Origin of the sequence: Synechococcus sp. JA-3-3Ab, assembly GCF_000013205.1 — a bacterium.
Lineage (GTDB): Bacteria > Cyanobacteriota > Cyanobacteriia > Thermostichales > Thermostichaceae > Thermostichus.
On record NC_007775.1, the window covers coordinates 2,370,523 to 2,427,429 of the forward strand.

At 60.6% G+C, this 56,907-nt stretch carries 49 protein-coding genes, 1 tRNA gene, 1 pseudogene and 1 riboswitch (2 of these 52 cut by a window edge); of the genes and pseudogenes, 25 read left to right on the plus strand and 26 right to left on the minus strand.

Annotated features, from left to right (window positions below; genetic code table 11):
* Together CYA_RS11110 and CYA_RS11115 are read left to right on the plus strand one after the other, a co-directional pair.
* Positions 1-290 carry the 3' end of an ABC transporter permease gene (locus CYA_RS11110; protein WP_011431161.1) on the plus strand. 736 nt of this gene lie to the left of the window's left edge, so 290 of the gene's 1,026 nt are visible here — the last part of the coding sequence; its start codon lies off the left edge, out of view; it ends in the stop codon at positions 288-290.
* 76 nt (positions 291-366) lie between these two features.
* Positions 367-2,484, plus strand: a complete 2,118-nt coding sequence (locus CYA_RS11115; RefSeq protein ID WP_071813564.1) for a DEAD/DEAH box helicase — start codon at positions 367-369, stop codon at positions 2,482-2,484.
* 4 nt (positions 2,485-2,488) lie between these two features.
* On the opposite strand, the gene CYA_RS11120 is transcribed toward CYA_RS11115, so the two are convergent.
* The 5 genes from CYA_RS11120 to hmpF form a co-directional block, all read right to left on the minus strand.
* The gene (locus tag CYA_RS11120) at positions 2,489-3,229 is read right to left on the minus strand and encodes a hypothetical protein (RefSeq protein ID WP_011431163.1); all 741 of its coding nucleotides are present in this window, start codon (positions 3,227-3,229) and stop codon (positions 2,489-2,491) included.
* 124 nt (positions 3,230-3,353) lie between these two features.
* Positions 3,354-4,223 carry an ACP S-malonyltransferase gene (gene fabD, locus CYA_RS11125; protein WP_011431164.1) on the minus strand — a complete coding sequence of 290 codons (870 nt, stop codon included), beginning with the start codon at positions 4,221-4,223 and terminating at the stop codon, positions 3,354-3,356.
* 19 nt (positions 4,224-4,242) lie between these two features.
* The gene (locus tag CYA_RS11130; protein ID WP_011431165.1) at positions 4,243-5,250 is read right to left on the minus strand and encodes a beta-ketoacyl-ACP synthase III; all 1,008 of its coding nucleotides are present in this window, start codon (positions 5,248-5,250) and stop codon (positions 4,243-4,245) included.
* A gap of 5 nt (positions 5,251-5,255) precedes the next feature.
* On the minus strand, positions 5,256-6,347 hold the full coding sequence (gene plsX / locus CYA_RS11135) for a phosphate acyltransferase PlsX (protein ID WP_011431166.1): 1,092 nt from the start codon (positions 6,345-6,347) through the stop codon (positions 5,256-5,258).
* A gap of 482 nt (positions 6,348-6,829) precedes the next feature.
* Positions 6,830-8,563: a pilus motility taxis protein HmpF gene (gene hmpF, locus CYA_RS11140; protein WP_011431167.1), complete on the minus strand. Its 1,734-nt coding sequence runs from the start codon at positions 8,561-8,563 to the stop codon at positions 6,830-6,832.
* A 412-nt stretch (positions 8,564-8,975) separates the two neighbouring features.
* Between hmpF and trpC the strand changes: the two genes are divergently transcribed.
* The 6 genes from trpC (at position 8,976) to CYA_RS11170 (ending at position 15,121) form a co-directional block, all read left to right on the plus strand.
* Entirely contained in the window at positions 8,976-9,896 is a 921-nt protein-coding gene (gene trpC / locus CYA_RS11145; RefSeq protein WP_011431168.1) for an indole-3-glycerol phosphate synthase TrpC, read from the plus strand.
* 40 nt (positions 9,897-9,936) lie between these two features.
* A complete protein-coding gene (locus tag CYA_RS11150) occupies positions 9,937-10,176 on the plus strand; it encodes a DUF5340 domain-containing protein (RefSeq protein WP_011431169.1) in 240 nt (79 codons plus the stop codon).
* Positions 10,177-10,240: 64 nt separating this feature from the next.
* On the plus strand, positions 10,241-10,435 hold the full coding sequence (locus CYA_RS11155) for a heavy-metal-associated domain-containing protein (RefSeq protein ID WP_011431170.1): 195 nt from the start codon (positions 10,241-10,243) through the stop codon (positions 10,433-10,435).
* 110 nt (positions 10,436-10,545) lie between these two features.
* Positions 10,546-12,879, plus strand: a complete 2,334-nt coding sequence (locus CYA_RS11160) for a heavy metal translocating P-type ATPase (protein WP_011431171.1) — start codon at positions 10,546-10,548, stop codon at positions 12,877-12,879.
* Between the two features lie 35 nt (positions 12,880-12,914).
* Positions 12,915-13,058: riboswitch (cobalamin riboswitch) on the plus strand.
* Positions 13,059-13,087: 29 nt separating this feature from the next.
* The gene (locus CYA_RS11165; protein ID WP_011431172.1) at positions 13,088-14,116 is read left to right on the plus strand and encodes a sirohydrochlorin chelatase; all 1,029 of its coding nucleotides are present in this window, start codon (positions 13,088-13,090) and stop codon (positions 14,114-14,116) included.
* A 111-nt stretch (positions 14,117-14,227) separates the two neighbouring features.
* Positions 14,228-15,121 (plus strand): hypothetical protein, encoded by an 894-nt coding sequence (locus CYA_RS11170; protein ID WP_228375303.1) that lies wholly within the window; start codon positions 14,228-14,230, stop codon positions 15,119-15,121.
* On the opposite strand, the gene CYA_RS11175 is transcribed toward CYA_RS11170, so the two are convergent.
* Genes CYA_RS11175 through obgE form a run of 4 tightly spaced genes read right to left on the minus strand, consistent with a single transcriptional unit; the run spans position 15,118 to position 17,987 of the window.
* A complete protein-coding gene (locus tag CYA_RS11175) occupies positions 15,118-15,735 on the minus strand; it encodes a PAP/fibrillin family protein (RefSeq protein ID WP_011431174.1) in 618 nt (205 codons plus the stop codon). The genes CYA_RS11170 and CYA_RS11175 overlap by 4 nt on opposite strands.
* A 55-nt stretch (positions 15,736-15,790) precedes the next feature.
* Positions 15,791-16,498 carry an L-threonylcarbamoyladenylate synthase gene (locus tag CYA_RS11180; RefSeq protein ID WP_011431175.1) on the minus strand — a complete coding sequence of 236 codons (708 nt, stop codon included), beginning with the start codon at positions 16,496-16,498 and terminating at the stop codon, positions 15,791-15,793.
* 21 nt (positions 16,499-16,519) lie between these two features.
* A complete protein-coding gene (locus tag CYA_RS11185; RefSeq protein ID WP_228375305.1) occupies positions 16,520-16,888 on the minus strand; it encodes a hypothetical protein in 369 nt (122 codons plus the stop codon).
* The gene (gene obgE, locus CYA_RS11190) at positions 16,830-17,987 is read right to left on the minus strand and encodes a GTPase ObgE (RefSeq protein ID WP_011431177.1); all 1,158 of its coding nucleotides are present in this window, start codon (positions 17,985-17,987) and stop codon (positions 16,830-16,832) included. Before obgE ends, CYA_RS11185 begins: the two co-directional genes overlap by 59 nt.
* Positions 17,988-18,187: 200 nt before the next feature.
* Here obgE and CYA_RS11195 point away from each other — a divergent pair, with 200 nt between their 5' ends.
* The 5 genes from CYA_RS11195 to CYA_RS11215 all read left to right on the plus strand — a co-directional run bounded on the left by CYA_RS11195 (position 18,188) and on the right by CYA_RS11215 (position 24,355).
* Positions 18,188-19,159, plus strand: coding sequence for a 30S ribosomal protein S1 (locus CYA_RS11195; RefSeq protein ID WP_011431178.1), 972 nt, complete (start codon positions 18,188-18,190; stop codon positions 19,157-19,159).
* A 126-nt stretch (positions 19,160-19,285) separates the two neighbouring features.
* Positions 19,286-20,572 (plus strand): recombinase family protein, encoded by a 1,287-nt coding sequence (locus tag CYA_RS11200; protein WP_011431180.1) that lies wholly within the window; start codon positions 19,286-19,288, stop codon positions 20,570-20,572.
* A gap of 380 nt (positions 20,573-20,952) precedes the next feature.
* On the plus strand, positions 20,953-21,789 hold the full coding sequence (bchL, locus tag CYA_RS11205; protein WP_041439195.1) for a ferredoxin:protochlorophyllide reductase (ATP-dependent) iron-sulfur ATP-binding protein: 837 nt from the start codon (positions 20,953-20,955) through the stop codon (positions 21,787-21,789).
* Positions 21,790-21,947: 158 nt separating this feature from the next.
* Positions 21,948-22,925, plus strand: coding sequence for a protochlorophyllide reductase (locus tag CYA_RS11210; RefSeq protein WP_011431182.1), 978 nt, complete (start codon positions 21,948-21,950; stop codon positions 22,923-22,925).
* 29 nt (positions 22,926-22,954) lie between these two features.
* On the plus strand, positions 22,955-24,355 hold the full coding sequence (locus CYA_RS11215; RefSeq protein ID WP_011431183.1) for a ferredoxin:protochlorophyllide reductase (ATP-dependent) subunit N: 1,401 nt from the start codon (positions 22,955-22,957) through the stop codon (positions 24,353-24,355).
* Here CYA_RS11215 and CYA_RS11220 read toward each other — a convergent pair.
* The 4 genes from CYA_RS11220 to CYA_RS11235 all read right to left on the minus strand — a co-directional run bounded on the left by CYA_RS11220 (position 24,352) and on the right by CYA_RS11235 (position 28,532).
* A complete protein-coding gene (locus CYA_RS11220; protein ID WP_011431184.1) occupies positions 24,352-24,588 on the minus strand; it encodes a hypothetical protein in 237 nt (78 codons plus the stop codon). The two genes, CYA_RS11215 and CYA_RS11220, sit on opposite strands and share 4 nt — an antisense overlap.
* A gap of 75 nt (positions 24,589-24,663) precedes the next feature.
* Positions 24,664-25,974 (minus strand): glutamate-1-semialdehyde 2,1-aminomutase, encoded by a 1,311-nt coding sequence (hemL, locus tag CYA_RS11225; RefSeq protein WP_011431185.1) that lies wholly within the window; start codon positions 25,972-25,974, stop codon positions 24,664-24,666.
* 78 nt (positions 25,975-26,052) lie between these two features.
* Complete coding sequence (gene ispG, locus CYA_RS11230; protein WP_011431186.1) at positions 26,053-27,291, minus strand: (E)-4-hydroxy-3-methylbut-2-enyl-diphosphate synthase; 1,239 nt, start codon at positions 27,289-27,291, stop codon at positions 26,053-26,055.
* Between the two features lie 725 nt (positions 27,292-28,016).
* Positions 28,017-28,532, minus strand: a complete 516-nt coding sequence (locus CYA_RS11235) for a bifunctional nuclease family protein (protein WP_041438544.1) — start codon at positions 28,530-28,532, stop codon at positions 28,017-28,019.
* Positions 28,533-28,597: 65 nt separating this feature from the next.
* On the opposite strand from CYA_RS11235, the gene CYA_RS11240 reads away from it, so the two are divergent.
* The gene (locus tag CYA_RS11240; protein ID WP_228375307.1) at positions 28,598-29,428 is read left to right on the plus strand and encodes a cobalt-precorrin-6A reductase; all 831 of its coding nucleotides are present in this window, start codon (positions 28,598-28,600) and stop codon (positions 29,426-29,428) included.
* Here CYA_RS11240 and CYA_RS11245 read toward each other — a convergent pair.
* Positions 29,386-29,742: a single-stranded DNA-binding protein gene (locus CYA_RS11245; RefSeq protein ID WP_011431189.1), complete on the minus strand. Its 357-nt coding sequence runs from the start codon at positions 29,740-29,742 to the stop codon at positions 29,386-29,388. The genes CYA_RS11240 and CYA_RS11245 overlap by 43 nt on opposite strands.
* Positions 29,743-30,114: 372 nt before the next feature.
* Between CYA_RS11245 and CYA_RS11250 the strand changes: the two genes are divergently transcribed.
* The 3 genes from CYA_RS11250 to CYA_RS11255 all read left to right on the plus strand — a co-directional run bounded on the left by CYA_RS11250 (position 30,115) and on the right by CYA_RS11255 (position 34,074).
* On the plus strand, positions 30,115-32,265 hold the full coding sequence (locus CYA_RS11250; protein ID WP_011431190.1) for an NAD(P)H-quinone oxidoreductase subunit 5: 2,151 nt from the start codon (positions 30,115-30,117) through the stop codon (positions 32,263-32,265).
* A gap of 80 nt (positions 32,266-32,345) precedes the next feature.
* Positions 32,346-32,939 (plus strand): IS607 family transposase, encoded by a 594-nt coding sequence (locus CYA_RS14200; RefSeq protein ID WP_011431191.1) that lies wholly within the window; start codon positions 32,346-32,348, stop codon positions 32,937-32,939.
* Positions 32,827-34,074 (plus strand): RNA-guided endonuclease InsQ/TnpB family protein, encoded by a 1,248-nt coding sequence (locus CYA_RS11255; RefSeq protein WP_148203209.1) that lies wholly within the window; start codon positions 32,827-32,829, stop codon positions 34,072-34,074. The genes CYA_RS14200 and CYA_RS11255 overlap by 113 nt, the downstream gene beginning before the upstream one ends.
* 493 nt (positions 34,075-34,567) lie before the next feature.
* Here the strand turns inward: CYA_RS11255 and CYA_RS11260 are convergent, their stop codons facing one another.
* Positions 34,568-35,347 (minus strand): response regulator transcription factor, encoded by a 780-nt coding sequence (locus CYA_RS11260; protein ID WP_011431193.1) that lies wholly within the window; start codon positions 35,345-35,347, stop codon positions 34,568-34,570.
* A 97-nt stretch (positions 35,348-35,444) separates the two neighbouring features.
* Here CYA_RS11260 and fni point away from each other — a divergent pair, with 97 nt between their 5' ends.
* Entirely contained in the window at positions 35,445-36,521 is a 1,077-nt protein-coding gene (gene fni, locus CYA_RS11265) for a type 2 isopentenyl-diphosphate Delta-isomerase (RefSeq protein WP_041438548.1), read from the plus strand.
* Positions 36,522-36,781: 260 nt separating this feature from the next.
* Here the strand turns inward: fni and CYA_RS11270 are convergent, their stop codons facing one another.
* The 3 genes from CYA_RS11270 to CYA_RS11280 form a co-directional block, all read right to left on the minus strand.
* Positions 36,782-38,344 carry a DUF6930 domain-containing protein gene (locus tag CYA_RS11270; protein ID WP_228375309.1) on the minus strand — a complete coding sequence of 521 codons (1,563 nt, stop codon included), beginning with the start codon at positions 38,342-38,344 and terminating at the stop codon, positions 36,782-36,784.
* Between the two features lie 188 nt (positions 38,345-38,532).
* Positions 38,533-38,605: transfer RNA gene (locus CYA_RS11275), tRNA-Thr, on the minus strand.
* A gap of 162 nt (positions 38,606-38,767) precedes the next feature.
* Positions 38,768-39,463, minus strand: coding sequence for a TPM domain-containing protein (locus tag CYA_RS11280; RefSeq protein WP_011431197.1), 696 nt, complete (start codon positions 39,461-39,463; stop codon positions 38,768-38,770).
* A gap of 369 nt (positions 39,464-39,832) precedes the next feature.
* Between CYA_RS11280 and CYA_RS11285 the strand changes: the two genes are divergently transcribed.
* Both CYA_RS11285 and CYA_RS11290 read left to right on the plus strand, forming a co-directional pair.
* Positions 39,833-41,689, plus strand: a complete 1,857-nt coding sequence (locus CYA_RS11285) for a S8 family serine peptidase (RefSeq protein ID WP_011431199.1) — start codon at positions 39,833-39,835, stop codon at positions 41,687-41,689.
* Entirely contained in the window at positions 41,689-41,910 is a 222-nt protein-coding gene (locus CYA_RS11290; protein ID WP_011431200.1) for a hypothetical protein, read from the plus strand. Before CYA_RS11285 ends, CYA_RS11290 begins: the two co-directional genes overlap by 1 nt.
* A 101-nt stretch (positions 41,911-42,011) precedes the next feature.
* On the opposite strand, the gene CYA_RS11295 is transcribed toward CYA_RS11290, so the two are convergent.
* A complete protein-coding gene (locus CYA_RS11295; RefSeq protein WP_011431201.1) occupies positions 42,012-42,371 on the minus strand; it encodes a pentapeptide repeat-containing protein in 360 nt (119 codons plus the stop codon).
* Between the two features lie 477 nt (positions 42,372-42,848).
* Here CYA_RS11295 and CYA_RS11300 point away from each other — a divergent pair.
* Positions 42,849-43,962, plus strand: a pseudogene (locus tag CYA_RS11300) (ATP-dependent 6-phosphofructokinase).
* A 161-nt stretch (positions 43,963-44,123) separates the two neighbouring features.
* Here CYA_RS11300 and CYA_RS11305 read toward each other — a convergent pair.
* Positions 44,124-45,140, minus strand: a complete 1,017-nt coding sequence (locus tag CYA_RS11305) for an adenylate/guanylate cyclase domain-containing protein (protein WP_011431202.1) — start codon at positions 45,138-45,140, stop codon at positions 44,124-44,126.
* A 133-nt stretch (positions 45,141-45,273) separates the two neighbouring features.
* Between CYA_RS11305 and CYA_RS11310 the strand changes: the two genes are divergently transcribed.
* Both CYA_RS11310 and CYA_RS11315 read left to right on the plus strand, forming a co-directional pair.
* Complete coding sequence (locus tag CYA_RS11310) at positions 45,274-45,759, plus strand: CGLD27 family protein (RefSeq protein ID WP_011431203.1); 486 nt, start codon at positions 45,274-45,276, stop codon at positions 45,757-45,759.
* Positions 45,760-45,806: 47 nt separating this feature from the next.
* A complete protein-coding gene (locus CYA_RS11315; protein WP_011431204.1) occupies positions 45,807-46,739 on the plus strand; it encodes a bifunctional riboflavin kinase/FAD synthetase in 933 nt (310 codons plus the stop codon).
* Between the two features lie 47 nt (positions 46,740-46,786).
* Here CYA_RS11315 and cobS read toward each other — a convergent pair whose 3' ends face one another.
* From cobS to rpoD, 3 genes are read right to left on the minus strand one after another with little or no spacing between them, the layout of a single operon-like run.
* The gene (cobS, locus tag CYA_RS11320; protein ID WP_011431205.1) at positions 46,787-47,566 is read right to left on the minus strand and encodes an adenosylcobinamide-GDP ribazoletransferase; all 780 of its coding nucleotides are present in this window, start codon (positions 47,564-47,566) and stop codon (positions 46,787-46,789) included.
* A gap of 32 nt (positions 47,567-47,598) precedes the next feature.
* Positions 47,599-47,979, minus strand: a complete 381-nt coding sequence (locus CYA_RS11325) for a DUF4342 domain-containing protein (protein ID WP_228375312.1) — start codon at positions 47,977-47,979, stop codon at positions 47,599-47,601.
* A gap of 24 nt (positions 47,980-48,003) precedes the next feature.
* Entirely contained in the window at positions 48,004-49,218 is a 1,215-nt protein-coding gene (gene rpoD / locus CYA_RS11330) for an RNA polymerase sigma factor RpoD (protein WP_011431207.1), read from the minus strand.
* 651 nt (positions 49,219-49,869) lie between these two features.
* On the opposite strand from rpoD, the gene metH reads away from it, so the two are divergent.
* Positions 49,870-53,529 carry a methionine synthase gene (metH, locus tag CYA_RS11335; RefSeq protein WP_011431208.1) on the plus strand — a complete coding sequence of 1,220 codons (3,660 nt, stop codon included), beginning with the start codon at positions 49,870-49,872 and terminating at the stop codon, positions 53,527-53,529.
* A gap of 4 nt (positions 53,530-53,533) precedes the next feature.
* On the opposite strand, the gene CYA_RS11340 is transcribed toward metH, so the two are convergent.
* The 3 genes from CYA_RS11340 to tnpA all read right to left on the minus strand — a co-directional run bounded on the left by CYA_RS11340 (position 53,534) and on the right by tnpA (position 56,166).
* On the minus strand, positions 53,534-54,337 hold the full coding sequence (locus CYA_RS11340; protein ID WP_206336834.1) for an ABC transporter permease: 804 nt from the start codon (positions 54,335-54,337) through the stop codon (positions 53,534-53,536).
* A 268-nt stretch (positions 54,338-54,605) separates the two neighbouring features.
* On the minus strand, positions 54,606-55,517 hold the full coding sequence (locus tag CYA_RS11345) for an alpha/beta fold hydrolase (protein ID WP_228375314.1): 912 nt from the start codon (positions 55,515-55,517) through the stop codon (positions 54,606-54,608).
* 172 nt (positions 55,518-55,689) lie between these two features.
* Positions 55,690-56,166: an IS200/IS605-like element ISSoc3 family transposase gene (tnpA, locus tag CYA_RS11350; protein WP_011431212.1), complete on the minus strand. Its 477-nt coding sequence runs from the start codon at positions 56,164-56,166 to the stop codon at positions 55,690-55,692.
* Here tnpA and CYA_RS11355 point away from each other — a divergent pair.
* Positions 56,122-56,907, plus strand: the 5' portion of a protein-coding gene (locus CYA_RS11355; RefSeq protein WP_228375315.1) for an RNA-guided endonuclease InsQ/TnpB family protein. Its footprint extends 456 nt past the window's final position; only the first 786 of its 1,242 coding nucleotides appear in the window; its start codon is at positions 56,122-56,124; its stop codon lies off the right edge, out of view. The two genes, tnpA and CYA_RS11355, sit on opposite strands and share 45 nt — an antisense overlap.

Sequence of the window (56,907 nt, forward strand, 5' to 3'; positions counted from 1 at the left end):
CGGAATGGCGGGTGATCTGGCTGCATGCATTGCGCAACGCCGTCAACCCCTTGATCACGATCTTGGGCTTTGAGTTTGCCAATTTGCTCAGCGGCTCTTTTATTGCCGAGTTTTTCTTCAACTGGCCGGGGCTGGGCAAGCTGCTCTTGGAAGCGGTCCAGAGCTTCGACATCAACGTGGTGATGGCCGGGCTTTTGCTGGGGGCCGTGATGCTCATTCTGGGCAATTTGTTGGCCGATCTGCTCTTGATGTGGGTGGATCCCCGGATCCGACCTGAGTCTTTGCTTTAGGGGCTTTGGATCCTTCCCCAAGAGCTCAGGTTTCCTGTTGTACATTGGGTTCAAGTTGGAAAACGAGGGATCCCCCATGCACTTTCAACCCGACGGCGCTCTGGACGACAGCTTACCTGGGGTAGCTGCGGAAGCAGTGGTTTGGAATGCGCTGCGGCAGGCCCTGGGATCCGATCCCGGCTACCTCCTCCATCAGTTCAGTATCTATAACCATCAGGGCCACGTCACGGCCAAGCCCGACATCCTATTGATTCATTTTGAACTGGGCTTTTGGGTTTTCGAGTGTAAGGGCTGCAACCTTTACAATATCGAAGCCATCGACGGCAGCCAGTGGCGCATGCGGGAGTGGCACAGGGAAACCGAGACCCCCTTGGGGCAGGCCGATAACCAAATGTTTCAGATCAAGAATTGGCTGCAGCAAAATCCGGAAACCCGGCCTCTCCAAGCTCGCGTTGCCTGGCAATATCGGCTGGCTTTGCCTCGCATTCGGCGACAAGAATGGCAGGAGCGCTTCGGGGATCCCCCGTTTCTCGGGGCGCTGCTTTTTGCAGATGATTTGGAGCATCCAGAGCAGTTGCGGCAGACTCTGTATGCGGCCAAAAAGGCCAATGGCGCTCCTCTCAACGCCACAGAATGGGAAGTGATCCTCAAAACGTTGGGAATAAAGTTGGGGGATCCCGGCGATGACCCAATATCTTACAGCTACGATCCCCAGGCGGTGATCCGTCGCGTCCAAGAGCAGATCTTTAAGCTTGATGAAGACCAACGCAAAATTGCCACCCAATATCCTGAGGGGCCACAGCGGTTGCGGGGCCTGGCGGGGACAGGCAAAACGGTAGTCTTGACTCGCAGAGCGGCCAAGATCCACGCCGACCACCCCGATTGGGACATTGCGGTAGTTTTTTACACCCGCTCTCTCTATCACCAAATTCGCGAGCAAATCTCAAAGGTCTGTCAGAGCAAGTTTGACCTTGAGCCGGACTGGAAAAAGATCCAGGTGATGCACGCCTGGGGATCCCAAAATCAAACTGGGTTCTATCGATTGCTCGCTAACGAATGTGGCTTAACGCCCAAAAGCTTGGAGCGGGCAAAGGCAGAGCTAAGGGATAAAAATGACTATACAACTGAGCCCTTCGACTACGTCTGCGAAAAGTTAGAAAAAGAAGCCAAGGAAATCCCTCAGCTCTTCGATGTTATTTTGATCGATGAAGGTCAAGATTTGCCCCCTGCCTTTTACCGTTTAGCCTATCGGGCTTTACGGGATCCCAAACGGCTCTATTGGGCCTATGACGAAGCCCAGGGCATTGGCTCGCTGACGGTGCCAGGAATAGCCGAGCTATTCGGGCGCGACGAGACAGGCAAGCCCAAAGTGCAGTTGGGAGGGCGGGCCACTGTGTTGCCCCATTGCTACCGCACTCCGAAGATTATTCTCATGGCTGCCCATGCCATCAACATGGGTCTTTTGCGTGGAGACCAGCCTTTGCAGGGAGTTACTCAAAAAGGGCAGTGGGAAAATTTAGGTTACGAAGTGGTAGAAGGCGATTTTCGTAAGCCTGGATCCACAATTACCCTCACCCGCAAGGCTTGCCATCCCATCGATCAAGAAGACTTTGAGCCCAAGGTGGATCCGCAATCGCTGCTAATCTGGCGCACCTTCCCTTCTGAGGAAGAGGAGCAGAATTGGATTGCCCAACAAATCGAGCGCGACCTGAAGCAGTGGAGTTTTCAGCCGGAGGATCTCCTGGTTACCGGTGTAGGCAGCTTCAAGAAGAGCAGACCTTATTGGGAAAGCCTGAAGGCCAAGCTCAAACAAAGAGGAATTAGAGCTCTCATAGCCGGCGAAGATGCCGGTCAGGATATTTTCCGCTTGCCGGGGCATGTCACCCTAGCGGGGATCTTCCGGGCCAAAGGCAATGAAGCTTGGAAAGTCTACGTTTGCCAGTTTCAAAACGCCACCGAACCGGGGCTCAGTGTGGAAGAGCAACTGCGCCGGCGCAACCAAGCTTTTGTGGCCTTGACACGCACCAAGATCTGGTGTGTCGTGACAGGGATCTCCCCCCAAGACCACCTGGCCCCCGCCTTTCAAGAGCTGCAGCAGGCCAAGGAACAGTACCCCTATCTACGCTTCCCGGCCTTTAATAAGGGATCCCTGCGGCGAATTCATGAAATAGATCCGGACTCGGAAGGCGTCTGATAGGCTACCATCTGCCCTCGAGCGAGCTCAGCTCTGCCATCGCTTTTGCCATGTCGTCCAAGTCGTTTACTCGCTCCTCAATAGCTGCAAGAATTTCGTCGTAGGCGGTGGCAGAAACGGAGCTGAAGCCCAGGGATCCCTTTCCAAACCCAGAGGGGTGGGCGGCAAAGTTGCTGCAGCCTGTTGCTTGGCGAGCTTGATTAAGGCGGGCGATCTCTTGGGCCAAAAGATCCCGTTTGCAGCGGAGTTGGTCAATTTTCGCAACGTACTCTTTCAAAAGTTGTACAAGCTCTTGTTTTTTGGCTTGCAAGTCTTCTATTGAGGCTTTTAGATTCTGCTCTTCTGTACGCAATTGTGAAAGCAATTCTTGCTGAGCTTGGATCTGGGATCCCAACTCAAAATAGGTTTGAGCATCAGTTCCATCGCCGGCTTTCTCTTCCTGCCGAAGGGGTGTCCAATTGGCAAGAGCAGCCCGCAGATCGGCCAGCTCGTTTTGCAGGTGCTGTAAACCTAGCTCTTGCCGGCTTTTGAGGTGCTCCAGAGATTGCTCCAGCAGGTGGATTTTGGCTTTGGACTCACTCCCAGCCAGGGCGGAGGCGAGGTAGCCGGTCATGCCCGTAGCCAAAGCGGCTGCCCCCGACTGCCACAGGGATCCGCCGGATCCCAGGCTGCCGAGGGCCACGGCAAGGCCAGCCAAAGCGGGAAAAGCATTGACCCAAAGCTGGCGAGGGGGAGAAGACGGCATCGTCGGCCCCAGAAACAGGTTTTCATTGATCCTAACTGCTGTTTGGGGAGGTTTCCTCACCCGCAGCCCTTCTCCCTTGAGGAGCTAGCAACGCAACTTGCAGCAACAGGGCTGCCGGGATCCCTTAGCCGATGCTGAGGCTGCTGATGTTGCACCGTCCCAGGGCAGGTGCCGTTCGCCTCACCAAGCCCGTCAGCACATTGCCAGGGCCGATTTCCCACACCTCTCGGATGCCGTCGGCGGCCATCTGCAGCACCGTTTCTCGCCAGCGGACTGGGGCAGTCATCTGAGACAGCAGTGCCTGCTTGAGGACCTGGGGATCTCGGCTAGCGGCAGCCGTGCAATTGCTGTAGACCGGCACTCGCGGAGCCTGAAAGTCAACCTCGCGCAAGGTGTGGGCAAAGGTTTCCGCCGCCGCCTGCATCAAGGGCGAGTGGAAGGCGCCGCTGACTTTGAGGGGAACGGTGCGCTTGGCCTGCAACTGCTCACAGATGGCCTGCACCCCCTCGACCGAGCCGCTGATCACGACCTGATCCGGGCTGTTGTCGTTGGCAATGACCACATCGGGAGTCATCTGGCACAGGTGCTCCAGCTTGTCGCGATCAAACCCAATCAGCGCCGCCATGCTGCCGGGGGGATCCCCTGCAGCTTCCATCAACTGGCCCCGCAGCGCCACCAGCCGCAGGCCAGTCTCAAAATCAAATACCCCCGCGGCGTAGAGGGCGCTATATTCTCCCAAGCTGTGGCCGGCTGTACAGGCGGGAGCCTGACCCTGAGCGTAGAGATAGTCCGTCAGCAGGGCCGATACAGTGAATAAAGCCGGCTGCGTGTAGCCGGTCTGATGGATCTGCTCTTCCGAGAGCGCCAGGGGATCCCATCCCAGCACCTCGCGGGCCACAGCCAACTTGCGGGCCGCCCCTGGCCAATCTTGTAAATCCCTTCCCATGCCCACGACTTGGGATCCCTGACCGGGATAGATCCAGGCAACGCTCATCAGTTCAATACTCTCCAACTCATCTGCCCCAACGAAAGACAATTGCTCCCCAGGTGAGGCCGGCGCCGAAGCCAGCCATCACCCCCAAATCCCCAGGGCCAAACCGCCTTTGGCCAATCCAGTCGGCCAGCGCAATCGGCACCGAGGCGCCGGAGGTGTTGCCGTAGCGCTCCAGAACGCTGGCCACCCGCTGGGGATCCAACTGCAGCCGCTTGGCCACAGCATCGAGGATGCGCTGGTTGGCCTGGTGGATGAAGTAGCCTTGCACGGCTGCTGCGGCAATCCCAGCTCGAAAGAGAGCCTTCTCGATAATCTCCGGCACCGCTTGGACGGCGAACTTGTACACCTCACGGCCGTTCATGGCGATGGGGCAGCAGCGGTATTGACCCACCTGCAGGGATCCCACCAGGGGCCTGGCCTCGGTGGCCATGGCCAGGCTGAGCAGCTCGCTGCCACTGCCATCGCTGCGCAGCTCGATGCTGAGGATGCCGCCGTCCCCCTCTCTTGCGGCTTCCAGGACCACCGCCCCTGCCCCGTCCCCAAATAGGACACAGGTGGTGCGATCTGTCCAGTCCACTGTGCGAGAGAGTACGTCCGCCGCCACCACCAGCGCCCGCCGGTACAGCCCGGTTTGCAGAAACTGGGCCGCCGTGGCCACAGCAAACACAAACCCTGTACAGGCTGCCGTCAGGTCAAAAGCCACCGCCCGTGTCGCCCCCAGCGCTGCTTGCACCCGCGGAGCGGAGCCGAAGCGATCGACGCCGGTGGAGGTGGCCAGGAGGATTAGATCCAGCTCCTGGGGCGGGATGCCGGCCTGCGCCAGGGCAGCCTTTGCCGCTTGCGCCGCCAAATCCACCAGGCTGAGGTCGGGGGGCAGGATGCGCCGTTGGCGAATGCCGGTGCGGGGCCAGATCCACTCGTCGGAAGTCTCCACGATCTGGCTGAGGTCGTCGTTGCTCAGGCAGGGAGTCGGCAGGGCAGCCCCCACCCCCACCAGCCGCACGCTCGGGAGGCCATTGCTGGGCATGAACGCTATCCTTCCACCCGATCCAGGGATCCTACCGGCAGGGCTTCTGGACTGGGGTTAGAGGCTGAGGCCAGAGGAGGAGCATTCTCTCCGGCATTGACTTTGGATGGGTGAGAGTCGGCCATTTCCGCTTGCAGCCGCTGTAGGATCTTCTGCTCCGCCGCCTCTTTGGCCAGGCGAATGGCATGGTAGACCATCGCCGCCTTGGAGCTGCCGTGGGTAATGACGCAGATGCCGTTCACCCCCAGCAACAAAGCGCCGCCGTATTCCACATAGTCCATGCGCCGCTTCACCTGCTTCAGATTGGGCTGCAGCAGCCAGCAGCCCAGCTTGCCACGCCAGCCGCGGGGCAACTCCTCCCGCAGCACCTGGGTGATCACCTGGCCGACGCTCTCGGCAAACTTGAGCAGGGCGTTGCCCACAAAGCCGTCGCACACCACCACATCAAAGTCCCCCGTCAGCACGTCTCGCCCCTCGGCGTTGCCGGCAAAGTGAATCCCCGGCAACTGGGTCAGGCGCTGATGGGTGGCCAGGGCCAGGTCGTTGCCCTTGTTGGGCTCCTCGCCAATGTTGAGCAGGCCCACCCGCGGCTTCTCAATCCCCAGCACGCACTGGCAGTAGAGGGATCCCATGCGGGCAAATTGTTCCAAGAAGCGGGGCCGGCAGTCCACGTTGGCTCCCACATCCAAAAGCAAGACCGGCTTGCCCTTCAAAGTGGGCAAAAGAGCACCGATGGCCGGGCGGTCGATCCCCGCCAATCGGCCCAAGTTGAGGTAGGCAGCGGCCATCGTAGCCCCAGTGTTGCCGGCAGCCACCACTGCATCTGCCTGCTTGGCGCGCACCTGTTGCATGGAGACGTTGATAGAGGCTTGCGGCTTCCTGCGCACCGCCAGGGGCTCTTCCGCCATGCCCACTACCTCCTCAGCGGGCACGACGGTGATCCCAGGAGGCAGGGGCCGGGGCAAGAAAGGCTCAAGCGCGTCTGGACGGCCGACCAGCGCAATCCCCACCTGAAGATAGCGATGGGCCAGCAGGGCGCCCTTGATGATCTCTTCGGGAGCGTAGTCACCTCCCATCGCATCAACTGCAATTCGCACGAGCTGACCTCACACTGGAACACTCCTGACAGATAAAATGCGGAGATCTCCGCTGCTCCTCTGCCTCGAGAAGTTGGGATCCCGCTATCTACAAGGCGCTACCGAATTTTACCAGATTTGCTCTCTTTGGTTGAGGCCGTCAAGCCCTTGACACTCCCAGCGCCTGAAGGCAGGGGATTCTTACGCAGCCCAAAATGGACTGGCGAAGGCGCTGTCAAGACGCCCCTAGATAGTCTTTTGAGGCATAACCTCAAAGTTCTGCTTACTTCGGAGGACTTCAGTTCCTCCAGGTTAGTCATTGCCGCGCGGGTTTGGCACCGCAGTAGGTTGTTTTCCTGGAGAAGCTCTAAAGAAGCAACTAAAGTGGCTCAAGGGCTTTTCCGCCCCGTCCTCAAGTACGGGGCTACCAAGCTATCCTTTTGTGTCAAAAGGAATGTGTGGGCACTGCCTGCCTGCTTGGGAAGACGACAGGACACAGCTCCTTACCGCTGGGTGAGGGCGGCCAGGAGCGATTGCACCTGCTGGACATGGGCGCTGGCCGTGGAGCCCCTTTCTTGATATTGAGCCAGCTCTGCCTCCAACTGAGCCAGTTGTTCCGCTAACTCCGCCCAGCGATCTCGCTCAGGGTAGAGGGTGGCCTGCAGATGGTTGAGGCGGCCCCAGGTTTCTGCCATCGCCTGGGTGCGGGCCCGCAGGGATCCCTCCTCTTGCTGCAACTGTTGCCACTGCTGCTGCAATTCCTGCTGCTGGCGGGCCAGTTGCTCTTGTTGAAAGGGCAGAGAGGATTCCAGTTGGTGGACGAGGGTTTGCAGGCGGCTTTTTTCTTGGAGAAGCTCCTGCTTCTGGCTGCCGATCTGCTCCAGGATCGGCCCGATATCGACCTGAACTGGGGCGGCAGCCTGATTTTGAAGCTGCCTAAGGCGGGCTTCCTGGCGGGCCAGCTCCTCGTATTCCCGTTGCAGGTTTTTCTCCTGAGGCAGCAGGGCTTCCTCTAGGGCGCTGCAGGCAGACTGGGCGTAGTCGATATCCAGTTCGATGTCGAACCGCTCCTCCGGAGAGGCGGTGGCCAGCCGCTCTTGCAGCTCCCGCAGGGTTTGCCGGTTTTGCTCCAGCTCGGCCCGCTGTTGGCTGACTTGGGCTGCCCGCTGCTCGTAATCTCGGCGCAGTTGGCTCACCAAGGCCGCCAGCTCCTCGACCGAGATCGCAGACCCTGAGGCACCTGACCCGCCGTTGCTGCTGCCATCGACGATGAAGTCGTACTCCTGCACCAGGCGATAGGCTTTTTGGTACAAGCTCTCTTGGGATTGCAACTGCTGAAGGATCCTCTGCAGTTGCTCCTGATAGGCTCGCAGGGATCCCTGGCGGGCATGCCATTCGGCTTGGCTCTGCTCCAGGGATCGTTGGGATCCCCACCAGGCGGCGCAGCGCTCCCGCCAGGCATGGTAGTCTCGATCCAGCTCCTCCTGTTGAGCGTGGGCCTGCTGACGTTCTTGCTCCAGTTGGGCAATCTCTTGATTGAAGTGATCCTGCTGCTGCTGAACCTGGCTTTTTAAACTCTGGAGAAGAGCCAAGGGATTCGCGGAGAAATGTAAACTCTCCTGAACTTCTTGCAACAAAATCTGGAGCTGGACCGCTTCTGCTTCCCCCAGCCGGCTGGAGCGGGCCTCTTGCAACTGAGCTTCCAGTTCCTGCCGTTGCCGGTTCAGGGCTTCTCGCTGTTCTCCGATCAGGCGCTGCTGCTCGGCCAGGTAGGCCTGCTGGGCTGCCAACTCCTCTTTGAGGCTGTCTAGAAGCTTGCGCTCTTCCTCCACGCCCTTGTATTGCTCGTACAGCCGCCGCACCTCCTCTTCTTGGGCTGCCAGCTCCATCTCGCGGCGGGTCAGCTCATGCGCCTGAAAGGTGAGGGACTTGCGCCAATTTTCAATCTCTTCCTCTTGGCTGCGGGCTTTGAGCTGAAGTTGGCTGAAGTTTTGTAGGTAGGTCACCACTTGGCGAGCGGCTTCGTTGATGCGGGTAATCTGACGGCTGCCTGTGATTTCTGCCAGCACCAAGGCCCCATCCTTGAAGCGCCCGGCCTCCTGGGCGATGCGGCCCTCTAGAGTAATCGATTCTTCGTTCACGGCCACCCAGGTGTTGTCCTGCTGCTGCTTGGCTAGCAATTGCAGCGACGATTTGGCAAACCCAATCGGCTTGGATAGCTCTGCCAGGTACAGCACGCCCGAACTCCTTCAAAACAGCATGGACAGCAATATCCCAAACTCTGCCTCAGCCGAGCCTTTGCCCACAGTTGGGCAAGATGGGGAGACGAAACGGCTGCCGGAGCAAGGCACCCCGGGGCGCGAAAACCTGCGTCAAGCCTCTCGCTTGACCCGGGTTGACTTGGATCTGTCTCGAGCCATCTCGTCTTGAGCAGCACCTTTGTCTTGCCTCAAGCAGCGCCTCCGCCGGCTCTCTGCTTAACTGGCAGTCTAACCGGCATCGGCTGCTGCTCAGCCCTAAACTCAACCATAGAGTAAAAAAAACACCTTTGCCAGAGGCGGTTTGGGGATATTCGGAGTAGCTATTCAAACCGACAGCAGCACACTAGAGTAGTTTAGGGTGAGGTGTAGAGTTCTGTTCAGGGGTGGTATGGAGCTGGAAGGTGAGCTGCTTGCCGTTCGTCGGCGTTCTCCTGCCCCGCCGGTGGTGGTGGCCTCGCAGGTGTACCGGACAAAGGCTCCAGAGGCCGAGCCACGCCACATTTTGGAGGAGATCGTCTGGCACAAAGAGCAGGAGGTGGAGCGCCAACGGGAACAGCTTCCTCTGAAGCAATTGCAGCAGCAACTGGAGCAAGCGCCACCGGTGCGGGATTTTGTGGCGGCCCTCACCCAATCCCCTCACCCCGTTTCCCTTATCGCTGAGGTGAAAAAAGCTTCCCCCAGCCGTGGGGTTCTCCGCGATCCCTTTGATCCGGTGGCCATTGCCCAAAGCTACGAGGCGGCGGGAGCCAGTTGCCTGTCGGTGCTCACGGATGAGCGGTTTTTTCAGGGCAGCGGCGAGTACTTGCGCCAGATCCGCCAGGCGGTAGGGATCCCCATCTTGTGCAAGGAGTTCATCCTCTACCCTTACCAAATCCTCTGGGCCCGCACTCTGGGAGCGGATGCGGTGCTGTTGATTGCCGCCATTCTCTCGGATGCGGACTTGGGCTATTTTCTCAAGCTCATTCAGCAACTGGGCATGGCGGCTCTGTTGGAGGTGCACACTTGCCAAGAGTTGCAGCGGGTTTTGGCCTTGCCGCACCTGCAACAGGCCAAAGGACGGGTGCTGATCGGCATCAACAATCGGGATCTCAAAACCTTTGCGGTGGACTTGAACACGACGCGGGATCTCTTGGTCGCCCATCGGGAGCGCCTCGGCGATCTGCCGGTGGTCAGCGAGTCTGGCATCCACACCCCTGCTGACTTGCAGCAGTTGCGCAGTTGGGGGGTGCGCGCTGTGCTGGTGGGGGAAGCGCTGGTAACGCAGCCGGATCCCGGCCAAGCCGTCCGCTCCCTGTTGTCATCCCAGTAAGCCCAGGATTGTCAATGGATCCCAAGAAGGGCCTAGATCGATGAAACGTATTCCTGTGCCGGCTCACGTCCACTACGAATTTCTGCTGCGGGTTCTCGAGCGGCAAACGTTTCCCACTGTCGAAGAGCAGGATTTCGGCAACCGAGGCCGCACGCAAGAGCTGATCAACTCTCTGCGCAAAGCCCTGACCCAACAGTTGCAACTGGAAGAGGACTGGCGACAGCGGGGCTATCAGGTAGACTACCGCTGGAACATAGAGGAGCCTCAGCCACCCTCTTGACCTTCCAGCCCACTGGAAGGTTTAGCATCAAGCTGGTGGCATTGGGCTGGGGAGGTTTCCCAGGATGCAAGTTGTTTTGACGGTGCCGAAGCTGGCCTGCTCCGCTTGTGTGGACACCATCACGCAGGCGGTGCGGCAACAGGATCCCCAGGCGCAGGTGGAGGCGGATCCCAAGACCAAGCAGGTGCGGATTACGTCTGAGCAGCCGGAAAGTGTCTGGCGGCAGGTGCTCGCCCAAGTGGGCTATCCGCCGGCCTAGCGATTTTTCCCTTGCCCGTCGGCAGTAGCGGGACAAGGTTCACAGGTGTGGTTTTCCCCTGGTTGGGGGAAAGAGGGCTTTTGCTATTAATTTTTGCTCTGAGGACAGCCATGTCTGATTCGGGTTCCCATTCCGCTGCCCCGGGCCTGTCCGCCTCATCTGCTGGCGGCACTTGGCGCTTGGCTATCCAGGGCATGAGCTGCGCCTCCTGCACTGCTGTCATTGAACAGGCCCTCAGTCGCGTGCGGGGCGTTACGGCACAAGCGGTCAACTTTGCCAGCGAGCAGGCCATCGTGCGAGGGGATCCCCGGCTGGTGAATCCGCAAGCCTTGATCCGGGCGGTGGAGCAGGCGGGGTATCAGGCGCGCTTGGTCGAAGACGATTGGCAACAGTCCGATCCGACCGACCCAGAACGGATCGCCCAACGGGCGGCAGAACGGGAATTGAAGCTGAAGGTGGCAATAGGAGTGGGCCTCAGCACGGTGCTGCTGATCGGATCCCTGCCGATGATGCTGGGGCGGGAGATCCCCGGCCTGCCCCCCTGGCTGCAGGATCCGTGGTTGCAGTTGCTGCTGACGGCGCCGGTGCAGTTTTGGGTGGGCCAGCCTTTTTATCGTGGCGCCTGGGCGGCTTGGCAGCGACGCTCGGCGGATATGAATACCTTGGTAGCTTTGGGAACGAGCGCCGCTTTTTTCTACTCCCTTTTTCCAACCCTCTTTCCCAACTTCTTCCACCAGCAGGGCCTGCACCCGGATGTGTACTACGAAGTGGCGGCGGTGGTCGTCACCCTGGTGCTGGTGGGCAAATGGATGGAGCAGCGGGCCAAGGGGCAAACCTCCGAGGCCATTCGCAAGCTGATCGGGCTGCAGCCGAAAACGGCAAGGGTCATCCGCGACGGGGTGGAGCAGGATATCCCGATTGCGGCGGTGCAGGTGGGGGATCGCATCCGGGTGCGCCCCGGTGAGAAGGTGCCAGTAGACGGGGTGATCCTGGAAGGATCCTCCAGCCTGGACGAGTCGATGGTGACGGGCGAGAGCCTGCCGGTGAGCAAGTCGGCAGGAGATGAGGTTATCGGGGCCACCCTCAACCAGACGGGCAGCTTTGTGATGGAAGCGCGGCGGGTGGGCAAAGATACGCTTCTGGCCCAGATCGTGCGCCTGGTGCAGGAGGCCCAGGGATCCAAAGCTCCCATTCAACAGGTGGCGGATCGGGTGACGGCCTGGTTTGTGCCGGCGGTGATCGGGGTAGCCATCCTAACTTTTGTGCTCTGGTGGGGGCTGGCGGGCAATCCGACGCTGGCTTTGGTGAACACCATTGGGGTGCTGATCATCGCCTGCCCTTGTGCGCTGGGGTTGGCCACCCCCACCTCGATCATGGTGGCGACGGGGCGGGGGGCAGAACTGGGGATCCTGGTGAAGCGGGCCGAAAGCCTGGAATGGCTGGCCCATCGCCTGGGCACAGTCGTCCTGGACAAAACCGGCACCCTCACCGAAGGCCGTCCCAGCGTCACCGAGATCTGGACGCCAGGATCTTCCCCCCTAGCCCTGTTGCGCCTGGCAGCGGTGGTGGAACAACACTCGGAACATCCGCTGGCCCAGGCAGTGGTGCAAAAAGCCGAAGCCGAAGGCATCTCGATCCCGCCGGCCCAGCACTTTCAGGCAAAAGTGGGCGAGGGGGCAGAAGCCTGGGTGGAGGATCAGTGGGTCGGCATCGGTCGGCTGAGCTGGTTGCAGGCGATGGGGATCGCTTGGGATCCCTCTTGGTTGGAGCGGGTTCAGACCTGGGAAAGCCAGGGCAAAACGGTGATCGGCGTGGCGCAATCCCACCGTCTGGTGGGGCTGTTGGCCATTGCCGACCCCATTAAACCCACCTCCCCTGTAGCGGTGCGCCAGCTTCAGGAGATGGGCCTGGAGGTGATCCTGCTGACCGGGGATAACCCCACCACCGCCCAGGCCATTGCTCGGCAGGCAGGCATTCGCCGGGTGATCGCCCAAGTCCGCCCTGAGCAAAAGGCAGCCTATATTCGCCAGCTCAGACGGCCCCGCCACCGGGTAGCGATGGTGGGAGATGGCATTAACGATGCGCCGGCACTGGCAGAAGCCGATGTGGGGATCGCCATCGGGACGGGCACCGATGTGGCCATAGCCGCCAGCGACATTACCCTGATATCCGGCGATTTGCGGGGCGTGGTTACCGCCATTCAACTTAGCCGCGCCACCCTTGCCAACATCCGCCAAAACCTCTTCTTCGCCTTTATCTACAACACGCTCGGGATCCCGATTGCCGCCGGGGCGCTCTACCCCTTCACCGGTTGGCTGCTCAACCCCATGCTGGCGGGGGCGGCCATGGCCTTGAGCTCTGTTTCCGTAGTGGCTAATGCCCTGCGGCTGTGGCATTTTCGGCCCTCACCCCCAACCCCTCTCCCTGGGGGAGAGGGGAGCTAGGGATCAAGGCAGGGGGCCGGGGCTATCCCCCCAGGGGGGCTTGGTGAACGGCAGGCGGCAAGCTAACCTAAGAAGCTCGGGCAGACTGGGGAAAGCGCGGTGCAAATCCGCCACTGTGACGCAACTGTGATGGGATCCCTCCCTCAGCCAGAACACCCACCTGCCCTTGTCCTGTACCCCTTGCGATTCACAAGGAACGGAGTTTTTTGTGTTGGATGTCCTCAGTTTTTCCCCTCCCCGTGCGGTTGGGCAGTTTTCTTCTCCTGCCTTGCCCCTGTTGCTCATCGGCCATGGATCCCGTGACCCTGAAGGGCAGCAAGCCTTTCTGGAGCTGGCCCAAGTTTATCAATCCCTCACCCCCCATCGGCCGGTGATCCCCTGCTTTTTGGAGCTAGCCCAGCCCAGTATTGCCCAGGGGGTGGAACAATGCTTGGCCCAAGGGTGGCAGGAGATCGTGGCCCTGCCGCTGCTGCTTTTTGGGGCGCGCCACAACAAGTTCGACGTGACGGTGGAGCTGGATCGTCTGCAGGCCCTCCACCCGCAGTTGCGCATCCACTACGGCGGGCCGCTGGGGATCCGGGTCGAGATCTTGCAACTGTTGCGGGAGCGATTGGCCACTCTGCTGGCTGCCCAGCCGCAGCAGATCCCAGGGGCGGAAACGGTGTTGCTGTTTGTCGGTCGCGGCTCCAGCGATCCCGAAGCCAACGCCGAAGCCTGTAAGCTGGCCCGGCTGCTTTGGGAAGGATCCGGGTTTGCTGCCGTGGAAACCTGCTTTATCGGCATCACCCATCCCCGCCTGCCGGTGGGTCTGGAGCGGGCCCTCTCTTGGCAGCCGCGCCGGGTGGTTGTGCTGCCCTATTTTCTCTTTACAGGGGTGCTGGTGAAAAAAATCGAGGCGGCGGTGGAAGAACGGCGACGCCAATACCCCGAGATCGACTGGCTGATGCTGCCGGAATTGGGCCTTGTGGACGCGGTGCTGCACAGCCTGCAGCAACTGGAGCAGGAAGCTCTCCAGGGCCAAACCCTGATGAACTGCCACCTCTGCAAGTTTCGCCTGGCGGTGAGCGCAGAGCTGGGAGCGGGGCATACTCATCACCATGACCATGACTCCCATGGGCACGGATCCCATCACCATCACTCTCACCATCACCACAACCACGGCCATACCCCCGCAGCAGCAGCGGATCCCTGGGCCGAATTGCAGAGCTACCACCAGCGGGCTTGGCAAGTGCCCTAAGCGAGAAACAGAGGCTGCCGGCGGGATAAACTGAGATGCAGGCAGGCGATCTGTGAACCTGACCTCTGGTTCTCCTGCTCCGGTGGTTCTGCTAGCGAAAAAACAGAAACGATGATGTTCTCCCGCTCCTCTTGGGTCTCAGGTGCCGCTGCCGCGGGGAGCGGGATCTTTGTCTTCGCGTTGGTGGTGGGCCTGCTGGATCAGATCCTGCCGACCCTGCCCAAGGTTTCCCTGTCCTTGGCCGGGATCCCTGGGCTCCTGGCTGCAATTGGGGCCTCCTACGGGGTTTGGCGGCTGGTTCAGATGGGTCTGCAGTCGCATTCCTGGCCTGACTTTCGAGAATCGCTGTTGGCGGCTGTGTCTCCCTTTGATCCCGCCGATTATGGCGACAACCCTCGGCAACCCGAGGAGGATTCTCTCCCTTTGCAGTCGGTTGACGAGGATCCTCAAACCCAGATCCGCGATCGACAAATTCTTGATCAAGCTGAGCAGCAGACGGAAACTGAAACCGAAGTAAGCGAACACACTCAAGTAAGACTGCAGGGCGAGCAGCACCAGGATCAAGCTTCGCAGGCCAAGGCCCAACAGTTGCAGCCCCTACAAGAATTGTCATCACCTTCTTCCCCAAGCCCTGAGTCGGCAAAACCCACACCAGAGCCAGAGCTCAACCAAAAACTTCGCCAACTCCAGATGCAGGTCGCCACTCTGAAAATAGAACTGGAACTCCAAGAAATCCAACTGCAGCAGTTGGAGGTGAGGCGGACTCGGCTTCAGCAGCAGAAGCAGAAACTCAAGCACGTTCTGCGTCGCACGGCGTCCGAAAATCAAAGGCTGCGCTTCTTACAGGAGCAAAAAGCCCGGCAACTGGAGCAAACTCAGCAAGAGCTGCAAGCTTTGCGGGAGTCCTACCGCGCCTTGCAAGTTCTACAGGAAATAAGCTCCACCCTAACCCAAAACCCATCTCACGAAAGGGCGGAAACGGAGTCCTCTGGATCCTCCGACTAGCCGACCCGCTTTAGAACAAATACACTCCCCTCGCTGCCCCGACCCAGCCGCAAGTCTTCATCCAAATAGGTGATATCCAGCCAACCCGTTGGCTCGCGGCGGCGAACGTCGATCTGCACCGCCGGGATCCGTTTGGGATCCCGCTCGAGCAGATAGAGAAAACTCTCGATCTCGTAGCTCATCAAGGCCTGGGATCCGAGCACCAAGCGCTCGAAAATGACCCTGACCCGGCATTCCGACTCTGGGTAGAAGCGGGCCGCCACCGCCACAACTCCCCGGGGCAGCCAAGCCTGCAGCCAGCCGGATCCCTGGATCTCCGCCACGTTAAAGACCCGCCCAGCTTTGGCCCGAATGCACTGGTAGATCTCGCCGGTGGTCAGAAGGGGCAACTGGGCCAGCCGCAGCAGGTCTGTGCTGGTGGTAAATAGGGTAAGCCAGTTCCCCTCCAACTGTTCAGGAACAGAGGTTGGCCTGGGGGTGGGGTTGAGCGCCTCCAAAGCAGCAATGTGAGACAAGATCTGGGCTTTCTGGTCAGGGGAAACCTTCCGGCCTCGGTCAGCCCCCTCCAGCAGGCGCAACAGGGCCAGCTTTTGCTCAGCCAAAGACTCAGGCATGGGCACACTCCACAGGCACCGGCCCTATTCTAGAGAACACGGGATCCCTCTGCCCTCAACCCTCCGCTTCCACCGGCTTCAGATTTAGATTTATTAGATCCGCCACCTGCTCGTACCCCAAGCCGGCCCGCACCAGCAGCGGCTCCGGCCCCGTGAGATCGATCACCGTCGAGACCTGGGCCCGATAGGGAGCCTCGTCATCCAGCACCAAATCCACCTGTTTCTCCAACTGTCGCATTTCCTCGGCGGTAAAGATTCCCCCCTCTTCCCAATCCCCAGCAGAGTCAAAACCCACCTCCAAAGAGCCGACGGGATCCCCGCCCAGCTTGGCCGAGGTGGAGACGATGGGATTGCCCAGCTCGGCCAACAGCGCCTGACAGATGGCCGAATCGGGCACGCGGATGCCGGTGGTTTTCCGCTTGGGATCCATGACCAACTTGGGCACCAGCTTGGTGGCCGGCAGCAAAAACGTAAACGGGCCCGGGATCAGCCGCCGCATCAGCCGATAGGCGGGATCGCTCACTTGGGCATACTGGGCAATTTGGGAAAGCGAAGGGCACAAAAAGGTGAGGGGCTTGTCGTTGGAAAGCCGCTTGAGACGCCTTACCCGCTCCACCGCCTGCTTGTGGGTGACATCGCAGCCAATGGCATAGACCGTATCGGTGGGGTAAAGCATGACCGCCCCTTCCCGCAGAGCGGCTGCAATCCGTTGGATGGAACGGGCCTGGGGATGCTGTGGATGGAGCTTAAAATACTCGGCCATTCGGGAGAAAAAAGCAAAACCTCAAGACTCGGAGCGGCTAGGGCTTTCCACCACTTCCGCAACTCCCCCAGAACGAGGGGTAGGCGGCACCGACAGGGATCCCTGCGGCCAATCTTTTAGCCGTTGCATCAGCGCTTGAATATGCAGACGAGGCAAATAGGGCCAGTCGCCTGCTTCCTCCAAATCCTGAAGCACCCGATAGAGCTCTTGCCGGGTGTTGGGCAAAGACTCTCGGAAGGCCCCCTCCAAAATCGTGCGGTGCAGATCCTCCAACAACCGCAGGAGCATCAACAGCTCCACACAAGCTCCCGCCCTCGCCTGGGCCGCCTGCTCAATGGCCAACTTGATCTGGCGCAAATCGGGGGGCAGATCCTCCGCCGAGATATACATAGCCGCTCATCTCTGAGTTTTGGGAAGGCAGGGGCACTCCTATTCTAAGATTCTCCTGCCCCCGAACTGGCTGGATTTTGCTAGCCGCCGCGGGTCGATGGAGATCCGGATCCCGGCCCAGGCACTGCCACACCCGCTGCAACAAGGGCTCCAGCCCCTGCCTGGCAACCGCCGAGATGGCCGATACCGGGGCACCGGCAGCCATTGACAGCCGCTGGGTGCGCTCGCTCACCTCCTGGGGCTCAAGGGCATCGATCTTGTTCAAAACCACAATCTGCGGCTTGTCGCTTAGCCCGTGGCCGTAGGCGCGCAGCTCCTGCTGAATGATTTGGTAATCCCTGACGGGATCTGCTGCTGTGCCGTCCACCAGGTGGATCAACACCCGCGTGCGCTCCACATGGCGCAAAAAGTCGTGGCCCAACCCCACCCCTCGGTGTGCCCCCTCGATCAGTCCGGGAATGTCGGCAAACACCACCCCATCCCCGGCAGGATGGGGCACCACTCCCAAATTGGGCTGCAGGGTGGTGAAGGGGTAATCGGCGATCTTGGGCCGGGCGGACGAGACCACCGAGATCAGGGTGGATTTGCCCGCATTGGGCATACCGACGATCCCCACCTCGGCAATGAGCTTTAGCTCCAGGCGCAGGCGTCGCCGCTCTCCCGGTTGGCCCCTGGTAAATTGGCGGGGAGCCCGATTGTGGTTGCTGAGAAAATGGGCATTGCCCAGGCCGCCTTTCCCGCCCCGAGCCACCAGCAGCCGATCCCCGGGCTGCACCAGATCCCCCAGCAGCTCGCCGGTCTCTGTGTCGAACACCATTGTGCCGCAGGGCACCCGCACCAGCCGATCCGCACCACTGGCGCCACTGCGATGGTTGGGCCCCCCTTTGGCCCCATGTTCTGCCTTGATCACCGGCTGAAAGCGAAAATCCAACAAGGTCTGCAGGCCGGGATCTGCCACCAGGATCACCGAGCCGCCCCGTCCTCCATTGCCCCCTGAGGGCCCTCCGGCGGGCACATACTTTTCCCGGCGAAAGGCAACAATGCCATCTCCGCCGTTCCCCGCCTGCACTTCAATTTCCGCCTGGTCGATAAAGTGCAATCGCCCCTCTCCCACCTGTGGCCCTCTCTCTCTAGCTTGGCAGGATCGCGAGGAAGTTTGCCACAAAAGCTGCCCTCTTAAGCTACTATAGTATTTCCCAAGCCATTGCCTGTCCCGCCTGGGAGGGTGAGCGAGTATGGGAGCTGTTCCTTACAAGTTCAACTGCTAATTCGCATCAACTGCTCTGCTGTTACACCCCTATGAGTCGATTCACCGCTGCTGCCGATGTAGGTTTCACCACCGAGGACTTTGCCGCCCTCTTGGATAAGTACGACTATCACTTCAGCCCTGGCGAAATTGTAGCTGGCACGGTATTTTCGGTGGAGCCGGGCGGTGCGTTGATCGATATTGGGGCCAAGACGGCTGCCTTCCTGCCTTTGCAGGAGATGTCCATCAGCCGGATAGAGGATCCGCACGAGGTGCTGCAGCCGGGAGAGACGCGCGAGTTTTTTATCCTCACCGAAGAAAATGAAGAGGGGCAACTGACCCTCTCCATCCGCCGCATCGAGTACATGCGGGCCTGGGAGCGGGTGCGGCAGCTACAAAAAGAAGACGCCACGGTGCGGGCCACCATTTTTGCCACCAACCGCGGAGGCGCCCTGGTGCGTATTGAGGGACTGCGCGGCTTTATCCCCGGCTCCCACATCAGCAGCCGCAAGCCCAAGGAAGAGCTGGTGGGCGAAGAGCTGCCCCTGAAGTTTTTGGAGGTGGACGAAGACCGCAACCGACTGGTGTTGAGCCATCGCCGCGCCCTGGTGGAGCGGAAGATGAACAAGCTGGAGGTGGGCGAGGTAGTGGTCGGCACGGTGCGCGGCATCAAGCCTTACGGTGCCTTCATCGACATTGGCGGCGTCTCTGGCTTGCTGCACATTTCCGAGATCTCCCACGAGCATGTCGACACGCCTCACAGCGTCTTCAACGTCAACGACGAAGTGAAGGTGATGATCATCGACCTAGACGCAGAACGGGGTCGCATCTCGCTGTCTACCAAGCAACTGGAGCCCAATCCCGGCGACATGCTGCGAGATCCCAAGCTGGTTTACGAAAAAGCAGAAGAAATGGCGGCCAAGTACCGCGAGCAACTGCGGGCTGCCAAGCAAGGACAAGTCGAGGAGGCGCCGCTGGAGGTTTCGGAAGAGGAGCTGGAATACGCGGCTGCGGCGGTGGAGTAAAGCCATCTTGCGGAGAGCCTTCGGCGGCCAAGGCTTGCCGGTTTGTCTCTCCCTTAGCCTAGCTGGGATCCCTGGCCAAGAGGGGTGTCGGGTGCGGGTACAGCAGCGGTGAGAGTTTGCTTGTCCATGAGCGTTTGCGGCTACCTCTACACGCCCGCCCATGCCTCTTGGCCAGACCAGGAGCTGGCCTGGTTGAAAGCACACGGGGCCGATCCCATCTGGCACGACTGGGGATCCCGCATCCATCTGGAAGAGCTGTTGCAGGGCATTGCCGCCGGATCGGTGCAGCAGGTGCTGCTGGTGCGCCTGGCGGATCTGGGGGATCGAGTGGAGGAAGTCCACCAACGGCTATTGCAGATCCAACAAGCGGGGCTCCGCCTCAGCTTGGTCAACGAGTCCGGCCTGCACACCCCCAGCGCTGCTGCCGATTGGATCCCGCTGCTGGCCGAGCTCCCCCATCAATTGCAGAGCCGCCGCCTCTGCTGCAGCCAAGCCCAAAACCGTCTAGCGGGCAAGCCTCCCCCTGGGCCTGCCCCCTTTGGCTACCGCCGCGAAGGGGATCGCTACGCGCTGGATCGCCGCCAAGCCCCCATTGTTCAGGATTTTTTCCAGCACTTTCTTCTCTACGGATCCTTGCGCCAGGCGGTGCGCTTCATCGCTGAAAAACACCACAAGCGCATTTCGGTGGCCACCGGGCGCAACTGGCTGCTCAACCCGGTCTATCGTGGAGATCTGGCCTACGCCGACGGCACCGTTCTGCGCGATACCCACCCGGCTCTCCTCAGCCGCGCCGAGGCCGCCCAGATCGATCGCTGGCTCAAACGCAACCAAAAGATCCCGCGCCGCAGCGCCAGCGCCCCCCGCGCCTTGGCCGGCCTAGTCCATTGCCGCGTCTGCGGCAGCCTTCTGCGCATTGTGCAAACCACCCCTCGCAAGGCCAAGAAGAACGGCTCCTCCTACCTCTACCTGCGTTGCCAAACCTGTCGCTACAGCCTCCACTACGCCGCCGTTCTGCAGGAGGTGATCCGCCAAGTCTGCCAACAGCTCCCCCAGCGGGCCCAAAACCTGGATCGGCAGGCCCTGGATCAAACCCGCCAACAGCTCCAAGCCCAGATCCAAGCCAACAGCGAGCGGCTGCGACAACTGGAGGAGCTGCAGCAATCTGGACTAATGGACGAACCTGCCCTGGCCCAGCGCTGCTACCAGTTGCGGGCGGAAACGGCCCGCTTGGCCCAAAAGCTGGAACAGCTCCCCCCCGCCAACTTCCTCCAGATTGCCCAAACTCTCTCCATCCCGCCCTTCTGGCAAGACCTCAGCGAGAGTGAGCGCCGCGCCTACCTGCGGGAATTCCTGCGCAGGGTTGAGGTGGATTCTACAGGGGCCGTGCAGATGACCTTTGCCTTCGATCCCTAAGGGATCCCTTTTGAATTGCCGATTCCGCCGCTCCTCTGGACATTGAGACAATTCTTGAGACCCGCCCTCACACCGGGAACAGGGATCCCGCCAGCCGTCTCCATCGGGTTGACGGGAGGACGTTTGTCGTCAGCGCTCGTCAGAGGCGAGGAGAGAGGCATCATTTGCTTTTGATCTACTTTTATACAAAAACAAAAAACAAAAGCTGATAAACAGCTAAAATCTAGCTCTAAAAATCTTTTGGACGGAATTTTGTCTGTCCAGCGATTTAGGAAACTCCTTTAACCTGTTTTAGACTTCCCTTAACTCTTCTTAACACTTCTCAGGAGGTGGATGGGCTGCCGATAATGGCCTTTGCCAGGCTTGTGGAGGAACGTGCTGTGAAGTTGGCAGTTTACGGAAAGGGTGGGATCGGCAAGTCCACCACCAGTTGCAACCTCTCGGTGGCTTTGGCCAAGCGGGGCAAAAAGGTTCTGCAGATCGGCTGTGATCCCAAGCACGACAGCACCTTCACCCTGACCGGCTTTTTGATCCCCACCATCATCGACACTCTGGAGGCCAAGGGCTACCACTACGAAGACATCTACCCGGAGGACGTGATCTACCGCGGCTATGGCGGCGTAGATTGCGTCGAGGCAGGCGGTCCACCGGCGGGGGCCGGCTGTGGCGGCTATGTGGTGGGGGAGACCGTCAAACTCCTGAAGGAGCTAAATGCTTTCGATGAATACGACGTCATTCTCTTCGACGTGCTGGGGGACGTGGTGTGCGGCGGCTTTGCTGCCCCCCTCAACTACGCCGACTACTGCGTGATCGTGACCGACAACGGCTTTGACGCCCTCTTTGCCGCCAATCGCATTGCCGCCTCGGTGCGGGAGAAGGCCAAAACCCGCAAGCTGCGGCTGGCCGGGTTGATCGGCAATCGCACCAGCAAGCGGGATCTCATCGACCAATACGTCTCGGCAGTGCCCATGCCCGTGCTCGAGGTGTTGCCACTGGTCGAGGACATTCGCATCTCGCGGGTGAAGGGCAAAACCCTCTTCGAGATGGCAGAGACGGATCCCAGCCTGGAGCCCGTCTGTCAGTACTACCTGAACATCGCCGACGAGCTGCTGGCCCGCCCGGAGGGGATCGTGCCCCGGCCTGCCGAGGATCGGGAGCTGTTTGCCCTGCTTTCGGACTTTTACAAAACCCCCGTGCGGGAGCCGGCGCTGGTGTAAGGGATCCTAAGCCTGCCAGCTTGCCGGTGTGTCTAAAAGTGAAGCAATTGTTTCGAAAAACCGTCGCAAACCTTATCAATTCGTTGTCTGGCCCGCTTTCCACTCCAAGATGGATTGTGCAGGAAATCCCTCTTGAGGACATGGCAGAGGAGTTGGATATGCAAGCACAAGCGCAACCCACCGTGGTGATTACCGGAGCTTCTTCCGGCGTCGGCCTGTATGCGGCTTTGGCTTTGGCCAAGCGGGGCTGGCACGTGGTGATGGCCTGTCGGGATCTGGACAAAGGCCGGCGGATGGCCCAGCAGGTGGGGATCCCCCAGGGCAGCTACACCTTGATGCCGATCGATCTGGCCAGCCTGGCCAGTGTGCGGCAATTTGTCGAGCAATTTCGCCAGTCGGGCCGCTCTCTGGATGCCCTGGTGTGCAACGCCGCCATCTACATGCCCTTGCTCAAGCAGCCCCTGCGCAGCCCGGAGGGCTATGAGCTGACCATGGCCACCAACCACCTGGGGCACTTCTTGCTCTGCCATTTGATGCTGGAGGATCTGAAGCGCTCCACTTACCCGGATCGGCGGCTGGTGATCTTGGGCACCGTCACCCACAACCCCAAGGAGCTGGGGGGCAAGATCCCGCCCCAACCCCACCTGGGGGATCTGCGGGGTTTTGCCCAGGGTTTCAAGGAGCCGATCAGCATGGCCGATGGCGGCAAGTTCGATCCCGTCAAGGCCTACAAAGACAGCAAAGTCTGCAACATCCTCACCATGCGGGAGCTGCACCGCCGCTTCCACGAGAGCACCGGCATCACCTTCCTCTCCCTCTACCCCGGCTGCGTGGCGGAAACAGGCCTCTTCCGCCATCACTATCCCCTGTTCCAAAAGCTCTTCCCCTGGTTTCAAAAAAACATCACCGGTGGCTATGTCTCCCAGGAGCTGGCCGGCGAGCGGGTGGCCCAGGTGGTGGCGGATCCCGAGTTTCGCCAGTCAGGGTTCTACTGGAGCTGGGGCAACCGGCAACGCAAGAATGCCAAGCCCTTTAACCAAGAAGTCTCGGACGAAGCAGGGGACGAGGCCAAGGCCAAGCTGCTCTGGGATCTGAGCGAAAAATTGGTGGGCGTGCCCCAGTTGGTCGCCCTCTAGCTTGACAAACCCTTTTCTAGGAGCCGACGATGACTGCTGCTGTGGATACTTCCAATACCCTCCACTTTCAATGCGAGACCGGCAACTACCACACCTTCTGCCCGATTAGTTGCGTGGCCTGGCTCTACCCCAAAATCGAAGACAGCTTCTTTTTGGTGATCGGCACCAAAACCTGTGGCTACTTTTTGCAAAATGCCATGGGGGTGATGATCTTCGCCGAGCCGCGCTATGCCATGGCCGAGCTGGAAGAGGGAGATATCAGCGCCAAGCTCAACGACTACGAGGAGCTGAAGCGGCTGTGCCTGCAAATCCAGCGGGATCGCAACCCCAGCGTCATCGTCTGGATCGGCACCTGCACCACCGAGATCATCAAAATGGATCTGGAGGGCCTGGCACAGAAGCTAGAGGCCGAGATCGGGATCCCGATTGTGGTGGCGCGGGCCAACGGCCTCGACTACGCCTTTACCCAGGGGGAAGACACGGTGTTGGCTTCCATGGCCCAGCGCTGCCCGGAGCAGGTGCAGGAAGAGGAGCGGGAGACGCGGGGCGGCCTGCAGGCCCTTTTCTACGGGCTGCGCTCCGGCAAAAAGAAAGAGGAAGAGGGCTTCCACCCCCACCCGCCGCTGGTCATCTTCGGCTCCGTGCCGGATCCGGTGGTTACCCAACTCACTCTGGAGCTGAAAAAATACGGGATCCGCGTCTCCGGCTGGCTGCCGGCCAAGCGCTACGGGGAGCTGCCGGCCATCGAGCCGGGCACCCATGTGGTGGGGGTGAATCCTTTCCTCAGCCGCACCGCCACCACGCTGGTGCGCCGCAAAAAGGCCAAGCTCATCCCTGCTCCTTTTCCCATCGGGCCAGATGGCACCCGCGCCTGGATCGAAGCCATTGCCCGCGAGCTGGGGATCCCGACTCCAGGCCTGGCAGAGCGGGAAGCGGAAGTGTGGCGCCACCCCCAAGTTCAAGAGTACCTGGGCCTGCTGCGGGGCAAGAGCGTCTTCTTCATGGGGGATAACCTGCTGGAGGTCTCCCTGGCCCGCTTCCTGGTGCGCTGCGGCATGACGGTGCAGGAAATCGGGATCCCTTACCTCGACAAGCGCTACCAAGCCGCCGAGCTGGCCCTCTTGGAGCGCACCTGCGAGGAGATGGGGGTGCCCAAGCCCACCCTGGTGGAGAAGCCGGATAACTACCACCAACTGCAGCGCATCAAAGCCCTGCAGCCGGATCTGGTGATCACGGGCATGGCCCACGCCAACCCCCTCGAGGCCCGCGGCATCACCACCAAATGGTCGGTGGAGTTTACCTTTGCCCCGATCCACGGCTTCGGCAACACCCAGGCGCTGCTGGAGTTGGTCACCCGCCCGCTGCGGCGCAACGCCGCCCTCAAAGGCTTGGGCTGGGAACAGTTGGTACGCGAAGAAGCTTCTGTCTAGCCCTCTGGCTCCTCGTTGTCGAAGAGCAAGCCGTCCAGGTGATCCGGAAGTTGCTGCCGGTCGATCCAGACCATGCCCGCCAAAATCGCCTCGGCCTCATTTTGGAAGTAGCCGTAGGCTTTGGCAGCAGGCTCCACTGAGCCATCCTGACGTAGCCGCTGGCAGCAAAAGATAAACCCCTTGTCGGTAGTTTGGGTGGTGATGCGCCAGTTGCGGTGGATGTGCTCGGCCATGGTCGGGGATCCCAATGCAGCAAGGGAGCTCCCTCACCCCCAACCCCTCTCTCAAGGGGAGAGGGGAGAAAAACCCTAGAGCGTGCGCAGCACCTCTCGCGCTGCCTCTAGGGTTCTCTCCACATCGGCCTCGGTGTGGGCCAGGGAAGTGAAGCCGGCCTCAAATTGCGAGGGCGCCAGATACACCCCCCGCTCCAGCATGCCGCGGTGGAAGCGGGCAAACTTCTGCAAATCCGAGCGCTTGGCCTCCTCGTAGTTGCGCACCGGGCCGGCGGTGAAGAAAAAGCCGAACATGCCGGGCAAATAGCCCCCGCACATCTCATGACCGGTCTCTTGTGCAATCTGCAGCAGCCCCGTCGCCAACTGCTCGGTAATCCGCTCCAGATACTCATAGGTACCGGGTCGGCGCAAGATGTCCAGAGTGTGGATCCCGGCCGTCATGGCCAGGGGGTTGCCGGAGAGGGTGCCCGCCTGGTACATGGGCCCCGCCGGCGCCACCATCTCCATAATCTCCCGCCGACCGCCGTAGGCCCCCACCGGCAGGCCGCCGCCGATCACCTTGCCCAGGGTGGTCAAATCGGGGATGACGCCAAACTTGGCCTGCACGCCGCCGTAGCTGATGCGAAAGCCGGTCATCACCTCGTCAAACACCAGCAGGGCGCCATACTTTTGCGTCAGCTCCCGCAAACCCTCCAAAAAGCCCGGCTGCGGCGGAATGAAGCCGGCATTGCCCACCACCGGCTCCAGGATCACGCCGGCAATGGAGTCGGGATACTGCTCAAACAGAGCCTTGACTGCCTCTAGGTCGTTGTAGGGGGCGGTCAGCGTGGCACTGGTGGCAGCCTTGGGCACCCCCGGCGAATCTGGCAGGCCCAGCGTGGCTACCCCCGAGCCGGCCTTGACCAAAAACATGTCCGCATGGCCGTGGTAGCAGCCCTCGAACTTGATCACCTTTTCCCGCCCGGTGTAGGCCCGCATCAGGCGCAGCGCCGCCATGCAGGCTTCGGTGCCGGAGTTGACAAAGCGCACCATCTCCACGCTGGGCACCGCCTCGATCACCCGCTCGGCCAGCTCGTTTTCCAAAACGCAAGGGGCGCCAAAGCTGGTGCCTTTCTCCAGGGCCCGCCGCAACGCCTCGATCACCTCGGGGTGGGCGTGGCCGACAATCGCCGGCCCCCAACTGCCGATGTAGTCGATGTACTGGTTGCCATCCACATCCCAGGCGTAGGCGCCGGCAACGCGGTCGAAGACGACGGGATCCCCGCCCACCGACTTAAAGGCACGCACCGGAGAGCTGACGCCCCCCGGCATAAGCTGCTGCGCCCGTGCAAAGATCTGCCTGGAGCGGCTGGTGTTAAACGAGCGAGTGGGGAGAGTGCTGGTCATACTGGGAGCTGTTCAACGCATCTTCTAGGCTAGCAGGCAAGGAGACCTGCTGGTGGACTGCTGCCCTCTCTTTTGGTTTTAGTTACTTGGGCTTCCTTCTGGGGGATCCACCCACCGCCCATCGGCTTTGATGAGCTCGATCAGCGCCTGGACGCCCTCCGACTCGGGCACCTTCTTCACCTCCTCCTTTCCGCGGTAGAGGGAGATGTAGCCGGGGGTTTTCCCCACATAGCCGTAGTCGGCGTCGGCCATTTCCCCCGGCCCGTTGACGATGCAGCCCATGACGGCAATGTCGAGGCCCACCAGGTGCTGGGTTGCGGCCCGCACCTTCTGCAGTACTTCCTCCAAGTTGAAGAGGGTGCGGCCACAGGAGGGGCAGGCCACATATTCCACCATGGTTTTGCGCAGGTTGAGGGCCTGCAAGATGCCGTAGGCCACCGGGATCTCTTTTTCCGGGGCTTCGGTTAGGGAAACCCGAATGGTGTCACCGATCCCCTCGGCCAGAAGCGTCCCGATCCCCACTGCCGATTTGATGCGGCCATATTCTCCATCGCCGGCCTCGGTCACCCCCAAGTGGAAGGGGTAGTTCAGGCCCAAGGCATCGAAGCGGCGGGCCGCCAGCCGGTAGGCCGCCAACATCACCTGCGGACGGGAAGCTTTGAAGGAAAGAACTACGTTGTGGAAGTCTTGCTCGGCGCAAATCTCGGCATATTCTAGGGCCGACTCCACCATGCCCTCTGGAGTGTCTCCATACATGAAGAGCATGCGCTCGGCCAGGGATCCGTGGTTGACGCCGATGCGCAGGGCTTTGTTCTGAGCTTTGAGGGTCTGCACCAGGGGGGTGAAGGTTTCGCGGATCTTATTGCGGATGGCCTCCAGTTCGGCTTGGGTGTACTCGGTGCGACCGGGCTGCGGCTTTTCCAGGACGAACAGACCCGGGTTGATGCGCACCTTGTCCACGTATTGGGCGACCTCCAGGGCGATCTTGATGCCGTTGTGGTGGACATCGGCCACCAGCGGCACCGGCTTGTAGGTTTGGATCAGCTTGCTCCGAATCGCCTCCATCGCCTTGGCATGGGCCATGCTGGGAACGGTAACCCGCACGATCTCCGAGCCCGCCTCGTGCAGACGACGGATGGCCGCCACCGCCGCATCGATGTCGAGAGTGTCTTCGTTGATCATGGACTGCACCACCACCGGGTGCTGGCTGCCGATCAACACGTTGCCTACGGCTACGGTGCGGGTAGGACGACGGGGGTAGACCGGTTCTGGGTAGGGCTGCTGAGAGGGCGCGTTGGGCCGATCTAGAGTCTGCATGGCTTGCTAAAAAAGGGCTGCTCTAGCTTGATTGTAGGCCGAAATGCCAGCAAGACCGAGGATCTCCCCGCTTGGCCCACAGCTCCGACCCCCCGGCTTTGGCTAAAAAGCGCGGCACAGGTCTAGGGGTAGAAGGCGCAAACGAGCTGACTTCTCGGACAAATGGCGCAATAAAGAAAAGTCAAGCCAATCAACTGCCCCAGGGGAGCAGGATCACTCTCGATGAAGCCGTCCTAGCCGCACAAGCCGCACAATTTGCTAGAAACTAGGGTGTCGGTACTCCCTTTGTCAAGCTGGGCAAACTCCCCTGCCATTCTTGCCAGGGGGACGGTGGCTTTGAAGCAAGCCCGCCTGCCTTGGACGGCAACAGGGTGTCAAAGCAAAACACCCTGAGTTCCAAGATGAGCCGTATGCACCTGGGAGCTCTAGAGGGAGAGAGAGCAATCCCCGGTTAGCGGTATAACCTCGGTCTCAAAGGTTTCTAGAGAAATCCCTCCGCACGAGCAGGCAGCGTTTTGGCTAGGGCCGATAAGCAGGAATTAAAATGCTCCCCTTGGGCTGGCGCGAGGGCGTCCTTTGCGGCCAAGTCTGAGGTGGAGGCAAGCCGCCCCTGAAAACGGCACTCAAGGGCCTAGGGGAACTGTCTACAGGGAAAGAGGCAACTGCCGGCGCTGAGGGTGCTCTTGGAGCCGCTCAGCATCTGTCCTAGCGGAGAAGACAGGGCTTCAGCCATCCGATTCCGTGGGCTGATCCCTGAGGAGGTGGCTGCGAATAAAGTCTTTGGGCGTCACGCTTTCCACAAACTTATGGAAGGCCTCCCGCTCTGCCTCGTCGGCATCTTGGTTCATCGGGATCGAAGCTTCCGCAATCACCTCTTCTACGGTCCAGATGGGGGCATGGGCCCGCAAGGCAAGGGCAATGGCATCGCTGGGGCGGCAGTCGATCTCCTGCTTTTTATCGCCGCAGACTGTAACAAGCACTGCATAGAAGGTGTTGTCCAGCAGCGCGTGGATGATAACCCGCTCCAGCTTGATCCCCCAAGCTTTCCAGGAGTTCAGAATAAGGTCGTGGGTCATGGGGCGGAGGGGCTTTTGGTCGTCCAGCGCCTGCAGAATGGCGTTGGCCTCCGCTCTTCCTACCCAGATGGGTAGGGCACGCCGCTCATGGGTATCGCGCAAGATGACAATGGGAGCCTGGTTGACAGCGTCGACCGCGATCCCAGCCACATGCATCTCGATCATGAGCACTCGCCTCCAGCCTTCAGACCTCGATCGTATCCACTGGTAGCAAACTTTGGCAACACAGCATGGGCTCGGTTCGTACATCACTTGAAGTGGCCCTCATCGGTGGCACCAGCGAAAGCCGCAGCTTGGCCCACGTCCTCAGCCATGAGGGGATCCCTTGGATAGCCACCGTCACCACCGAGGGCGGAAGAAGGCTGTATCGGGATCTGCCCGGCCAGGTGGTGGTGACGCGATTTTCGCCGCCATCTTTGGCACAATTCCTACAGGAACACGGGATCCGCGTGCTGGTAGACGCTTCCCATCCCTTCGCCCAGGAGATCTCGCAACTGGCCATGCAGGTGACCGCCCAACTGGGGATCCCCTACCTGCGCTACGAGCGCCCCCCGGTGGCGTTGGATCCCTGGGTACAGGTGGCGCCGGACTGGCAGGCGGTGCTCACGGATGGCGTACTGGCGGGGCGGCGGGTGCTGCTGACGGTGGGGGTGAAGGCATTGCCCCTGTTTGGGCCCTGGCAGGATCGCTGCCAACTGTGGGCGCGGGTGCTGCCGGAGTCGGTTCCCCAAGCGGTGCAAGCCGGGATCCCTGCCGAGCGGGTGATCGGAATGCGCCTGCCCCTCAGCTTTGAGCAGGAACTGCGGCTTTGGCAGAGTCTAGATCCTCAGGTAGTCATCAGCAAGGAGTCTGGAGAAGCGGGTGGGCTGGCCGTCAAGCAGGCAGTGGCCAAAACCCTGGGGATCCCGCTGTGGGTCATCCGGCGGCCACCCTTGCGCTATCCCTGGTGCAGCCAGGATTTGACAGCGGTGGTGCAGGAGTGCAAGCGCCGACTGGCCAGAGCTCACGCTCAAACAAATCAAAACGGCTCCTCGGCGGGCAGGTCAGCCTCCCGGTCTTGACGAGATCCCAGGAGTTCGAGGCGATCTACGGCAATGACGGGTCTTTGGCGATCCTCACCGGTGGATTTGTCTTTCCAGCGATCGAACTTGAGGCTGCCGGTTACCCCAATGAGGCTGCCCTTGCGCACATATTCTCCGGCCACCTCGGCGGTGCGCCCCCACAGCTCTAGGTTGAACCAATCGGGCTTGTCTTCGCCTTTGCGGAAGCGGTTCACCGCCAAGCTAAAGGTACACACCACCCTGCCCGACTCAAAGTAGCGCACCTCCGGATCCATGCCGGCTCGCCCCACCAAGGTCACCAAGTTCAGGCTCATGGGCTTTTCTCCAGACAGTCTGCAGCTTTCAGCCTTTAGTTGTAGCGCTTGCAAGGGATCCCTGTCATCTTGGCAACGACAGTCTCAGCCGATCCCGTCAGCGGGCCGTAGGCCTTGCGGATCTGAGCTGGGGGAGAGTCTTCAGGATATCTCCCGATTCTCCTGCGGGGATCTCGGTTGATCGGGAAGAAGAATCTTTGCTCTCATGGACTGGGTGGTTGCAGGGGGGGCGCTGATCGTGTTGCAAAGATTTACAATATCAGAAGCTCCAGAGCACCTGCCGGCCTAGGCCCCTGATCCCGACAGACAGATTGCCACCGGCCAGCAAGAAGGGCTCATCACTGCAAGAGGACGCATTCAGCACCAGTTCCTATGGAATTCATCTACGCATACGCCTGGTTGATCCCCGTTTATCCGTTGGTGGCGGCTTTTTTACTCGGCTTGGGCATTTTGCTGTTCAATGCCTGGACAAGGGCCAACCGCTCTCTGGCCGCCTTCTTGAGCGTGTTCGCGACGGGAACGGCGATGGTTCACGCCTTTGCCCTCTTGGCCGGCCAAGTGCAGGGCCATGAGACCGTTCTCAAAACCCTCACCTGGGCTCAGGCGGGCTCCTTCTCCCTGGACATGGGCTTTGTGGTGGATCACTTGAGCGCCATGATGCTGGTGGTGGTAACCACGGTGGCCTTTCTGGTGCAGATCTACTCCGACGGCTACATGGCCCACGACCCTGGCTATGTGCGTTTCTACGCCTACCTGAGCCTGTTTGCCTCCTCGATGCTGGGCCTGGTGGTCAGCCCCAACCTGGTGCAAATCTATGTCTTCTGGGAGCTGGTGGGGATGTGCTCCTACCTGCTGATTGGCTTTTGGTACGAGCGGCAGGCAGCGGCGGAGGCAGCCCAGAAGGCGTTTGTCGTCAACCGGGTGGGGGACTTTGGGCTGTTGCTGGGCATTTTGGGCTTCTACTGGATTTCCGGCACGTTTGGGTTCGAGGAGCTGGCTTGCAATGTGGAGCAGATGGTGGCCAACGGCGCGGTGAGCAGCAGCTTGGTTGCCCTGTTTGCGGTGTTGGTGTTCTTGGGCCCGGTGGCCAAGTCGGCCCAGTTCCCGCTGCACGTGTGGCTGCCGGATGCCATGGAAGGCCCCACGCCCATTTCGGCCCTCATCCACGCAGCCACGATGGTGGCCGCCGGGGTGTTCCTGTTGGCGCGCATGTTCCCGCTGCTGGAAGGGATCCCACCAGTCATGGACCTCATCGCCTGGACAGGGGCTGGCACGGCCTTTTTGGGGGCCAGCATTGCCATCACCCAAAACGACATCAAAAAGGGCCTGGCCTACTCCACCATTTCCCAGCTGGGCTACATGGTCATGGCCATGGGATCCGGTGCCTATGGGGCAAGCTTGTTCCACCTGATGACCCACGCCTACTTCAAGGCGCTGCTCTTCTTGGGCTCTGGCTCTGTAATTCATGGCATGGAGGCGGTGGTGGGCCACGACCCGGTCTTGGCCCAGGACATGCGCCTGATGGGAGGGCTGCGCAAGTTCATGCCCGTTACGGCCTTCACGTTTTTGATCGGCACGCTGGCCATCTGTGGGATCCCGCCCTTTGCCGGCTTTTGGTCTAAAGATGAGATTTTGGCCGCGGTTTTTGAGCGCAACCCGGCCCTCTGGGGGGTGGGCTTCCTCACGGCGGGGATCACCGCCTTCTACATGTTCCGCATCTACTTCCTCACCTTTGAAGGGGAGTTTCGCGGCACCAACCTGAAGCTGCGGCAGGAGGTGGCCGTCAGCCAAGGCCGACCGGTGCCGGCTTTTGCCTACGCGTTTGCCGGGAAAGAGGCGGCCTATGGTCCCGGAGCCATGAACATTTACGAAAAGCCCCAGCCCAGCAGCCATCCCGAAGCTGGGGGAGAGGGACACGAAGGGCATGGCCACGCTGCCGAGCCGCATGAATCTCCGGCATCGATGACGATTCCGCTGGTGGCGCTGGCCGTTCCTTCCGTGCTGATCGGCTTGGTGGGCACTCCCTTTGCCAACTTCTTCGAGGCTTTCATCCATGCGCCTGGTGAGTCTGCAGCAGAAACTGGTTGGGCCCAGGTGGCCGCCGAGTGGCAAGCGGTGCTGGCCGGCCACTTCGATTGGGCAGAGTTTCTGATCATGGCGGGCAGCTCGGTGGGCATTGGGCTGATCGGCATTGCCCTGGCGGGTCTTATCTACTGGCAAAAACGTATTGATCCCAGCACCTTCCCCCAAAGTCTGCAACCCCTGTACTACTTCTCCCTCAACAAGTGGTACATTGACGACCTCTACGAGCGGGTCTTTGTGCGGGGCACCCGCTTTGTGGCGCGGGAGGCCTTGGAGGTGGACAGCCGCATTGTGGATGGGGTGGTCAACTTGACGGGCCTGGCGACCATGGTCGGCGGCGAAGTGATGAAATATCTGGAGAACGGCAAGGCGCAGTTTTACGCTTTGATCATCTTTGCGGCGGTGGTGGTGATGGTGGTGCTTTCTGGGGTTGGGGTCTAGCCCAGGAGCATGACTCTAGTCAATGATATGCTGGACTATACTGAAAATAATGTACAATATGTTCAGTATGGCTGCTTGGTATGGCTAGGTATGTAAAACCGAGAGAAGCGGCGGATTATTTTGGGGTGTGTCTCCACACCTTGAGGCGATGGGAACAGAAAGGCTGGATCAAAGCAATACGTACTCCATCTGGTAGGGCAAGAAGGTATGACCTCGACAGCTACATCAGAACGCCAAAGAAAGCCAAACGAGTCGTTTTGTACGCCCGAGTCAGCAGTCGAGGGCAAAAGTCAGACTTGGAGAGACAGATTGCAAGACTGGTTAACCTCTATCCTGGAGCCGAAGTGGTCGGAGAGGTTGGCGGCGGCCTCGACTTCAAAAGACCAAAGTTCCTTGCCTTATTGGAACGAGTCCGTGCAGGAGATATCGGAACGATTGTGGTCGCTCACCGGGATCGACTCTGCCGGTTTGGATTTGAGTTCGTTGAGTGGTACTGCCGTCAATACGGGTGCGAAATCTTGGTTCTCGATGACGATCACCTTTCTCCCCAACAGGAACTGGTTGAGGATATCCTCACCATCCTGCACTGCTTCAGCAGTCGGCTCTACGGACTCAGAAAATACCGGGCTGCAATCGAGAAAGATACGGATTTATCCGGAGCCAGCGCTGGCTAAAGTTTGGAAGCGGTGGCAAGCGGCGTGCCGGTACTGCTACAACCAAGCGATTGCCTATCAGCGTCAGCATGGTGCCCCAAAAACGGCCAGAAAGCTGCGGGACATCATCCTGCACTCCGACCTGCCCGGGTGGGTGAAGGACGCCCCCTGCCACATCAAGCAGAACGCGGTCGTCGAGGCGTGGTTGGCGTTCCGCCGAAGCAAAGACGCGAGGTTTCGCAGTGTGCGGGACAGGTCGCATACGCTGCAATTCAACGCCGGCAACTTTCGCAATGGGACGTGGTATCCGAAACTCACCCGAGGTTTGGCGTTCCGTGCATCCGAGGAGATGCCCAGAGAGTGGGTACGTGGAACTGAGCTAATGCGGGTGAAAGACAGATGGTATGCCATCTTTCCTGAGCCCGTGAACGAGCAGTGTTCGTTAGCAAAGGGGGTGATCGCACTTGATCCTGGAGTAAGAAGCTTCCTTACAGGGTTTGATGGGGCGGGCTTTGTAGATATCGCCAAGGGAGACTTTGGCAGGATCGTTCGGCTGTGCTACCACCTAGACGATCTGCAATCTAGGCTGAGCAAAGCGCCGAGACTCAAGCGTAGGCGAATGCGGCAAGCGGCGTTTCGTCTGCGGGAGAGAATCAGGAACTTGGTGGGCGAGTGCCATCGCAAGGTAGCGGCGTTCCTGACGGATAACTACCGATTGATATTCCTCCCCACTTTCGAGTCAGCCAAGATGGTTGCCAAGGCAGGGAGGAAGTTTGGTAGCAAGACGGCAAGGGCGATGCTCACCTGGGCGCACTATCGGTTCAAGCAGTTCCTGAAGTTTCAAGCCAAGAAGAAAAACGTGGTTGTCGTGGAAGTATCGGAAGCGTACACCAGCAAAACCTGTACCAAGTGCGGGCACATCCACACCAAGTTGGGTGGCGCAAAGGTGTTTCGATGCCCAAAGTGCAACCATAGGCTACCACGAGATTGGCAAGGCGCTCTGGGTGTTATGCTCAGGGCTTTGCGGGATACCGCCTTTCTGTTTGGACTCCGTCCGAGTAGCGCGGTCGCGTCAGCGTCGCGTAGTGACAACGGAAACGGACAGAATGCTATCGCTTCACCGCTGAGCAGTAATGCTCAGCAGTGTTCAGCGTAAATGTATCAGCTCGGTTGCTGCTGATCAAGGTTTTGCCATCAGCAGTAAACTAACCGGCTCCGACCGCCCCCCTCAATCCCCTCGTATACGGGGGGCAGGGGGGCCGGGGGGCAAGTCTTCCAAGGCAATAGGACTGTTGGTTGCCTGCGCCCTACAAACAATCGCTTTGGAGAGGCAGTGATTCACCCAAGCCTGAGAGCGTCTCTCCCTGCCAGACAGCCGCTGAGCGACCGAAGTACACGCGCCCTTGTCATTCGACTCTCCGCACAACACCGGAGCGCACCCTGCATTGCACAGTTTCTCGGATGCCACCCCGCCACTGTCCTCAACGACCTCAAGCGAGGGCAACAGCGTTGCTGCGATGGGCTTGCGGACGGCAAAGCACTTGGCGCTCCCCCAAAAGTTACCCCTGGGGTGAAGGCTTACCTTGTCACCCTGCCTGCCGAAAACTGCATCTAGGCAGCCACGCAACTGCAAGTGCATCTCTTCACACTCACCCGACACTTGAAGCAGCTCTACGGCGCCGCTGTTGAGGCCCAGATCCTGGGGCAGTTGCGCCAGCAGCTCGACTCGGCTGCTGCAAGGGAGGAGGCGGCTCTATGCCGAAGCTGTAGCCCACCTGGCGCACAGTGTGAATGAGGCGGGGTTGGTGCGGATCGCGCTCCAGTTTCTTGCGCAGGGAGAGGATGTGGGTATCGATGGTGCGGGGGTTGGCGGTGGAATCGGGCCAAGCCCGCTCCAGCAGCTCCTGCCGCGAGAGAGGATCCCCATCGGCCTGGATCAGCACCATCAGCAAGCTAAACTCCTGCGGGGTGAGGTCGATGCCTTGGCCGGCCAGGGTGACGCGCCGCTGCACCAGGTCGATTTTCAGATCCCCATACTGCAGGAAGGTGGGGGGAAGGCTGCGCCGCAGCCGACGGGTCAGGGCCTGAATGTGAGCATCCAGAAGGGGCAGACTAAGGGGCTTGGTGAGGTAGTCGTCTGCGCCTGCCTTCAGCCAAGCGATGATGTCGGCTTCCGCTCCCTGTTGGGAGAGGAGCAAGATCAACACATCGCAATGGCGATGCGCCCACCGGCATAGTTGGAGTCCGGCACGGCTGGACAGCTCCGCATCCAAAATTAAGAGGTGGACAGGCTGCTGTTGCAGCAGGGTTTTGGCTTGGCGAATGTTCTCCGCTTCCCAAACCCGGTGCCGTGCCTGTTGCAGATGCCAACCCAGCAAGCTGCGCAGATGAGGGTTGCCTTCTGCCAGCAAGATGTGCAAAGGTTGCATGGCTACTAGGTTGGATCCCGCCCTCATCATAGACAGCGGGCCACCTTCGGACAATGTTGTTCGCCCGCTACCGGTTGGACAGCCCTCTATCCAGACCATGGCCGATTCTCCATCCCCTATCTCCGAACGTAAGCAGGATCACCTGGACATTGTTTTGCGGCAGGACGTAAACGCCAGAGGGATCCGCACCGGATTTGAGCGGTTTTTCTTCGAGCACGTGGCGCTGCCGGAGCTGCTGCTGCCCGAGATCGATCTCAGTTGCCAGTTTCTGGGAAAACGCCTGCAGGCCCCTCTGCTGATTAGCAGCATGACCGGGGGGACAGACACTGCCCGGGAGCTAAACCTGTACCTGGCGGCTGCCGCTCAAGAGCTGGGCATTGCCATGGGGGTGGGATCCCAGCGGGCAGCTTTAGAACACCCGGAGCTGGCCCAGACTTACCAGGTGCGCCCAGTGGCTCCGGATATTCTGCTTTTGGCCAACCTGGGCGCTGTGCAGCTCAACTACGGCTATGGCCTGGAGCAGGCGCGACGGGCAGTGGAGATGATCGAGGCAGATGCGCTGATTTTGCACCTCAACCCGCTGCAGGAGGCGGTTCAGCCCCAGGGGGATCCCGACTGGCGCAACCTCTATCGCCGCATCGAGCAGTTGGTGAACCAGTTGCCGGTGCCGGTGCTGGTCAAGGAAGTGGGCAATGGCCTCAGCGCCCAAGTAGCCCGGCGGCTGGCCGAGTGTGGCGTGGCCGCCCTAGATGTGGCTGGGGCAGGGGGGACGAGCTGGAGCGAGGTGGAAGCCCATCGCCAGACCGATCCCCTCCAGAAACGCATTGCCCACAGCTTCCGGGACTGGGGGATCCCAACCGCCTTGGCCCTGCTGGAAATCCGCCGCTTCCTGCCCAACCTGCCCCTGGTGGCCAGCGGCGGCATCCGCACCGGCATCGATGCAGCCAAAGCCATCCGCTTAGGGGCCGATGTGGTCGGCATGGCCGCTCCCGCTCTCCACGCCGTCTCCCGAGGGCGGGCCCAGGCGGTGGTGGACAGCTTCCGAGCCGTGATCGAGGAGCTGAGGATCGCCGCTTTTTGCACCGGATCGGCCAACTTGGCGCAGCTACGGCAAGCGGCTTTGCGCTGGCAAGATACCTGGGATCCGCTGCCTCCTATCATGGAAAGGGGTTGAAATCAAATTCCTAACACCTGCCACAGGCTCACCTCCAACCCCAGGACGGCCGCCCCTGCCGCACTTGCTTGCAGCTCACAGGCTACGGCGTCGGGCCTCGGGGCGATAGTTCTCCGCAAGGAGACCCCCTCTTTCCCTGGCAAAAAAGTGCCTCTGGAAAGGCTTGGCAAAGGATATCTCCAGCCTCAGGCTTTGAAACGCCGTCTGCGAGGCCTGGGCGGTCTTGGGATCCCTTAGCTGGGGGCTGCCCCAGGAAGCCTTTAGGGAAAGTGCAACTGTCGGCTAATCCGCACCATAGGCCCCAGGCCCAATCGGGTCGGGTTGAGCGCCTGCATCTCAAACAGGGCCAGAATGTGGCGTACCTGCAGCTCTGGCCGGTTGGAATTTACCCCCATCGCCACCACCAGGCCACAATAGCCGCCCGTCTCGCGGCAACGCCGCTCCCAGCGCCTGCGAGCTTTGGCGTGCACGGGATCGTCCTCGGGAAACTCTGCAAACAGGTGCAGGTCGCGGTTGCCCGTTTGGACAATTTCCAAGTCGTAGCGGCTGCCGGCAAAGGGATCCACCCCTGTGTTAAAACAAACACCCTGGGGCCCCCCTTCGCCGCGCAGGTTTTCGATCAATTGCTTGGCCTTGGGGCGGGAGGTGCGCACGATCACCACCGGCAGCCCTTCACCCCTTGGCACCAGCTTACTCTGGGGGAGAGGATGCCATTGCCCTGTGCGGCGCAGCGCCTCTACGGTGGCCCAGGGCAGCACGCCCAGGCTAAGCTGCGCACCCTCAGGCACCAGATCATCTCGCAGCAGGGTTTGGGTGTGCTCTTCTTCGTCTCCTTCTAGCTCCAGAAGTTCTACAGCCAAGTCGGGCAAGGTGCGCACTTGCACCGAGAGGGTTTCCCCTGGGGCCTGGGGGTTGGGAATGCGATACCGCCCCTGACAGGGTTGGAAATCCTCTTCCAGCTTGCGGCGGTACTGCTTCAAAAAACGATGCAAGGCCTCCAAAGCCACCGCCACAGCCGCCGCCTCATCTTCCTGCAAAACAACGCGCAGGCCCTCGAGAGGGTGGATGGTGCCGAAGTTCGGCTCGATTTCTTCGGGATCCAGATCGGCCAAGTCCAGGTCTGATAGCTCGTTGAGTTCGGGATTGCGAGCTTGAAAGGTGAGATAGAGACAATCTTGCCTGAGGAAGGCTTCCTCCATCTCCTCGGAAGTCTCTGGTTGGCCCGCGTCCTGGCGAAACCGTTTGAGGGAGTGCAGCGAGCGATAAAAAAGAACCCCGTACTCCATCCCCAGCCGCCCCATGACCGAGACGTAGAGGGTTTCAATATCCCAGCGATTTAGCTCGATCGCCAAGATTTGGTGATCCTCTAGATAGTCCCAGGGGGCATCTTGCCAGAGGGTGAGGGCTTTGCCGGCCAGCAGCTTCGCGTAGTTCTCCGGCAGCGGCGGCGGGATCCCCTCACTGGCCTCTGCAAAGCTCTGCAGGATCTCGTCGATTAGCGGCAATTCCGGCTGGCATTCCACTTTGATGTCCAGCTCGTGCAAAATGCCGCGCAGGAAAAACTGCACCTCCCGATCCCGCACGACGACCTTTTGCGGACGAGCCGGCAAGGCAGCATTGGGCCGCTCCATAGCCATGATCAAGGTTCGCACCATCGGCTCCAAGCCGGAGCCAGCAGGCACCACCTCCATGGCCCGCACCACGCCCTGAACGCCATCCACCCATAAAATGCACTCCCCCTCAGCCAAGCCGGCGGAGATCTGGGATCCCAGGGCTAGCGAACCTGGTAGGCGGTGGCAATCCCCTTCCCATACCGAGGACACCTGGGGCAGCTTTTGCAATCGACGAACTGTAGCGGCTGGCAGACCCGACATAGACATCTAGAGCAAACAAAGGAACAAATTGGCAGATACCCTGCGCGGGGATCTGAGGGGGTGAGGATGAAGGATCCCCCTGAAGTCAATCTAACCAAACTGCCAGAGTCAAAGCTGAGTGACTGAGCCGCCTGCCAAGCTGATGGTCAGACTCGAACTGACGACCGCTCGATTACAAGTCGAGTGCTCTACCAACTGAGCTACATCAGCAATTTAGCTCTACCGATTCTAGCATTCTCTCTTGGGAAGTTGTCCCCCAGCCGCTGGCTTGCTTCGGGGGGCAAGAGGCGGGGGATGCTTTCTTGACCCAGAGGCCCACCCCCCTCCCAGAGGGAGAGGGGAAGGGAGCTTAGCCTCAACTTGGCAGGACGGCTACTGCTGCTCCGCTGCCGGTTGGGCAATGGGGGCCAAGTAGATCACCAAGGCTCCTGCGAGAAAGCCCAGGATGTTGCGCACCAGCGGGAGCCAATCCTGGGTGCGGGTGATCACCGGGCCGATGCCGAAGGCCCCAAACAAAATGAACCACAAGGGAGAGATAAGCAAAGCCCAACGCCAGTTAAACAGCTCCTCCGCGTGGCGGGGTTTGCCGGCAAACCCGAAGACGATCCCGCCCAAGATAGAGGTGAGCAGCGTCAGGATCCACTGCTCCTGCGGCAGTCCGGGCACCACACGGCAGCCCCCTTGGTGAAAACAGCGATCCAAAACGTCAACGGTTTCCAAAATGGCGCGCTGAGTGCCGTGCTCTCGCACGTAGAACTGGTTGCCGAAGCGAGATTGCAGCTCAATCCAAAAGGTACGCGGCAGGATCTCCCGCACCGCGTCTCCCACGTTAAAGGCCAGCAAGTTGCCTCCCCTGGGATCGGCCACCATCAAAACGCTGCGCTCGTTCAGGCCCCAGTACTCTTTCACTTGGCGGCCTGGGGTTTGGTCAAACTGGGTCAGCACCCGCAGCTTCCAGCCCGTTTCTTCCTCCAACCGGTTCAGATGCTCGGCCAGTTGTGCTTCCTGATTGCTGGTCAACTGATCCGCCAAATCCAAAACCGGCACCGGCGGCTGCGGCAACTCCATCTCCACCACTGGCAAAGCAGGCTGGGCCCAGAGCGGGGATCCCCCACCTAGCCAAATCCACAGCCCCAGGCAAAAGCTTGCCCCGACGCGCAGTATCCGTTGCCATCCGATGCTCATGCTGGTTCCTCTCTTGGCTGTGATGACGAGATACTGAGAACTGGTGTTAAGAAGTATTTCAAGTTCTTACAGATCCATCATGCATCGGGACAAATCGTTTGGCCAGAGGGATCCCTTTTTCTGGGTTTTCTGAGTGGCCCCCGAAAAAGTTGGCAACAGGAACAGGCTCGTGACGCAGCGTGCTGATTTTCTGGTCAATTGCCCATCCAGAGGGCATACTGGTGGCAACAATTTTGGATCCCGAGGGCGTGCATGATGAACTTCAGACGCTGGTTGGGTCTCTGCTGCGCTGGCCTGATGGCACTGCTGCTGACGGCCTGCGGCAAGGGATCCACCCCCTACGACAGCATCGTGGTCAACTTTGTCAACACGGCCACTCCCACTGAGATCGCTGCTCTTGCCAAAGCCTACAATTTGCCGCTGCGACCCAGCAGCAACAGCGCTTTTGCCCGCCAGGAGGCTATCTACCTGTTCGATGTGGATGCGGAACATCCAGGAGCCACACGGCGGCTCATCAAACGGCTCTCGCGGGAAGCCCTGGTCGAGTATGCCCACCCCAATTACCAATTTCAGGCGGCTTTTGTGCCCGACGATCCCCTCTATCCCCAGCAATGGAACCTGCGAGCCATCCGCATGCCGGAAGCCTGGGACATTTCCCAGGGAGAAGGGGTGACGGTAGCCGTGGTGGACACCGGGGTGACGCGGGTGCCGGATCTGGCCCAAACGCAATTTGTGCAGGGCTACGACTTCGTGGACGACGATGAGGATCCCACCGACCTCAACGGCCATGGCACTCATGTGGCCGGCACCATCGCCCAATCCACCAACAACACCCTAGGCGTGGCCGGGGTTGCCTTCAAGGCCAAGATCATGCCGGTGCGGGTGCTGGATGCCAATGGTTTTGGATCCCTGTCAGACGTGGTGGAAGGGATCCGCTATGCTGCCGACCACGGCGCCACGATCATCAACCTCAGCCTGGGTAGCCGCGCTTCGGCCCGACTGATGGAGGAGGCCGTAGCCTATGCCCACAGCAAAGGGGTGACGATCATCGCCGCCGCCGGCAACGAAAACTCAAGCCAGGTGAGCTACCCGGCCCGCTACCCGCATGTCATCGCCGTCTCGGCCACCGGGCCCGATGGCAGCAAAGCCCCCTACTCCAACTATGGGGTTGGGGTAGATATCGCCGCTCCCGGCGGGGCCAAGACTCCCGAGCATCCTGAGCACGGCATTCTGCAGCAGACCATCAACCGACGCAACCCCAACGAGCCGGTCTTTGCCTACTTCCAAGGCACCAGCATGGCCACTCCCCACGTGGCCGGCGTAGCAGCGCTGATCCAGGCTCAGGGCATCAAAGATCCGGACAAGGTGGAAGAGGTGCTGAAGATGTCGGCCACCCCGGTGCCCGGCGACAAGCAGAACTTCTACGGCGCCGGTCGTCTGGATGCTGCCAAGGCGCTGGCCAGGGCCACCGGTCAGCAAGAGGAGAACCCCCTGCTGCTGTGGCTGAAGGACTTCCTGCAATACCTGAACAACAACGGCTACCTCAACCCTCGCTTCTGGTTTGACGGCGGCCCGATTGCCCTGGTGCCCAAGCTGCTGATGGTGGTGGGCGGCTACATCATCCTGGTGCTGATCCGCTGGTGGCTGGCTCCCAAGCCCATGCTGGCAACGGCGCCCCTCCTGGGAGGGATCCTGCTGGGCAGCGCCGGCCTCTTCCCGCTGCAGGGCCTGGCCATTGTGGGTGCCCCTCGCTGGCCCTTCCAATTGGCGGGGAGCTCCCTGCCGGAGCTGGGCACGGCCTTAGCCCAGACCAATGCCTTGAACCCCTTGTTTGCCAGCGTGTTGATCCCAGGGCTGTTGATGGTGCTGCTCCTGGGACATCGGCGCTGGCGTTGGGCGGTTGTCGGCCTCTCCATCGGCATGGCCTCCCATCTGCTTCTAGCTGGATCCCTGTTCTATGAGGGGGTACTATGGCTTGGATCCTCTGCTTGGCTGGGGCGCTCCTTCTTGCTTCTCAATGGTTTGCTCTGCCTGGGCCTGGCCTATTTGGGGGCGCAAGCCATCCTGGATTCCCAGCCCAGCAGCACCGGTTTAGCGCTGAGGAAGTGATGCAAGAATACAGCGGTACCATCGAGTTCCTGGATATCGAAGGGGGGGTGTGGGTGCTGACGCTCCCTTCCGGCCAGCACTACGCCCTCTTCCGCGCCCCCAAAGAGCTCTTACAAGAGGGGTTGGAAGTCACCATCCAGGGACAGCTCAAAGAAGATATGGTGACGGTGGCTCAGGTGGGGCCGGTCTTGGAGGTGAAGAGCTTCCGGACGCAGCCCTAGCTAACCCGATAAACAGCCTGGGATCCCCGCCTGGGGATCCCGATTTTTTTAGAGAGCTTGCTGCGGCTGCAAGGCAGCACCCGCCTTGATTGAAAGCTTGACTAAAACTCGAACCGTTGCATCCCTGCCGTTACCGGATCGAAACCGGCGGGGAAGCAGGTGTTGTGGTTGTACTGGGCTCCGCTTAAATTGGCTCCCTCCAAACAGGCTCCCTCCAGGTCGGCATAGCGCAGATCGGCACAGCGCAAGTCGGCATTGGCCAGATTGCTGCCGCGCAGGTTGGCATAGCGCAGGTTGGCCCCATGCAAGTCAGACCCGCGCAGGTCGGCCCGGCGCAGATCGACCCCCCGCAAGAAGGCGTACTCCAGACAAGATTGGGGAAAGTGACGCTCTCCTTGCCGGTAACGGCTGAGCAGCTCTGAGGCCCCCCGCAGCCCACATTGGGCAATGGTTTGAGTCATAATGCTTCTCCCAACTCAGACCCGATCCTTATATCTCCATCATCTCTACCCTTATTGGCCTGAATGGGTTTTGATCAAAGTTGCTTAACAAATAATTTTGGTTTTTTGGCAAGTTGTTCCCCCCAAGTCTTGCCTACAAGATCTATCCTCAGAGATAGCGGAAACTGCTCCAAACTTAGCTTTGCCAAGTAATATTTCTTAATTCTTTGTTGTGAAGGATGCTGAACAATTGGTCTTGTCTGCGGAGCCGCTCGCCCACTGCAAACTCTGCTAGGCATCTTGGTCCCAAGGGCTGGACATAATCAATCCAGCCGTCGCCTTCCCTTCTCTGCGGTTGGTCAAGCGCCCCATGGCTACAGCTTGCTAGGGCCCAGGGCCCGCTGTAAGCCACTTGCAGGAGTAGAGTCTAGTCGGCTCGAAACTGCGGAGCGAAGAAGTTCTTAATTTTTTTGTTCAAACTGTTCATCCTAGAGCACCATGCCGAAACGGAAGCGAATTGGGATCCTCACCAGCGGTGGCGATTGTGGCGGCCTCAACGCCGTCATCCGGGCGGTGGTGCGGCGGGCCCGCGACTATGACTATGGAGGTTTACGGCATCAAAAACGCGACCGCAGGTCTGATGGCGCGACCGGTGGAAGCGGAGCTGCTGGACGTGAAGCGGGTTTCGGGCATTTTGCGCTATGGCGGCACCATTCTGGGTACGGTGAACAGGGGCAACCCCTTCGCCTATCCCATGCCCGATGGCAGGTTGGTGGATCGCTCGGCAGAGGTGATCACGGGTTACCACCGGCTGGGGTTGGATGCGCTCATTGGGGTGGGGGGAGATGGCAGCCTGGCCATTCTCCGGCAGCTAGCTTTGCAGGGGGATTGGAACTTTGTCGGGATCCCTAAGACCATCGACAACGATGTCGGCGCCACCGAGTATTCCGTGGGATTCAATACGGCTCTGAGCGTGGCGGTGCAGGCTCTGGATCAGCTCACCTACACGGCCATCAGCCACAGCCGCGTCATGGTCATGGAGGTGATGGGGCGGGATGCCGGTCACATTGCCCTCAGCGCTGGCATCGCCGGGGGGGCGCATGTGATCCTGATCCCGGAGATCCCCTACAAGCTGGAAAACGTCTGCAAAAGAATCCTCGACCGCAAAGAGCGGGGCAACAATTTCAGCATTGTGGTGGTGGCGGAGGCTGTTCGCACCGAGTCGGGAGAGCCGGTGACCTACACCAACAGCCTGGGGCAGTCTCTCTACGGCGGTATTGGCTATTACATCGGCAACGAGATCGCGCTGCGCACCGGCATCGAGACGCGGGTGATGGTTTTGGGCCATCTGCAGCGGGGAGGCACCCCTTCTCCTTTGGATCGTCTGCTGGGGGCAGCTTTTGGGGTGGCGGCTGTGGACTTGATCGCCCAGGGCAAGTACGACCGCATGGTGGCCTGGCAAAATCGGCGCGTGGTGGATGTGCCCCTGGCAGAGGCCATCGCCCAGTACCGGCGGGTGGAGGTGGATGGGGCTTTGATCGCCACGGCTATCGGGCTGAATACCTATGTGGGCGAGGTGGATCCGCAGCTTTTGCGCAGGTTTTCCCCCTGATCAAGCTCTGCCACCACCGATTCACCCCAGTCAGGAGTCGGGCTCTTGTGCGGTCGAAAGGGCCTTGCCCTCCCATCGGCCGACAGAGCGGCAGAAGGTTCTGGAAGAACAGCGGGATCCCATGGCCCGGCGAGCCGTCCCCAGCTATCGGGATGCGGGGTCTAGGTGCCGAGAACGGCCTGCAGAGCCCCCACATCGCAGTAGTACACCTGGTGCGGGTGGGTATATCCCTTGAGCTGAACCGCCTGCTGCGCAAAGCAGGTAGCTGCCTGTCCCAGTTGTTGCGCCAAGCAGGTATAGGTGTCGTGGCTGATGGCCAAGTCGGCGTTGAGGGTGCGGGTAACACTCTCGATGCGAAAGGCCAAATTGACCGTATCGCCCAGGGCGGTGTATTCCTGGCGGGTGTTGTTGCCCACCTGGCGCACAATGGCCGAGCCGGTGTTGACGCCCGCCCCCAGGCGCAGGGGAGAAGGCAGCGGAAACTCGCCGTTCAGTTGCTCGGTCATCTGAAACAGCTTCACCATGGCCCGCAAAACCGACTTCACGTCGAGCTCGATCCCCACTTGTTCAGCTTGTAAGGGATCCTCATTGGCCTGGGGCGCATGAAACCAGACGGCCATGATCGCGTCGCCGATGTACTTATCGACAGTGCCGCCGTACTGCTGAATGATATCTCCGCCGCGCCGGAACCAATCGCCCATCACCTGGGAGAGGAGGCGCTCGTCCAGTTGCTGGGTCAGTTGTCCGTAGCCGCGCACATCCACCACGGCCACCGAGATCAGCCAGCGGGTTTGCAAAACCAGGGTGTCCGACAGTTTGGCCGCAGGACTGGGTTCTGGGCTGGCCAGGGATCCGCTGTGGAACTCGAGCTGGGATTGTCCGAGGGTGAGGTGATCTCCATCTTGCAGCAGGGTGGGAATGCTGACGCGGCGATTGTTGACGAACGAGCCGTTGCGGCTGCCCAGATCGATGAGATAGATGCTGTTGTTGTCCAGGTATTGCAGCAGGGCATGTTGGCGGGAAACGCTGGGATCGGTCAGGACGATGGCGTTGTCTTCATCGCGGCCCAGCGTCCAAGCGGTCGCTCCGGCGAGAATGTACTTCCTCTGGCTGCCGTCCGGCTCTCTCAGGATCACATAGGGGGCGGTGGTGGCGGCAGGTTCGCCTGGGACGCTCATAGTAGAACGAGAGGTAGATGCGACCACACTCTAATACGATACTCCTCTTCTCCTCGGTTGAACTGCGGCTGGGCTGGGCTTGGCGGGGGGCTGGGCCTGCCAGTATCATTTTGTGTAGATACATTAAGGCCATATGGTGGATCCCTCCCATCCCATTCCTGCTGAGCAACAGCCGCTGCGGCAGTATGCAGAGCTGAGGGAGTCTTTTCCTTTTTCCTGGCCCGCTTTGGAGTGGATCCCCTATCTCAAGCGAATCTTCGCTGTTTGGGGGGTGGTCGTGCTGGCGGTTTCGCCGCTGGTCTGGGGCAGCTTTGCCGGGGATTGGCGCCACTTCGTCTCTGGGTCTGTGCTGGGGGCCAATGCCTTGCTCAGCCTGGTGTTGCTCCACCTCTACTTGGGATGGGCCTATGTGCGGCGGCGCTTGGTGCAGGCGCGGATCCCCTATGAAGAAAGTGGCTGGTACGATGGGGCGATCTACGCGAAATCGGACGAGGAGCTGGCGCAGCATCGGCTGATCGTCCACTATCAAATCGACCCTGTGTTGCAGCGCCTGCGACGTAGCTTGTGGGCTGTGGCCGGCCTGAGCGGGCTGATGGCTTTGCTTTGGCCCCTCTGGTAGAGATTGTCGGGCGGTGGTTAATCAGCTGTTGTTCGGGATCCCAAGCGGTGCACGTAACTTCTGACCTGGCTCAAACCTTGCGACCCACCGCCGTTGCCATCGGGAACTTCGATGGCTTGCACCTGGGCCATCAGAAAGTGCTGCAGCCCATTCGCGACTCCCTGCAGGGGGTGCGCACGGTTCTCACCTTTCATCCTCACCCCCAAGAAGTATTGACGGGGCGCAGGCAACTGTTGCTCACTCCCCCTGCCGAAAAGCTGGCTCTGCTGGCGCAGATGGGTTTTGAGCAGGTGGTGTTGCTCCCCTTCACTCCTGCCTTTGCCCGCCAGCCGCCCCAAGAGTTTATCCAAACAGTACTGGAACAGGGCTTGCGCGTTCGCCATCTCAGCGTCGGCTGGGATTTCTGCTTTGGCCACCGTCGCTCGGGCAATGCCCAAACTCTCCAGGCTTGGGGATCCGAGCGCTGCATTCCGGTGGAGGTGATCCCGGAGGCGCAACTGAAGGGGGAGCGGGTGAGCAGCTCTCGCATTCGCGCTGCCCTGGCTACGGGGGAGGTGGCGGCGGCAACGGAGCTCTTGGGCCGTCCCTACCGGCTGATCGGAGAGGTGGTGCCAGGGGATCGGCGAGGCCGAGAGCTGGGTTTTCCCACCGCCAATCTGCGCCTGCCGCCGGAGAAGTTTTTGCCCCGCGACGGGGTGTACAGCGTTTGGGTGAATGTGCCTGCTGAGGCGGCAGCCCTGCCTGGGGTGATGAACATTGGCCATCGGCCCACGTTTGCCGGGCTGCAGCACACCGTTGAGGTGCATCTGCTGGATTGGACAGGCGATCTCTACGGGCAAGAGGTGCAGGTGGCGCTGCAAGGCTTTATCCGCCCAGAGCGGCGGTTTCCCAGTGTGGCAGACTTAATCCAGCAGATCCGGCAGGATTGCCAAACGGCCCGCCAACAATTGGGCTTGGCCGAGCAAGTTGGCCTAGTCTAGAGGCCCTCCCCCTCGGCCCCTCTCCCAATCCCAAAAGGAGAGGGGGGCTAGGACGGGCCAAGCAGGGATCCCCACAACAAGGCTATCGCTTCCGACCATTCCACCGTAGCTCCGTAGGTGTCCCCTGTGTGCCCTCCCAACTGGCGGTAGAGCCAATAGCCCACGGCCAGGGCTCCCAGGGCGGATCCCAGCGTCCAAAGCAGCAAAGGCCGCCAAGCCAGGAGCCCGGCCCAGCCCACCCCCCCGCTGATGGCCAGCAACAGCAGCGTGCCCGGCCACAGGGATCCCGGCAGGGAAGTGGAGTCTTTGAGGAAGCGGGCGGATCCCTGGTCGCGCAGATAGGGGTATAGGACAATGGCGAGCAACTGGCCCCAGCGCCCCCAGGCCGGCACCAAGAGCAAGAGAGGCCAGACCTGCAGGCTGCTCAGGGCAGCAAATTTCAGCAGCAACACCAGCACCAAGGCGAGCACCCCATAGGCCCCGGTGTGGCTGTCCCTCATCACCTGCAGGCGGCGGGATAGCCCGTTGACGGCTGGCCGTTCCGCGTCGGCAAAGCTTTTGGGGACGTTGACCGCCAACCCATCGGCAGTGTCAGCCACCCCATCCAGGTGCAGCCCGCCGGTTAACAGCACCCACAGAGCCACGAGCAAAGCTGCTCGCACCGGCGGCGGGAAAATCTGCAGCAAAAGCGCCGCCAGGGTGAGGATCCCGCCCAACAGCAGGCCCACCGCCGGCAGCCAGGCGGCAATGCCCTCAAACTGTAGCCCGCCCGCCCGCCCCAAAGGCAAGGCAGTGTAGAAGGTCAGGGCTGCCCAGAAGCGCCGCAATTGTTCAGGACGCTCAAAACAACGTTGATCAGCTAAGAATCATCCCGAAGGGTTCGCTCCACCACAATGGTCAGCTTGGCCACCAGAGCCCCGATCGCTCCCACAGCCGCCAACACCGGGAACAGAGCCGCCCCCAACACCCCTGCCGCCACGCCTACGCCCAGAGGGATCTCGATCAGCGTCTGCCCTTCGGCATTTTTGATCAGAATGCGGCGAACATTGGCCTCCTCGATCAGCTCGCGAATTTTGGCCAACAGCTCGTCCCCGCTGATCTTAAACTCCTCCACGTGGTACTCCACCTGGGCCGGAGGTACATCCTTGGCCTCTATGTCGGCCTTCTCAGGAAAGTTGGGATCCGGCGTCTCATTGGGGTTCATGCTGAAGAGGCTCCACACGTCGGTTGGCAGCGGCAACTGAGTCCATCCTAAGACCGGATCCTAGCGGATGTACTCTTTCAACACACTGTTGCGATTGGGGTGGCGCAGCTTGCGCAGCGCCTTGGCCTCGATCTGCCGGATCCGCTCGCGGGTCACATTGAAGATCTGGCCGATCTCCTCCAGGGTTTTCATGCGGCCATCGTCTAGGCCGTAGCGCAGCTTCAACACATCCCGCTCGCGGGGGGTAAGAGTTTCCAGCACGCTTTCCAGATCCTCTCGGAGCAAAACCTTGGCCACCCGCTCCTCGGGGGTTTCCCCTTCCGACTCGATGAAGTCGCCCAGCCGCGAATCCTCTTCTTTACCGATGGGAGTCTCCAGAGAGATGGGAAGCTGAGCCGACTTGGCGATGAAGCGCAACTTCTCGATGGTAATCTCCATGCGGGTGGCGATCTCCTCTTCGGTCGGCCTGCGGCCCAGCTCCTGAGAAAGCTGCTTGGTGACCTTCTTGATGCGGGAGATGGTCTCGTAAAGGTGAACCGGCAGGCGAATGGTGCGCGATTGGTCGGCAATGGCGCGGGTGATGGCCTGGCGAATCCACCAAGTGGCATAGGTGGAAAACTTGTAGCCCTTCTCGTGGTCAAACTTTTCCGCTGCCCGGATCAGACCTAGGGATCCCTCTTGGATGAGATCCTGAAACGACAGGCCCCGGTTCATGTATTTCTTGGCAATGGAGACCACCAGCCGCAGATTGGACTGCACCATCTTTTCTTTGGCCCGTCGCCCCCGATGCAAGCGCCGCCGGAATTCGGGCAGGGACATCTTCACTTCTTCTGCCCACAGCGTCTCCGGTACCTCCTCTGGGTCGGACCAGAGGCCCATACGCTGGAAAACGGCCTCGCGAGCCCGCTCTAGCTCCAGCAGGTCGGCAATTTTGCGGGCTAGCTCAATTTCTTCATCTGCCCGCAACAGGCGGATACGCCCGATTTCCTGCAAATAGACGCGGATGGAGTCATCGGTGTAGGGTTTTTTCTTGCTGGCCGCTTTGCGCTTGGAACGGCCCTTGGCAGCGGCGGCAGCAGCATCGGCATCCTCCTCGAGGGACTCTTCGTCGTCCTCATCATCCTCATCAAAAGCATCAGTGTCACTGGCATCCAGTTCCGTCTCGAGGGGATCCACCTCATTGTCCGCATCCAGAGGGATGGAGGATGAACTTTCCAGATCCGGTTCGAGAAGAGCCGTATGACCAGACTGCACCAATTCCTTTGCTTGAGCCATGCTGAGTTCCTCGTAACTTCAATCACAGACAACTGGAGGAGACTAAGGGGTTCTAGGCCCTGAAATGAGGGAAGCAGGTTCCAACTTTGCTGCGGCCCCTGACGCCAGATGGAGGGAGTCAAGTTCCGCAGACCCAAACCCCACTTGCGCCGGGCAAGCTCGCCCGCTTCTAGGCAACCGATCGCTCAGGCCAATCTCGAAGCAGATATCGCTCATAGGGTTTAACCGAACTGGCGCAAAACCCGTTTTGATGGGTAAAACCTCCTGAGATCTCGAAAGGCAAGTCTTTGGCTTTGCCTATCCCCTGGCACAATCCAGGCCACTTACTGAGAGGGCAGGATATTCAGCACCTCAATCACCCCAACCTATAAGGAGAAGAGCGCATTGCAGCCGCCAGCAAGCGACCTTGAGGAAGATCCCTGCAGGCAACTGTAGCCGTTCACACCAAAATGTCTTCCCTAAATTAGCCCGCCCTTGGGGAAACAGCAACGGGGCAGACGAAGAAAATCTTAACTTCACCCCACCCCGTCCCGGCTCTGAGATCCTGGTCTAGGGGATCCCTGGGTTGGCCTAGTCCGGGGAAGTGGCTCAATGCTACCTTAAATCAGACTACCTTAAAAGGAAAGGATCCCTGCCAGCGCCGCACCGCCTATGACCCATCCCTTCCTGCAGCATCTCCAGGAACGTGTGATCGTCTTCGACGGGGCAATGGGATCCTCTCTGCAAGCCCAGAACCTGACGGCAGCGGATTTTGGCGGGCCGGAGCTAGAAGGCTGCAACGAGATCCTGGTGCTGAGCAAGCCGGAGGCGGTGGAGCGGGTACACCGGGGCTTTCTGGAGGTGGGGGCCGATGTCATCGAGACCGATACTTTTGGCGCCACCTCGATCGTCTTGGCCGAGTACGGGATCGCGGAAAAAGCCTACGAGCTGAACGTGGCGGCAGCGCGCCTGGCCAAGCGGCTGGCGGCGGAGTTTTCGACGCCGGAAAAGCCTCGCTTTGTGGCCGGCTCCATCGGCCCCACCACCAAGCTGCCCACCCTAGGGCACATCGGTTTTGACGAGATGCGGGCCAGCTACGCCGAGCAGGTGCGGGGCCTGATCGACGGGGGGGTGGATCTCCTCATCATCGAGACCTGTCAAGATATCCTGCAGACCAAGGCGGCGCTGGTGGCCGTGCAGCAGGAGTTTGCCCGGCGCGGGATCCGCCTGCCGCTGGTGGTGTCTCTGACCTTTGAGGTGCAGGGGACGATGCTGGTGGGCACGGAGATCGGGGCGGCGCTGGCCATCCTGGAGCCCTACCCCATCGATGTGCTGGGCCTCAACTGCGCCACCGGGCCGGACAAGATGGCTGAGCACATCCGCTACCTCTCCCGCCATTCTCCCTTTCCCATCTCCTGCATCCCCAACGCCGGCCTGCCGGAAAACATCGGCGGCAAGGCCCACTACAAGCTCACGCCGGAGCAGTTGCGCTTCCACCTGGAGCACTTTGTGCGGGATCTGGGGGTGGCGGTGGTGGGGGGCTGCTGCGGCACCCGCCCGGGTCACATCGCCGCTTTGGTGGAGGCTGTGCGGGGGCTGCGGCCCAAACGCCGCTCCGTCGAGCGCATCCAGGCTGCCGCTTCCATCTATGCCCCTCAGCCCTACCTGCAGGAGAACTCTTTTTTGATCATCGGCGAGCGGCTCAACGCCAGCGGCTCCAAGAAGATGCGGGAGCTGCTGAATGCCGAAGATTGGGACGGCCTGGTGGCCCTGGCGCGGGAGCAGGTGCGGGAGGGATCCCACATCTTGGATGTCAACGTGGACTATGTGGGCCGGGACGGGGTGCGGGATATGCGGGAGCTGGTCTCGCGGCTGGTGACCCAGATACCCATTCCCCTGATGCTGGATTCCACCGACTGGCAGAAGATGGAGGCCGGCCTCAAGGTGGCCGGGGGCAAGTGCCTGCTCAACTCCACCAACTACGAGGATGGGGAAGAGCGCTTCTTCAAGGTGCTGGAGCTGGCCAAGACCTACGGCGCGGGGGTGGTCATCGGCACCATCGACGAGGAGGGCATGGCCCGCACCGCCGAGAAGAAGTTCCAGATTGCCGAGCGGGCCTATCGCCAGGCCGTTGAGTACGGGATCCCGCCCTACGAGATTTTCTTTGACCCGCTGGCTTTGCCCATCTCCACCGGCATCGAGGAAGACCGGGCCAACGGGGCGGCTACCCTGGAGGCCATCCGCCGCATCCGCCAGGCTTTTCCTGAGGCCCACATTCTCTTGGGCATCTCCAACATCTCCTTTGGGCTCTCGCCGGCAGCCCGCGTGGTCTTGAACTCGGTGTTTTTGCACGAGTGCCGCCAGGCCGGCCTGGATGCCGCCATCGTCAGCGCCGCCAAGATCCTGCCCCTGAGCAAGATCCCGGAAGAACAGCAGCAGGTGTGCCGGGATCTGATCTGGGATCGGCGCCAGTTCAACGCTGAGGGCATCTGCACCTACGATCCCCTGGCGCGGCTGACGGAGCTGTTTGCGGGGGTTTCCGGGCAGGAGCTGCGGGCGACCGGATCCCTGGCCAAACTGCCCTTGGAGGAGCGGCTGCGGCGGCACATCATCGACGGCGAGCGCATCGGCCTGGAGGAGACCCTGGCAGAGGCGCTGCAGAAATACCCCCCCCTGGAGATCATCAACACCTTTTTGCTAGACGGCATGAAGGAGGTGGGGGAGCTTTTTGGCGCCGGCAAAATGCAACTGCCGTTTGTGCTGCAGTCGGCAGAAACCATGAAGGCGGCGGTGAAATACCTGGAGCCCTTCATGGAAAAAGTAGGCGGGGAGGTGTGCAAAGGCACCTTCTTGATCGCCACCGTCAAGGGGGATGTCCACGACATCGGCAAAAACCTGGTGGACATCATCCTCACCAACAACGGCTACAAGGTCATCAATTTGGGCATCAAGCAGCCGGTGGAAAACATCATCGAGGCCTACGAAAAGTACAAGCCCGACTGCATTGCCATGAGCGGCCTGTTGGTGAAATCCACCGCCTTTATGAAAGAGAATCTGGAGGTGTTTAACGAGCGGGGCATTACCGTGCCGGTGATCTTGGGAGGGGCGGCCCTCACCCGCCGCTTTGTGGAAGAAGACTGCCGCCAGACCTACAAGGGCCAAGTCATCTACGGCCGCGACGCCTTTGCCGACCTGCACTTTATGGATCGGCTGATGCAGGCCAAGGCGGCCGGGCGCTGGGATGACCGGCTGGGTTTTCTGGATAACTTCGAGCTGGGATCCCGCTCTGACAACCGCCAGAGGAGAGCTGCGGCAGCCGTGGAGGAAAGGGATCCCACCTTGCCGGCTCCAGAGGTGACCGTGGGCGCCGCTCCTGCCCCTGCTGTCTCGGCTGGCGACGGCGGGGCAGACACCCGTCGTTCCGAGGCGGTTACCCTCGATACCGAGCGGCCCATCCCCCCCTTCTGGGGATCCCAAGTTCTCGAGCCGGATCAGATCCCCTGGCCGGAGGTCTTCTTCTACATCGACAAGCAGGCCCTGGTGGCCGGCCAGTGGCAGATCCGCAAGCCGCGCGACCAGTCGGCGGAGGAGTTTGCCCAGTTTCTCGCCACCCAGGTGGAGCCGGTGATCGAGCGCTGGAAGGAGCGGATTGTTACCGAGGACTTGCTGCGCCCGCAGGTGGTTTATGGCTACTTCCCGGCGCAGGCGGAAGGGAATACGGTGATCCTCTTCGACCCGGCCAGCTTCCCCGAGCTGTTTGCTCTAGAGCCCGGCTCCACCACCTATTTGCAATTGCCCACCGTCGATCGCCCTCGGCTTTCTCCCCAGGTGCGGGAGCTGGCCCGCTTCACCTTCCCCCGCCAGAAGAGCGGCCAGCGCCTCTGCATTGCCGACTTCTTCGCCGACCGCTCCACCGGCCTGGTGGACGTCTTCCCCATGCAGGCAGTTACAGTGGGGCCAGAGGCCACGGCCTACGCCCAGCACCTCTTTGCCGAGGGCCAGTACACCGACTATCTCTATTTCCACGGCCTGGCCGTCACCCTGGCAGAGGCCTTGGCGGAGTGGTGCCATGCCCGCATCCGGCGGGAGCTGGGCTTTGGCGGCGAGGACAGCCCCGACATCCGCCAGATCCTGCACCAGGGCTACCGCGGCTCCCGCTACAGCTTCGGCTATCCCGCCTGCCCCAACATCGCCGATCAGCGAGTTTTGTTGGAGCTGCTCCAGACGGAGCGCATCGGCCTGAGGATGGACGAAAGCGACCAGTTGGATCCTGAGCAGTCCACCACCGCCATCGTCGCCTACCACCCGGCGGCCCGCTATTTCAATACTTGATCCCTCACCCCCGGCCCCTCTCCCTAGAGGAGCGGCTGAGCAGGGGAAAGCCCATCACGGCAACCAAGGTTATCGCGACGATCACGGTGGAGAGGGCGTTGATCTCCGGCGTCACCCCTCGCCGCGCCGTGCTGTAGATCAAAATGGGCAGGGTCTGGCTTTCGGGCCCGCTGGTGAAAAAGGAGATCACAAAATCGTCGATGGAGAGGGTAAAGGCCAGCAGCGCCGCGGCCAGGATCCCTGGCATGGCCAGCGGCAGTGTGACGTAGCGCAGCTTCTGCCAGGTGTTGGCGTAGAGGTCGTAGGCGGCTTCCTCCAAAGCCGGATCCAAAAGCTGCAGGCGGCTGCGCACCACGATGGCCACAAAGGCAATCTGAAAGGTGATGTGGGCAATCACCATCGTCCCCAGGCCCAGCTCAAACCAGCCGGTGTAGGCGCGCACCAACTGGTAAAACAACAGCAGGGTAATGGCCATCACAATGTCGGGGACGACCACCGGCAACAGCAGCAGTCCCTGCACAGCCTTCTGGCCGGGGAAGCGGTAGCGGTACAGCCCATAGCCCAAAAGGGATCCCAGCAGCGTGCTCACCAGGGTGCTGACTCCAGCCAAGACAAGGGTATTTTGCGTGGCCTGCCAGATCGCAGCATTGCGAAAGAGAGCCCAGTACCAATCGAAGGTAAAGCCTGTCCACACCAACCCGAAGCGGGCGCGGTTAAAGGAATAGACAGCAATGAGCAAAATCGGCAGGTAGAGAAAGCCATAGATGGCATAGCTCACTCCCCGCAGCCAGATGGGTATCTTCGCCACTCCCCTTCCTGCCCTCCCAGGGATCTGCCGGAAAAAGCGGCCGCGCTGCCAGCCTACCTCCCTCCAAGTCTATAGCTCGCTGCCTATGGCAAGATGTAGCAAAACTGTATGCTGCCTGCCGCTCCCCTCTCCCTTTGGCGGGGGGGCCGAGGCAGCCGAAATGCCGAGGGGGTTCTCTGTCTGCCGGCCTAAGAAGCTCGGCATGAGGGCGGTTTCTTAGTCTAAATCCGGGAAAGCCACCTTGCCTAAAGGGAGGAGTCGGCGTCCCTTAGTCCAGCTTTGGGCTCAAGCTCTCCAGAAACTCTCGAATCAAGGGCAGCACCTGCTCCGCATGCAGGGCGGGGATGGCGTGTCCAGCACCGGGCAGGATCTTGAGCTGGGCTCCAGGGATCCCCTCCGCATAGGCTTGGCAATGCCAGAGGGGAATGGTGTCGTCCCGCTCAGCGGCAACTACTAGGGTGGGAACCTGAATGGCATGAAGCTGACGTTCGACCGTATCGACGGCAGCTTGGGGGCGCAGGCGCTGGCGGAGAAATTGGCGGGCCACCGGCTGTTGGCGCAGGGATCCCCGCAGCCACAGCAGCCAAGCCAGTCGCTCCTCCCAACGTCCCCAACGGGCCAGGGGGATGGCGGCTCGCAGCAGCCTATCAACCCACGCGCCTTCCCGGAGCAAAAGCCGCATGTGCCGGTAGCGTTTGACAAAGCTGTCGTCGCGGATCCCGGCAGGCGCCAGTAAGACCAACCCCCGCAGGGGGTAACGAATGGCGTAGGCCGCCGCCACCCAGCCGCCAAAAGAGTGGCCCACCAACACCGGCTCAGGCAGGCGCAGCGCCTCGACAAACCCGCGCACAAACTCTACCTCCACGGCGATGTCGTAGCGCAGAGCCGGTTGGCTGGACTGACCAAACCCCAGCAAATCCAGGGCGATGCAGCGGTATCGGTCGCCCAACCCTTGCATCAGCGGCCACCAATTGGCGTGAGTGGCCATGAAGCCGTGCAAAAACAGCAGCGGCATCTCGCCTTGCCCCAGCTCCCGATAGGCGGCCCAGCAGGACTCTGCTCCCGCCAGATTTAATCCCTCCAACTGCACCCTGTGCAGCGGGATCTCTTGAATGCGGGCCCTCAACTCCGCCAGACGCTGCGCCAAGGGCAGTCGTTCCAGTAGCTCTTGCTCCCTCATCAGCTCCCTAGTCGACGAATACAGCTTTTTCCACTTCTAAGGGATCCCCTCCGCTCTCTCCGAGCTGGTCGGAAAAAGCTGCCATCAGAACCTCTGGGGTACTCCCGCCACAGCGCAGCTTGGCGGGATGGGGGATAGGCGGTGAGACGAAGGGGTTCAATGCCCCTGAGTCTCACAATCTGGGCGTTGCCTGCTGCTCGACATACTTCTTCAACTCCTCAACGGTGACCCCACCACAAGAGGCAACAAAATAGGCCCCTGTCCAAAATACAGGCTTGCTGTAGAACCGTGCCACCTCTGTGGCGAACTCTTTGCGAATCAACCGGCTGGAGACTGTTTTCAGGTTGTTCACCAGCTTCGAGACCTGAACATCCGGCGGAAAACTCACCAACAGATGCACATGATCCGCCTCACCCTTGAACTCCACCAAGGAACAGCGCCACTTTTGGCAGGTCGCTCGAAATATATCTTCCAGCCTCTGCAACATTGGAGCAGTTATCACCCGACGACGGTACTTTGTCACCAGCACCAAGTGGATTTGTAGGCTGTAAACAGAACGATGGCCTATGTTGTAGCTCGTTGCGCTAAATGCTAGAACCGTCTCATGATTATCACCTACGAGTACCGGATCCTGCCCAGCGACGACCAAGCCGCTCTGATGACCGAGTGGCTGGAATTGTTGCGGCGGCAGTGGAACGACGCTCTGGGGCAGAGACTGGACTGGCTGACCGCAACCCGTTGCCCAATTGACCGTTGCAGTCTTGTCTCGTGCCCGTTGCCTGTGTCAGAAGCTCCGCTGGAGCCGAATTATTATCGGCAGGCGGGATCCCTCAAACAAATCAAGCAACTGTTCCCGGCTTACCGGGGCATTTACGCTGATGTGCTGCAGCAAAACTTGATACGGCTGGACAAGGCGTGGAAAGCGTGGCAGGTGCCGGATAGCACAGGCAAGCGGCGGGGGCGGCCTCGCTTCAAAAAAGCGGGGGAGTTGAGATCCTTCACATTCCCCCGCATCAATTGCCCCAAGGCGGGAGCGCATCTGGAAGGGGAGACTCTGCGGCTGAGCAAGATTGGCTCGATGCCTGTGGTGCTGCACCGCCCCTTGCCGGAGGGGTTTGTACCAAAAACCTGCACAGTGGTGCGCAAGGCCGATGGGTGGTATGTCTGCATCAGCTTGGAAGACAAAAGCGTTCCTCTCCCAGAGCCTGTGCCGGTCAAAAAGGCGGTGGGCATTGATGTGGGATTGGATAGGTTTCTCACCACCAGCGATGGGGAGGTGGTGCCTATCCCGCGGTACTACCGCCAAGCTCAAAAGCACTTGGCCCGACAGCAGCGGCAACTGAGCCGCAAGGTGAAGGGATCCGCCAACTGGAAGAGACAAGCCACGAAA

What these genes read in the sequence shown, in the direction of transcription:
- CYA_RS11290 (WP_011431200.1), top strand. Translation starts at nt 41,689, where the DNA reads ATGCAAGAATACAGCGGTACCATCGAGTTCCTGGATATCGAAGGGGGG.
- CYA_RS11180 (WP_011431175.1), bottom strand. Translation starts at nt 16,498, where the DNA reads ATGGCCGAGTATTTTAAGCTCCATCCACAGCATCCCCAGGCCCGTTCC.
- CYA_RS11200 (WP_011431180.1), top strand. Translation starts at nt 19,286, where the DNA reads ATGAGCGTTTGCGGCTACCTCTACACGCCCGCCCATGCCTCTTGGCCA.
- CYA_RS11150 (WP_011431169.1), top strand. Translation starts at nt 9,937, where the DNA reads ATGAAACGTATTCCTGTGCCGGCTCACGTCCACTACGAATTTCTGCTG.
- CYA_RS11280 (WP_011431197.1), bottom strand. Translation starts at nt 39,463, where the DNA reads ATGGAGTTGCCGCAGCCGCCGGTGCCGGTTTTGGATTTGGCGGATCAG.
- fni (WP_041438548.1), top strand. Translation starts at nt 35,445, where the DNA reads ATGGCCGATTCTCCATCCCCTATCTCCGAACGTAAGCAGGATCACCTG.
- CYA_RS11235 (WP_041438544.1), bottom strand. Translation starts at nt 28,532, where the DNA reads ATGATCGAGATGCATGTGGCTGGGATCGCGGTCGACGCTGTCAACCAG.
- CYA_RS11185 (WP_228375305.1), bottom strand. Translation starts at nt 16,888, where the DNA reads ATGTATATCTCGGCGGAGGATCTGCCCCCCGATTTGCGCCAGATCAAG.
- CYA_RS11215 (WP_011431183.1), top strand. Translation starts at nt 22,955, where the DNA reads ATGACTGCTGCTGTGGATACTTCCAATACCCTCCACTTTCAATGCGAG.
- CYA_RS11310 (WP_011431203.1), top strand. Translation starts at nt 45,274, where the DNA reads ATGGTGGATCCCTCCCATCCCATTCCTGCTGAGCAACAGCCGCTGCGG.
- trpC (WP_011431168.1), top strand. Translation starts at nt 8,976, where the DNA reads ATGGAGCTGGAAGGTGAGCTGCTTGCCGTTCGTCGGCGTTCTCCTGCC.
- hemL (WP_011431185.1), bottom strand. Translation starts at nt 25,974, where the DNA reads ATGACCAGCACTCTCCCCACTCGCTCGTTTAACACCAGCCGCTCCAGG.
- CYA_RS11285 (WP_011431199.1), top strand. Translation starts at nt 39,833, where the DNA reads ATGATGAACTTCAGACGCTGGTTGGGTCTCTGCTGCGCTGGCCTGATG.
- CYA_RS11115 (WP_071813564.1), top strand. Translation starts at nt 367, where the DNA reads ATGCACTTTCAACCCGACGGCGCTCTGGACGACAGCTTACCTGGGGTA.
- CYA_RS11170 (WP_228375303.1), top strand. Translation starts at nt 14,228, where the DNA reads ATGATGTTCTCCCGCTCCTCTTGGGTCTCAGGTGCCGCTGCCGCGGGG.
- metH (WP_011431208.1), top strand. Translation starts at nt 49,870, where the DNA reads ATGACCCATCCCTTCCTGCAGCATCTCCAGGAACGTGTGATCGTCTTC.
- ispG (WP_011431186.1), bottom strand. Translation starts at nt 27,291, where the DNA reads ATGCAGACTCTAGATCGGCCCAACGCGCCCTCTCAGCAGCCCTACCCA.
- CYA_RS11250 (WP_011431190.1), top strand. Translation starts at nt 30,115, where the DNA reads ATGGAATTCATCTACGCATACGCCTGGTTGATCCCCGTTTATCCGTTG.
- CYA_RS11240 (WP_228375307.1), top strand. Translation starts at nt 28,598, where the DNA reads ATGGGCTCGGTTCGTACATCACTTGAAGTGGCCCTCATCGGTGGCACC.
- CYA_RS11155 (WP_011431170.1), top strand. Translation starts at nt 10,241, where the DNA reads ATGCAAGTTGTTTTGACGGTGCCGAAGCTGGCCTGCTCCGCTTGTGTG.
- CYA_RS11160 (WP_011431171.1), top strand. Translation starts at nt 10,546, where the DNA reads ATGTCTGATTCGGGTTCCCATTCCGCTGCCCCGGGCCTGTCCGCCTCA.
- CYA_RS11130 (WP_011431165.1), bottom strand. Translation starts at nt 5,250, where the DNA reads ATGCCCAGCAATGGCCTCCCGAGCGTGCGGCTGGTGGGGGTGGGGGCT.
- CYA_RS11305 (WP_011431202.1), bottom strand. Translation starts at nt 45,140, where the DNA reads ATGAGCGTCCCAGGCGAACCTGCCGCCACCACCGCCCCCTATGTGATC.
- rpoD (WP_011431207.1), bottom strand. Translation starts at nt 49,218, where the DNA reads ATGGCTCAAGCAAAGGAATTGGTGCAGTCTGGTCATACGGCTCTTCTC.
- CYA_RS11345 (WP_228375314.1), bottom strand. Translation starts at nt 55,517, where the DNA reads ATGAGGGAGCAAGAGCTACTGGAACGACTGCCCTTGGCGCAGCGTCTG.
- CYA_RS11195 (WP_011431178.1), top strand. Translation starts at nt 18,188, where the DNA reads ATGAGTCGATTCACCGCTGCTGCCGATGTAGGTTTCACCACCGAGGAC.
- CYA_RS11260 (WP_011431193.1), bottom strand. Translation starts at nt 35,347, where the DNA reads ATGCAACCTTTGCACATCTTGCTGGCAGAAGGCAACCCTCATCTGCGC.
- CYA_RS11210 (WP_011431182.1), top strand. Translation starts at nt 21,948, where the DNA reads ATGCAAGCACAAGCGCAACCCACCGTGGTGATTACCGGAGCTTCTTCC.
- CYA_RS11175 (WP_011431174.1), bottom strand. Translation starts at nt 15,735, where the DNA reads ATGCCTGAGTCTTTGGCTGAGCAAAAGCTGGCCCTGTTGCGCCTGCTG.
- CYA_RS11220 (WP_011431184.1), bottom strand. Translation starts at nt 24,588, where the DNA reads ATGGCCGAGCACATCCACCGCAACTGGCGCATCACCACCCAAACTACC.
- CYA_RS11120 (WP_011431163.1), bottom strand. Translation starts at nt 3,229, where the DNA reads ATGCCGTCTTCTCCCCCTCGCCAGCTTTGGGTCAATGCTTTTCCCGCT.
- CYA_RS14200 (WP_011431191.1), top strand. Translation starts at nt 32,346, where the DNA reads ATGGCTAGGTATGTAAAACCGAGAGAAGCGGCGGATTATTTTGGGGTG.
- fabD (WP_011431164.1), bottom strand. Translation starts at nt 4,223, where the DNA reads ATGAGCGTTGCCTGGATCTATCCCGGTCAGGGATCCCAAGTCGTGGGC.
- CYA_RS11245 (WP_011431189.1), bottom strand. Translation starts at nt 29,742, where the DNA reads ATGAGCCTGAACTTGGTGACCTTGGTGGGGCGAGCCGGCATGGATCCG.
- CYA_RS11295 (WP_011431201.1), bottom strand. Translation starts at nt 42,371, where the DNA reads ATGACTCAAACCATTGCCCAATGTGGGCTGCGGGGGGCCTCAGAGCTG.